The following is a 57,671-nucleotide window of genomic DNA, read 5'->3' on the forward strand; positions in this document are numbered from 1 at the left end:
TGCCCGGCGGCTTCAAGGTGCGCCGTCGCGCAGCGATCCTGGCGCGTAAGCTGGGCGGCTTCCAGCGCAGCTACACCGAAGACCCGCTGCGCATGCTCGACTGGGTCAACCTCTGGGCCCTGGCGGTGAACGAAGAAAACGCTGCCGGTGGCCGGGTGGTCACCGCGCCCACCAACGGCGCCGCCGGGATCATCCCCGCGGTGCTGCATTACTACGCCAATGCCATTTCTGGCGCCAACGAGCGCGGCATCATCGATTTCCTGCTCACCGCTGGCGCCATCGGCATCCTGTACAAGGAAAACGCCTCGATCAGCGGTGCCGAGGTGGGCTGCCAGGGCGAGGTTGGCGTGGCCTGCTCGATGGCCGCCGGTGCCTTGTGCGCAGTGCTGGGCGGCACCCCGGAGCAGGTCGAGAACGCCGCCGAGATCGGCATGGAGCACCACCTGGGCCTGACCTGTGACCCGGTCGGTGGCCTGGTGCAAATCCCCTGCATCGAGCGCAACGCCATCGCCTCGGTGAAGGCCATCAACGCGGCGCGCATGGCGCTTTACGGCGACGGCGCGCACTACGTGAGCCTGGACAAGGTGATCAAGACCATGCGCGAGACCGGCGCCGACATGCTGACCAAATACAAGGAAACCGCCCGCGGCGGCCTGGCCGTGAACATCATCGAGTGCTGAATTCAGTGCCTCACTAGCGGCCGGATGCGCACCTTTCGGGGCTCGCATCCGGTTTTACCCGCTCCATAACAATAACAATCGTGACTTGTCCCCATGACCACTCGCACTACCTGACTGGCGCTGACCCCTGCTTCCTCCCTTATAATTACCGGCTGTCTTGGGGTGACCTGCCCGGTTGGCATGGCACATGCCCCTGCTGACCTGTCCCCCAAGGCCACCAAGCCTAGAATCTGGACAGCGTCTACAACATGAATACATTAAAACGCATTGCTTCCGCCTACTCGAACACCAGTCTGGTGCTGCGCATCTTCATCGGTCTGGTACTGGGCATTCTGCTCGCCTATTTCGCCCCGGACGCCGCACTCAAGGTTGGCCTGCTCGGCGAACTCTTCGTGCTCGCTCTGAAGGCGGTCGCGCCAGTGCTGGTGCTGGTGCTGGTCACCTCGTCGCTGGCGGCCCACCAGAGCGGCCAGCCCACCCACGTTCGCCCGGTGCTGCTGATGTACCTGATCAGCACCTTCAGCGCCGCGGCGCTGGCCGTGTGTGCCAGCTTTCTGTTTCCCACCACGCTGTCGCTGGACATCAGTTCGGCGGCCGGTGACCCGCCCGGCAGCATCATCGACGTGCTGCACAACCTGCTGATCAGCATCTTCGTGAGCCCGGTACAGGCGCTGAGCACCTCCAACTACATCGCCATCCTCGCCTGGGCGATCGGCCTGGGCCTGTTTCTGCGCCATGCCGCGCCGACTACCCGGGTGCTGCTGAGCGATCTGTCCGATGCCTTCACCCGGATCGTGCGTTTCGTTATCGAGCAGGCGCCCATCGGTATCTTCGGCCTGGTGGCGAGCACCCTGGCGGCCTCGGGCTTCGAGGCGCTGTATGGGTACGCGCGGCTGCTGTTGGTGATGGTCGGCTGCATGCTGGTGGTGGCGCTGGTGGTGAACCCGTTGCTGGCGTTCATTCGCATGCGCCGCAACCCCTATCCGCTGCTGTTCACCGTGCTGCGCGAGAGCGCGGTAACGGCCTTCTTCACCCGCAGCTCGGCCGCCAACATCCCGGTCAACCTGCGCCTGTGCGAGAAGCTCAAGCTGGACAAGGACACCTACTCGATCACCATTCCGCTGGGTGCGACCATCAATATGGCGGGTGCGGCGATCACCGTTTCCGTCATGGCGCTGGCGACCACCCATACGCTGGGCATCAATGTCGATTTGCCAACTGCGCTGCTGCTCTGCGTGGTGGCGTCCCTGGCCGCAGCGGGCGTTTCCGGCGTGGCCGGCGGTTCACTGCTGCTGATTCCAATGGCCACCAGCCTGTTTGGCGTCGATACAGAAATCGCCATGCAGGTAGTAGCCATCGGCTTCGTCATCGGAGTGGTGCAGGACTCCTTCGAGACCGCGCTGAATTCCCACACCGACGTACTGTTCACCGCAGCGGTCTCCTACGCCGGCGAAGCCCGCACGGAACCGGCGATTTAACCTTCCGCCGACCCGAAAAAACGCGCCTCAGGGCGCGTTTTTTTATGGGCTCGCGGGTGTCATACATATTGCCCCGCGGCGTAGCCCGAGGCCCAGGCCCACTGGAAGTTGAAGCCGCCCAGGTGGCCGGTGACGTCCAGCACCTCGCCAACGAAATACAGGCCGGGGGACTTCAGCGACTCCATGGTCTTGGACGACACCTCGCGGGTATCGACCCCGCCCAGGGTCACTTCCGCCGTGCGGTAGCCCTCGGTGCCGGCGGGTACCAGCTGCCAGTTTGCCAGGCGCTCGGCAATTGCCTTCAGCTCGGCCGGCGTGTATTGCTTCATCGGCTTGGAGGCGAACCACTGCTCGGCCAGCAGGCCGGCCATTTTCTTGGTGAACAGCTCGCCGAGCAGGGTCTTCAGCTCGCTGTTGGGCCGCTCGCGCTGCTGCCTCTGCAGCCACTCGGGCAGGTCGATATGCGGCAGCAGGTCGATGCTCAGCGTGTCACCGGGCTGCCAATACGAGGAAATCTGCAGGATCGCCGGGCCGCTAAGGCCGCGATGGGTGAACAGGATGTTCTCCACGAAGCTCTGGCCGTTGCAACTGACCCGGCAGTCCTCCACCGAGGTGCCCGACAGTTCGCTGCACAGGGTTTTCAACTGCGGGTCGGTCACCGTGAAGGGCACCAAGCCGGCGCGGGTCGGCAGCAGTTCATGGCCGAACTGACGGGCGATCTGGTAGCCGAAGCCGCTGGCGCCCAAGGTCGGAATCGACAGCCCACCGGTGGCGATCACCAGGGACTCACAGGCGACGGCGCCGAGGCTGGTGGCCAGGCGATAACGCTCGTCTACGCGTTCGATGGCGCTCACCGAAGTATCCAGGCGCAGGTCGACGCCGGCTTGCTCGCATTCGTCCAGCAGCATGGCGAGGATGTCGCTGGACTTGTTGTCGCAAAACAGCTGGCCAAGCTTTTTCTCGTGGTAGGGCACGCCGTGCTTGGCGACCAGGGCGATGAAATCCCACTGGGTGAAGCGCGCCAGCGCCGACTTGCAGAAGTGCGGGTTGTGGGAGAGGAAGTTGCCGGGCTCACAGTACATGTTGGTGAAGTTGCAGCGCCCGCCACCGGACATCAGAATCTTCTTGCCGGCCTTGTTGGCGTGGTCGAGCAGCAGCACGCGGCGCCCGCGGGCAGCGGCGCTCATCGCGCACATCAGCCCGGCGGCGCCGGCACCGATGATGACAACCTGGGGTGAAAGCACGGCATGTTCCTCATACGGGGGCGCCGGGCATGGCTGGGCCGACGCGAAACGGCGCAGTTTACCTGAAGGCATGGTGGCGCTGTGGGCATAGGGGGGCCGCGTGTCCGCTCCGCTCGGTACGCGCCTGCAGCTTTTCCGAACCCCGGATGCGTCGTTCAGGTCTAGCGAAAAAATGCCAACAGCGAGCCGCACTGGCGTTTTGCCGCTATCTTGTCTATCAGCCGTATGGTCACGCCTCGCCGTGATCCTGTTCCCGTCCATCTGCAAGGTCTGCCACCATTGAAAACCTGGCGCGTCTGGTTGCTGTCGCTGCTGCTGTTGCCTTGGGCCGGGTGGGCGGAGCACCTGCGTCTGGTCGCCGACAGCTGGCCGCCGTTCACCGATCAGCGCATGGCGGGCAACGGTGTGGCGGTGGAACTGGTGAGCACCGCCTTAAGCCGTGCCGGCTATACCAGCGACTACCGTGAGCTGCCCTGGCAGCGCGCCGTGCTGGGGCTGCAGCGCGGCGATTACGACGTGTTGATCACCGCCTGGTACAGCAGGGAGCGGGAGGCGTTCGGGTACTTCTCCGCGCCCTATCTGGTCAACCGCATACGCGTGGTGCAGCGCAAGGGGGCAGGCATCGTTTTCAACCAGCTTACCGATCTGCATGCCCACCACATCGCGATACGCCGCGGCTATGCCTATTCGCAGGCCTTCATGGCCGACGACCAGCTGCGGACGGTCGATGTCAGCAGTTTCGAGAATGCCGCGCGCATGGTGCACCGCGGCCGAGTGAGCCTGGCGCTGGAAGATGAGTACGTCGCCCGCTTCCTGTTCAGCAACTCACTGAAGGCGATTGCCGGCGATCTGGAATTGCTGCCCATGCCATTGAGCGAGAATGGCCTGCACATTCTCATTCGCCTCTCACATGGCGAGCATGCCGAGATCGCCCGCCGTTTCGATGCCGCCATCGCCGCCATGCAGGCCGATGGCAGTTATGCAGCGATCATGGCGCGCTACGGTCTGCAGTGATCGCTCACTGCCAATGGGTGCGTCCGCGACCCTGGTGCTTGGCCTGGTAGAGCTGCTGATCAGCCAGGTGCAGCAGGCTTTCCAGATCCTCCGGCGGACCGTGGTAGATACCCGCGCTGAATGATAGCGGCGGGGCGCCCACGGCGTATTTCAGCTGCCTGCAGTGCGCGCGCAGCAGGTCGAGGGCCTGGCCCAGTTGCTCGGCGGGTTGCGGGCTGACCATGGCGAACTCCTCGCCGCCCAGGCGGCCGAGCAGCGCGTCCGGAAAGGCGGCGCCGAAGGCCTTACTGAAGGCGATCAGCGCAGCGTCGCCGGCGGCGTGGCCGTGTTCGTCGTTGATCTGCTTGAACAAGTCCATGTCGAGCATCGCCACGCTCAGGGCCTGGCCATCGCGCTGCGCCTGCTGGAACTGCTTCAGCCCCTGCTCGTAGAAGGCCCGGCGGTTGTTCAGGCCGGTCAGGGCGTCGTACTGCGCGGCCTTCTTCAGGGCACGCAGCATGTCGCGGCGTTCCAGGGTGAACATCACCCGGCAGGTCAGCTCTTCGGGGCAGAACGGCTTGCGTAGAAAGTCATCGGCGCCGTGCTTGATGAACATGGCGCTCAGCGAGCCCTTGGTATCGGCGGACAGGCCGAGAATCACCAGGTCGTTGCGCTTCATCTTCTGGCGCAGCAGCTTGACCAGCTCGAAACCACTGATGCCCGGCATGCTGTGGTCGACCACCAGCAGGTCGATATCCGGCTGTTCCTTGAGAATGCCCAGGGCTTCTTTGCCGTCGCGGGCGTCGATGATCTGGTAGCGATGCGGCGCCAGGACGTGGCGAATGAAGTTGCGGGTGGCCTCGGAGTCCTCGGCGACCAGGATCTTCACCTGGCTGTTGCTCTCCAGGCGGTGCAACAGGCGGAAGGCGTATTCGTAGGAGTGCTGGCTTTCCTTGAGCACGTAGTCGACCACGCCCTTGAGCAGCAGGTCGTCGCGGCGCTTCTCGTTGTACGAGCCGCTGAGCACGATGCAGGGCAGGGCGTAGCGCATCACCAGGTCGACGCTCTCGCCATCCGGCGCGTCGGGCAGGTGCAGGTCGACGATGGCGGCGAAGAACAGGCCCGCCGAGGCTTCCAGCATCACTTCGGCCTCGCCGAGGGAGGCGCAGAACACCGGCTGCAGATTCGGCTCCTGACGGAACAGGTGGTCGAGGATCTTGAGCACCAGCGGGCTGTCTTCGATGATCAGGATATTGCGCACGAACCCCCCTGTCAGGCCGTTGAAAAACTACCTGCCTTGGCAATACTGCGTTAAAAACAGCCACAAAATGCTCATTTACAACATGTGAGCTGCGCTTTTCCGCCCGTTTCTGCCTTGTCTTGCCTGCCTCGCCTACGTGTTCCAACGGCCTGCTATGCCCGCTTGTCCGTCAGGTTGATTCTAGAGGGTGCGCACGCGCAGCGAGCGACCTTTTATCTTGCCTTCGCTGAGGCGCTTGAGTGCCTGCTTGGCGATGCCGCGCTCCACGGCCACATAGGCCTGGAAGTCGAAGATGGCGATCTTGCCGACCTGGGCGCCGGGAATGCCCGCTTCGCCAGTGAGGGCGCCGAGGATGTCGCCAGGGCGCAGCTTGTCCTTGCGCCCGGCACTAATGCACAGGGTGATCATCGGCGGTTGCAATGGCTCGCCGGCCCGTGGCTTGAGGCTGCTCAGCGGGTGCCAGGTCAACGGGGCGTTCTGCAGGGCCTCGATGGCCTGGGCGCGGTGGGCTTCGGGCGGCGCCACCAGGCTGACGGCCATGCCTTTCTCGCCGGCGCGGCCGGTGCGGCCCACGCGGTGGATATGGATTTCCGCGTCACGGGCCAGTTCGACGTTGATCACCATGTCCAGGCCGTCGATATCCAGGCCGCGGGCGGCCACGTCGGTAGCCACCAGCACCGACAGGCTGCGGTTGGCGAACATCGCCAGTACCTGATCACGGTCGCGCTGCTCCAGGTCGCCGTGCAGGGCCGCGGCCGAGATACCGGCGGCGCCCAGTTGGTCGACCACCTCCTGACACTGCTGCTTGGTAAAGCAGAACGCCACCGTCGATTGCGGGCGGAAGCAGGCCAGCACGTCGACCACCGCCTGCAGGCGCTGTTCGGGGGCGATCTCGTAGAAACGCTGCTCGATCTGGCTGTCGTCGTGCAGCGCCTCGACCCTGACCTGCTGCGGGTTGCGCATGAAGGTCGCCGACAGTTGCTTGATACCCGCCGGGTAGGTGGCCGAGAACAGCAGGGTCTGGCGGCGCTCCGGGGTCTGGCCGATGATCTCGGCGATGCTGTCGTAGAAGCCCATGTCGAGCATGCGGTCGGCTTCGTCGAGCACCAGGGTATTGAGGCCGTCCAGCTTCAGCGTGCCCTTGGCCAGGTGCTGCTGCACGCGCCCCGGGGTGCCGACGATGATCTGCGCACCGTGCTCCAGGGAGCCGATCTGCGGGCCCATGGGCACGCCGCCGCACAGGGTGAGGATCTTGATGTTGTCTTCGCCACGGGCCAGGCGGCGCAACTCCTTGGCGACCTGATCGGCTAGCTCGCGGGTCGGGCACAGCACCAGCGCCTGGCAGCCGAAATAGCGCGGGTTGAGCGGCGCCAGCAGGCCGATGCCGAAGGCCGCGGTCTTGCCGCTGCCGGTCTTGGCCTGGGCGATCAGGTCCATGCCCTTGAGCATCACCGGCAGGCTCTGCGCCTGGATTGGCGTCATCTGCGCGTAACCGAGGGACTCGAGGTTCGCCAGCATGGCGGGGGACAGGGCAAGGGAGGAAAAAGCGGTGGCGGTCACGGTGCGGGCCTGAAGAGCGTCGAAAAGAGCGCTAGTGTAGCAGGCGCGCTGCCACGGCCTGCCGACTGCTCGTCATTCGTCGACGTCGACCTTCACCCGTCTGGCACTGCGCCCGTCTTCAGCCGACAGCTGCAGGAAGATGCCCGCCGCCAGGATCGTCAGCAGGCCGATGCACAGGTAGGTGGCCTGGAAGGCACTGAGCACACCATCGACCGCATCCCCCTTGTCCAGGCTGAAGCCGCTGAGCAGGGCGGCGCCCGTGGCGATGCCCATGCTGATCGACAGCTGCACCACCACCGACAGCAGGCCATTGCCGCTGCTCGCCTCGCTGTCGGGCAGGTCGATCAGGGTCACGGTGTTCATGGCGGTGAACTGCAGCGAGTTGAAGGCGCCGATCAGGCTCAGCTGGATGGCCAGCTGCAGGTGCGAGGTCTGGCCGTCGACCAGCGCCATGCTGGTGATCAGCAGCCCCAGCAGCACGGTATTGAAGGTCAGGATGCGCTGGTAGCCGAGGCGGTCGATCAAGGGTTTGGCCAAGGGCTTCATGGCCATGGCGGCGAGCGCCAGGGGAATCATGCTCATGCCCGCATGGGCCGGCGAATAGCCCATGCCCAGTTGCAGCAGCAGCGGCGTGAGGAACGGCAGTGCACCGGTGCCCAGACGCGCGAAGATATTGCCGAAGATGCCCACCGCGAAGCTGCGGGTGTTGAACAGCCCCGGCGGGAACAGCGCGTTGGCGGTGCGCCCGGCGCGCAGCCAGTAGGCGGCCAGGCACGCCAGGCCGGCGAGCAACAGGAGCACCACGCGCATGTGCGGCAGGTGCAGCTCGCCGAGGCCTTCGAGGGCCATGGTGATCAGCAGCATGCTGGCGCCGAACAGCAGGAAGCCGAGCAGATCAAAACGGGTACGCTCGCTACCGCGCAGCTCCGGCATGAAACGGTAGGCGGCCCAACAGCCCAGGGCGCCGACCGGCAGGTTGAGCAGAAAGATCCAGTGCCAGCTGGCATATTCCACCAACCAGCCGCCCAGGGTTGGGCCGATCAGCGGGCCGAGCAGGCCGGGCAGGGTGATGAAGCTCATGATGCGCACCAGCTCGGTACGCGGGTAGGCGCGCAGTACCACCAGGCGCCCCACCGGCATCATCAGCGCGCCGCCCAGGCCCTGGATGATCCGGGCCAGCACCAGCATGTTCAGCGACTGGGACACCGCGCACAGCAGCGAGCCGAGGCTGAACAGGGCGATGGCACCAAAGAAAATGTGCCGCGTGCCGAAGCGGTCGGCCAGCCAGCCGGAGGCGGGAATCAGCAGCGCCACGGTGAGCATGTAGGCGATCACCACCGACTGCATGCGCAGCGGGTCTTCGGCCAGGTCCGCCGCCATGCTCGGCAGGGCAGTGTTGAGGATGGTGCCGTCCAGCGTCTGCATGAAGAACGCGATAGCGACGATCCAGGGTAGCAGGCGGGCGGTGCGGGCATCGAGCAGGGTCATGGCGAGCGGTTATCAGCAGTGGTTGGAACAGTGTGACCCACCTTGGCGACGAATGTCGCAACAAAGCGACACACCTCAGGGCGTGTGAAAACGTAGCGAGCGAAGGTCAGGCGAGGCAAAACCCGGCGAAAAAGCGGAGTTTACGGGTTGTAAATGAGCATTTTGATTGGACTCGCATCCGAGCCGGGTTTCCACGCGGCATGGCCGAGCGCAGTAGCTTTCACTCGGCCTGACCCGCGCCACGATCAGGCGCGGGTGTGTCAGCTCGTTCACGAGGCCGAGCGCATGTCCTCGACCACCCGTCGTGGGGCGCCGCGTACCGGCGCGCCGTTGGCCACATGGTAGGGTGCGGTACTGCGCGGCAGCGCTTCACGAGCGCGGATACGGTCGGCGATCTTCTCGGCGATCATGATGGTGGTGGCGTTGAGGTTGCCGGTGATGATCTCCGGCATGATCGACGCATCCACCACGCGCAGCCCTTCGAGGCCGTGCACGCGGCCCTGGCCATCGACCACCGCCATGTCGTCCGAACCCATCTTGCAGGAGCAGGAGGGGTGAAAGGCGGTTTCCGCATGCTCGCGGATAAAGGCGTCCAGCTCCTCGTCGGTCTGCACGTGGGCGCCGGGGCTGATCTCGCGACCTCGGTACGGGTCGAGGGCCGGCTGCGCCATGATCTCGCGGGTGATGCGGATGGCGTCGCGGAACTCCTGCCAGTCCCGATCACTGCTCATGTAATTGAACAGGATACTCGGGTGCTGGCGCGGGTCCCGGGACTTCAGCTGTACGCGGCCACGGCTCGGCGAGCGCATCGAGCCGACGTGGGCCTGGAAGCCATGCTCGTTCACCGCATTGCTGCCGTTGTAGTTGATCGCCACCGGCAGGAAGTGGAACTGCAGGTTCGGCCACTCGAATTCCGGGCGCGAGCGGATGAAGCCGCCGGCCTCGAACTGGTTGCTGGCGCCGATGCCGTCGCCTGCGAACAGCCACTTGGCACCGATGCCGGGCTGGTTGAGCAGCTTGAGCGCCGGGTACAGCGACACCGGCTGGGTGCAGGCGTACTGCAGGTACATTTCCAGGTGGTCCTGCAGGTTCTCGCCGACGCCCGGCAACTCGTGCACCAGGTCGATGTCCAGGCTGCGCAGCAACTCGCGGGGGCCGACGCCGGAGCGCTGCAGGATCTGCGGCGAGGCGATGGCGCCGGCGCACAGCAGCACTTCACGGCGGGCCTGGGCAAGGGTCGCCTGGTTGGCATTGCCGACCAGGTAGGCGACACCCGTGGCGCGCTTGCCCTCGAACAGGATGCGGTCGGTGGTGGCGTGGGTGACGATGGTCAGGTTCGGCCGCTCGCGGGCCTGGTCCAGGTAGCCGCGGGCGGTGCTGGCACGACGGCCTTCGGGCGTTACGGTGCGGTCCATCGGACCGAAGCCTTCCTGCTGGTAACCGTTGAGGTCATCGGTACGCGGGTAGCCGGCCTGCACGCCGGCTTCGACCATGGCGTGGAACAGCGGGTTGTTGCCGGCCTTGGGCGTGGTCACGCTGACCGGGCCGCTGTCGCCGTGGTAGTCGTTGGCGCCGCTGTCGCGGCTTTCCGCCTTGCGGAAGTACGGCAGGCAATCCAGGTAGCTCCAGTCTTCCAGGCCGGGCTGCTTGGCCCAGTTGTCGAAGTCCAGGGCGTTGCCGCGGATATAGCACATGCCGTTGATCAGCGACGAACCGCCCAGGCCCTTGCCGCGCCCGCATTCCATGCGGCGGTTGCCCATGTGCGGCTCCGGGTCGGTTTCGTAGGCCCAATTGTAGCGGCGGCCCTGCAGGGGAAAGGCCAGGGCGGCGGGCATCTGGGTGCGAAAATCGAGGCGGTAGTCGGGGCCACCGGCTTCGAGCAGCAGTACGCTGACATCCCCATCTTCGCTCAGGCGGGTCGCCAGCACGTTACCGGCCGAGCCGGCGCCAATGATGATGTAATCGAATTCCATAAGAGCAGCACCCTCCGGGTGAGAGCGGCAAGCTTCAAGCTGCAAGTAGAAGCAGATGCTGCTTTGGATTTTCTTGCAGCTTGTGGCTTGCGGCTTGTGGCTGTTTTCGTCAGAACACCGAGGCGTAGTCGCCCAGCTCGACCTGTACGGACTTGATGCGCGTGTAATGGGCCAGGGTGGTCAGGCCGTTCTCGCGGCCGACGCCGGACTGCTTGTAGCCGCCGACCGGCATCTCGGCCGCCGACTCGCCCCAGGTGTTGATCCAGCAGATACCGGCTTCCAGCTTGTGGATAACCCGGTGGGCGCGGTTCAGGTCGCGGGTGACGATGCCGGCGGCCAGGCCGTAGGAGGTATCGTTGGCGCGGCGGATCACCTCGTCTTCGCTGTCGTAGACGAGGATGCTCATCACCGGGCCGAAGATTTCCTCGCGGGTGATGGTCATGTCGTCCCGGCAGTCGGTGAATACGGTCGGCGCCACGTAGGCGCCATTGGCGTAGTCGCCGTCGGTGACGCGCTCGCCACCGATCAGCAGGCGCGCGCCCTGCTGGCGGCCCTGCTCGATGTAGCCGAGCACGCGCTCCATGTGGGCGAAGCTGACCAGCGGGCCGAAGTTGGTGGTGTCGTCCTGGGGGTTGCCCAGGCGAATGCGTTTGACCCGCTCGACGATCTTGCTCTCGAAGCGCGCCTGCAGGGCACGGGGCACGAACACCCGGGTGCCGTTGGTGCACACCTGCCCGGTGCTGTAGAAGTTGGCCATCATGGCGATGTCCGCGGCGCGATCCAGGTCGGCGTCTTCGCAGATGATCAGCGGCGACTTGCCGCCCAGCTCCATGGTCACTTCCTTGAGCGACGAGCTGGAAGCGCTGGCCATGACCTTCTTGCCGGTCAGGGTGCCGCCGGTGAAGGAAATCTTTTCGATGCGCGGGTGCTCGGTCAGCCACTGGCCGACCTCGCTGCCCAGGCCGGTCAGCACGTTGAACACGCCACCCGGCACGCCGGCCTCGGTGTAGATCTCGGCCAGCTTCAGAGCGGTCAGCGAGGTGACTTCGCTGGGCTTGAAGATCATCGCGTTGCCAGCGGCCAGGGCCGGAGCGGATTTCCACAGGGCGATCTGGATCGGGTAGTTCCAGGCGCCGATACCGGCGACCACGCCCAGCGGCTCGCGGCGGGTGTAGACGAAGCTGGTGTCGCGCAGCGGGATCTGCTCGCCCTCGATGGCCGGAATCAGGCCGGCGTAGTACTCCAGTACGTCGGCGCCGGTAACGATATCCACATAGCGGGTTTCGCTCAGCGGCTTGCCGGTATCGAGGGTTTCCAGCTCGGCCAGCTCATCGTTGCGTGCACGGAGGATATCCACCGCTTTGCGCAGGATGCGCGAGCGCTGCATGGCGGTCATCGCCGCCCACACCTTCTGGCCCTGTTCGGCGCTGGCCACGGCGCGCTCGACGTCGTCCTGGCTGGCGCGCTGCACGTGGGCCAGTATCTCGCCGTTGGCCGGGTTGATGCTTTGAAAGGTCGCGCCGCTGCTGGCATCGACGTACTGGCCACCTATGTAGAGCTGCTGGTCTGCGAATCGGGCCATGGGGCGTCCTCCTGAGCGGGGCAAGACGCACTTCGGGCGCCTTGGCGAATGGGTCGACTGAGCGAGGTGATGAGGGATGTCAGGCGATTTGGTTAAAAAACAGCCTACTTTATTTTTATTGATCGTTCAATCAATAAACATCTCAGGGGCGACCAGAACCGCACCGGATGCGCCATGGGCGCTGGGCTTCGGGTGTTTGTAGATGAGCCGTCGGGCGGCGGAGATTTGTGGGATGAGGCCGGCCGCCTAGGTGAAACTCATCAGCCGACAGTGAGGTTCATCAACCCGGTGGGAGCGGGCCATGCCCGCGATTTCGCGCGCCTGGCGCGCTCCCACGTACGCGTCAGTCCGTAGGGCTGCAGGGAGTCTTAGAGACGATCGGGTTCACTCTGCCTTGGCGAGCTGCAAATCCAGGTAGTCGTAGGCGATCTGCGCGGCCTGGCGGGTGTCGAAGTTCTCGCCGGTCAGGGCGCCGCGCAGCCACAGGCCGTCGATCAGTGCGGCCAGGCCACGGGCGGCGGCGCGGGCTTGTGCTTGCGGCAATGCGCGGCGGAACTGGCCACAGAGGTTGGAATACAGGCGCTGGTCATTGACCCGCTGCAGGCGACGCAGGGCCGGCTGGTGCATGCTGCTGGCCCAGAACGCCAGCCAGGTCTTCATGGCCGGGCCGCTGACCTGGGTGTCATCGAAGTTGCCGTCGATGATGGCGCGCAGGCGTGCCCGCGGGGTGTCTTCGCGCAACAGCTGGTAGCGCGCGTGCACCGCCTCGCGAAGCGCCTGCATGAGGTGGCGCATGGTCGCCTCGAGCAGACCGTTCTTGTCCTGGAAGTAGTGGCTGATGATGCCGTTCGACACGCCGGCAATCCGCGCGATATAGGCGATGCTGGCATCGCTCATGCCAACCTGGTCGACGGCTTCCAGGGTGGCCGCGATCAGCTGGGAGCGGCGGATCGGCTGCATTCCGACCTTGGGCATCATGTTCTCCGGCGAGGGGTGTTTCCCGAGTCTAACAGAGCGCGCGGAGTTGTCGGCGCGTTCAGGTTTCTCAGCGCCTGTTCACGATCTTTATGCGTATAAAGCGGCAACTACACGGCAAAAGCGACCGTTTGCGTAAATCGTAGGACGGGCTTTAGCCCCGGCTAAAGCCACTCCTACAAGCGTATTCCAATCACCGCCCGCTCACGCCACTTAGCTGCCTAAATCGACGAATCCGGGCTGAAAGATCATGAACAGGCCTTCAGGCGATCAGCCGGTAGCCGACACCCGCTTCGGTGACGATCAGCCGCGGCGCCGCCGGGTCGTCGCCGAGCTTCTGGCGCAGGTGGGCGATGACGATGCGCAGGTAATGGCTGTGCTCGATATGGGTCGGGCCCCAGATGTCGCGCAGCAGTTGCTGCTGGGTGACGACCATGCCGGGGTGGCGGGCCAGGGCATCGAGCACCGCGTATTCCTTGCGGGTCAGGCTGATTTCCTGGTCGTCCAGGGTCACTCGGCGAAAGGCGAAATCGACCCGCAGCGGGCCGCTGGCCAAGGCCGCCGCAGGCTTCTCGCTGACCGGGCGGCTGCGCAGCAGGGCGCGCACGCGGGCGAGGAACTCCTGGACGCCGAAGGGCTTGCTGACGTAGTCGTTGGCGCCGTTGTCCAGGGCCTGCACCTTGTCCTTTTCACGGGCGCGCACCGACAGCACCAGCACCGGCACGGCCGACCATTCGCGCAGGCGGGTCAGCACCTCCTGGCCGTCCAGGTCGGGCAGGCCGAGGTCGAGCACCACCAGGTCGGGTTGCTCCAGGGCCGCCAGGCGCAGCGCCACTTCGCCGCAATCGGCCTCCATTACCTGATAGCCCTGGGCCTGCAGGCCGATGCGCAGGAATTTGCGGATCGCCGCTTCGTCGTCGACCAGGAGGATGCGCGTTTCAGTCATGCCGGGTTCTCGTCAGGGTGTTGCAGGGGCAGCTGCAGGATCAGGGTGGCGCCCTGGCCGGGCGCCGACTCGACCCGTGCCGTGCCGCCGTGGGCGTTGAGCATGCCCAGGCAGATCGCCAGGCCCAGGCCGGTGCCCTGGCCGCCGCGATCGCCGCGGGCGGTGGTGTAGAAGAGGTCGAAGATCTGCGCCTGTTCGCCGACGGGAATGCCCGGGCCCTGGTCGCCGATGGCGAAGCTGAAGGTCTCGCCATCGTGGCTCAGGCGGATGTCGATCACCCCGCCGGGTGGCGAGAAGCGCGCGGCGTTGTCCAGCACGTTGACCAGCGCCTGTTCGATCAGCGCGCCCTGCACCCACAGCAGCGGCAGGTCGGCGGGCACATCCATGCGCACCTGCAGGTGTTGCAGCACTGGTTGCAGGCGCTGCAAGGCAGCAGCGAGCAGGTCGCTGGCGGCCACCCAGTCGCGCTCCAGGTGCAGGCCGCCGTGGCTCAGGCGGGTCATGTCCAGCAGGTTCTGGATGTAGCGGTCCAGGCGCGAGGCTTCGCTGGCGGTGCTTTGCAGCAGGTCATCGCGAGTCGCCGCGTCCAGGCTGTCGATGAATAGCTGCAGGGTCTCGATATTGCCGCGCATGGCGGTCAGCGGCGTGCGCAGATCATGGGACACCGAGGCGAGCAGGGCGCTGCGCAGGCGCTCGGTTTCATGTTGCAGGCGCGTATGGCCGAGGGTCTCGACCAGTTGCACACGGGCCAGGGCATGGGCAAGCAGCGGCAGCAGCACGTCGATCAGCTGGCGCTGCTCGCCGGCCGGCGGGTCGCCCTGGGCGGTGCGCATGCCCAGCAGGGCCAGCGGCTGGTCGTTGTCCAGCAATGGCCACCACCACCAGTGCGGATGGGTCAGGCTGTGGCTGTCGTAACCGCGCGGGTGACGGCTCTGCCAGGCGTGTTCGGCGCTGATGCGCTCCAGCTCGCTGAGCGCCAGCCGGCTGCCATCGGCCTGCTGCCAGTTGCCCTGAACGTCGCGGCTGAGCAGGCACAGGCGCTCGGCTGGCAGGTCCAACTGGCTGAGCATGGCGGCTAGCAGGTCGCCCTGGTCCTGGGCGCTGGACAGCCGCTCGGCGAAGCCCAGCAGACTTTCGGTCTGCCGCTGGGCCACCTGCAGGTCACGGAACTGCTGGCGCTGGCGGGCGGCGAGGTTGCCGGTCAGCAGGGCGATGAACAGGAAGAACAGCAGGGTCAGTACGTCCTGCTCGCGGTGCACCACCACCGACCAGGCCGGCGGCAGGAAGCAGAACCCGTAGGCGGCGAACGACAGCAGGGCGCACAGCAGTGCGGGGCCGACGCTGCTGCGTACCGCCACCATCAGCACCACGGCGAGAAACACCAGGGAGATGTTCGGCAGGTCCAGCCAGCGCGAGACGGCCAGGGCCAGCAGGCAACCGAGCCCGGCGGCGAGGGCGGCCAGCAGGTAGTCGCGCAGGGGAGCGGGCGGGCGGCGGGTGAGGCGATCGGCGGCGGTGGGCATGCGCAATTCCGGTGCGGGGCGTGGGCAGATCATGGCGTCGTGCAAGGTTGGCGTAAAGAAGCGCGCCTGCGCGTAAAAAAGCCGTAAAACTGCGCGGTGTAAAGCTGCTGCGCGCGTAAAGCCAGCGTATACCTAGGGGTAATCGAGTTCATCACGGATACCCCTGCAACGTGAGCACCCCCTCCCGTACCTCGCCCATTGCTCTGCTGATCGGTGCCGTCGGCATCGTCTATGGCGACATCGGTACCAGCCCGCTGTACAGCCTCAAGGAAATCTTCTCGCCGCACTACGGTGTCGGCCTGTCCCAGGCCAGTGTGCTGGGCATCCTGTCGCTGATCTTCTGGTCGCTGACCCTGGTGGTCACGATCAAGTACGTGATGTTCATCCTGCGTGCCGACAACGGCGGCGAGGGCGGCATCATGGCGCTCACCGCCCTGGCGCAACGGGCGGCCGCCGGCTACCCGCGGCTGCGCACGCTGCTGATCATGCTCGGCCTGTTCGGCGCCGCGCTGTTCTACGGCGACAGCATGCTCACGCCGGCGGTCTCGGTGCTCTCCGCGGTGGAAGGCGTCGGCCTGGTGGTCGACGGCATCGACCACTGGGTGGTGCCGCTGGCCCTGCTGATCCTGATTCCGCTGTTCCTGCTGCAGCGCCACGGCACCGCGCGCATCGGCTACCTGTTCGGGCCGGTGATGGTGATCTGGTTTCTGGTGCTTGGCGCCCTCGGCGTGCACGGCATCGCGCAGCGCCCGGAAGTGCTGCTGTCGCTCAATCCCTACTGGGCCCTGCAGTTCTTCATCGCCAATCCGCTGCTCGGCCTGACGGTAATGGGCGCCGTGGTGCTGACCATCACCGGTGCCGAAGCGCTGTACGCCGACCTCGGCCATTTCGGCCGCAAGCCCATCGTGCATGCCTGGCTGTTGCTGGCCTTCCCCGGGCTGATCCTCAACTACTTCGGCCAGGGCGCGCTGCTGCTGAGCGACCCCGAAGCAGTGCGCAACCCGTTCTACCTGCTGGCGCCGGGCTGGGCCTTGATCCCACTGATCGGCCTGTCGACGGTGGCCACCATCATTGCCTCCCAGGCGGTGATCACCGGGGCTTTCTCGGTCACCCGCCAGGCCATCCAGCTCGGTTACGTGCCGCGCATGCAGATCCTGCACACCTCCAGCGCCGAGCAGGGGCAGATCTACATTCCGCTGATCAACAGCCTGCTGCTGGTCGGGGTGGTGCTGCTGGTGCTCGGCTTCCAGTCGTCCAGCGGCCTGGCTGGCGCCTACGGCGTGGCGGTGACCGGCACCATGCTGTGCACCACGCTGCTGGTGTCGTCGGTGATCCTGCTGCTGTGGCGCTGGCCGAAGGTGCTGGCGGTGCCGCTGCTGGCAGTGTTCCTGCTGGTCGACGGCATCTTCTTCGCCGCCAACGTGCCGAAGATCATTGGTGGTGGCGCGGTGCCGATGGTCGTCGGCATCCTGCTGTTCGGCCTGATGACCACCTGGAAGCGTGGCCGCCAGCTGGTGCTCGAGCGGCTCGACGAACACTCCCTGGTGCTGCGCGACTTTATCGCCAGCATCGCCCTGCAGCCGCCCCATCGGGTTGCCGGCACGGCGGTGTTCCTGACCAGCCGGGTCGAGGTGGTGCCCCATGCATTGCTGCACAACCTGCTGCACAATCAGGTGCTGCACGAACGGGTGATGCTCCTGACCGTGCTCTACGAGGATCGCCCGCGGGTACCGCTGGCCGAGCGGTTCGACCTGGAGGCCTATGACCAGGGCTTCTATCGCGTGCGCCTGCGCTTCGGCTTCCTCGAGGCGCCGGACATTCCCCAGGCATTGGCCCAACTCGGTGATCAGGGCATCGACTGCCCGCCGATGCAGACCACCTACTTCCTCAGCCGGGAAACGGTGATCCCCTCCGAGCGTATCGGCATGGCCATGTGGCGCGAGCGCCTGTTCGCCGTGCTGCAGAAGAACGCCGGTAGCTCCCTGGGCTTCTTCCGCCTGCCGGTGAACCGGGTGATCGAGTTGGGCACGCAGGTGGAGATCTAGCCTGCTACCAGGCTAAAACCGCCACCGGCGCTGTACCTGTGGGAGCGGGCCATGCCCGCGAATCGCGCGCACAGCGCGCTCCCATAAAGGGGATGCTTCGATTTACGCGCCGTCTCTGCGCCGCCACACACTCGCCAGCCACGGCTGCTGGTCGCGGGGCAGGCCGGTGGGGCGGTAGTAGTGTTCCAGTTCGTCGAAGCCGGCGGCGTCGAGCAGGCGGCGCCAGCTGTCCAGGTCATGCCAGGCGCCGTAGCGTTCGCCGCTCCAGCCTTCCTGGTTGTCGCCACGGGGGTTGGAGCTGAAGAGCACACCGCCCGGCTTCAGGCTGGCGCGCAGTTCCCTGAGCACCCGCGGCAACTCCTGGCCCGGGATATGGAACAGCACGGCGTTGGCGAAGATGCCGTCGAAGCGCGCGGCCGGCAGGTCCAGAGCGAGAAAGTCCTGCTGCCACACCTCGCAGCCGCTGTCGGCGCGGGCCATGGCAACGAACTGCGGGCAGCCGTCGAGGCCGACGGGCTGGTGGCCCAGGGCCCTGAAGGCGCGCAGATCACGGCCGGGGCCGCAGCCGAAATCCAGAATGCTCAGCGGCGCGCTGCCATGTACATGGCGCAGCAGCGCGTCGATGTTCTGGCTGACGTCGTGGTCGCGAGTGCCTTCGCGAAAACCGTCGGCGCTGGCCTGGTAATGGGCCAGAGTGCGGCGGGTGATCTGTTGCAATTGTTCGTGGTCGAGTGGCATGACGAACCTCAGTTCATAACCTGGTGCCCATTTAACCCCATTCTGCAGCGGTTGCGCGGGCGGGTTACCATCGCACCCTGAACAGCATTCGAGGTGGCAGGGTGGATCTACAGCAGGGCTTCGTCCTGACCCGGCACTGGCGCGACACGCCGGCCGGCAGCCAGGTGGAATTCTGGCTGTCGACCGATGCCGGCCCGCGTCTGGTGCGCCTGCCGCCGCAAACCTCGGTGGCCTTCATCCCCGCCGAACAGCGTGCCCGTGCCGAGGCGCTGATCGCCGGCGACAAACAGTTCGAGCTGCGCCCGTTGCAACTGCGCGATTTCCATCAGCGACCCGTGCTGGGCGTCTATTGCCGCCAGCAGCGGCCACTTGTCCAGCTCGAACAGACCCTGCGCCAGGGCGGTGTGGCCGTTTACGAGGCCGATATCCGCCCGCCCGAGCGCTACCTGATGGAGCGCTTCATCACCGCCCCGGTGCTGTTCAGCGGCACGCCCGCCCCGGACGGCGTGCTGGTCGACGCCCAGCTCAAGCCGGCGCCGGACTACCGCCCGCAGCTCAAGCTGGTGTCCCTGGATATCGAGACCACCGCCCGTGGCGAGCTGTATTCCATCGCCCTGGAAGGCTGCGGCCAGCGGCAGGTGTACATGCTCGGGGCGCCGAACCGTGACACCGAGGTGGACTTCGACCTCGCTTACCTGGACAGCCGCGCCGCGTTGCTGGAGGCGCTCAACGACTGGCTGGAACGCCATGACCCGGATGCCATCATCGGCTGGAACCTGGTGCAGTTCGACCTGCGTGTGCTGCACGAGCATGCCCAGCGCCTGCAGGTGCCGCTACGCCTGGGCCGTGGCGGCGAGCTGCTGAGCTGGCGCGAACACGGCGCCAGGCAGCACTTCTTCGCCAGTGCGCCGGGACGGCTGATCATCGATGGCATCGAGGCGCTGCGTTCGGCGACCTGGAGCTTCCAGTCCTTCAGCCTGGAGAACGTCGCCCAGCAGCTGCTTGGCGAGGGCAAGGCGATCGACAACCCCTACCAGCGCATGGACGAGATCAACCGCATGTTCGCCGAGGACAAGCCGGCCCTGGCCCGCTACAACCTCAAGGACTGCGAGCTGGTCACGCGCATCTTCGCCAAGACCGAGCTGCTCACCTTCCTGCTCGAACGGGCCACGGTCACCGGCCTGCCGGTGGATCGCAGTGGCGGCTCGGTGGCGGCGTTCAGCCACCTGTACATGCCGCTGATGCACCGCCAGGGTTTCGTGGCGCCCAACCAGGGCGAGCGCCCGCCCGAGGCCAGCCCCGGTGGCTTCGTCATGGATTCGCGGCCAGGGCTGTACGAGTCGGTGCTGGTGCTCGATTACAAGAGCCTGTATCCGTCGCTGATCCGCACCTTTCTGATCGACCCGGTGGGGCTGATCGAGGGGCTGCGCCAGCCCGACGACGCGCATTCGATTCCCGGCTTTCGTGGCGCACGTTTCTCGCGCACCACCCATTGCCTGCCGGCCATCGTCGAGCGCGTGTGGCAGGGCCGCGAGGCGGCCAAACGCGCCGGCAACGCGCCGCTGTCCCAAGCGCTGAAGATCATCATGAACGCCTTCTACGGTGTGCTCGGCTCCAGCGGCTGCCGCTTCTTCGATACGCGGCTGGCGTCGTCCATCACCCTGCGTGGCCATGAAGTGATGCGCCGCACCCGCGAGCTGATCGAGGCCGAAGGGCACACGGTGATCTATGGCGACACCGACTCCACCTTCGTCTGGCTGCGCCGCGCCCACGGTGAGGACGAGGCCGAGCGCATCGGCCGTGGCCTGGTGCAGCGCGTGAACGCCTGGTGGCGCGAGCATCTGCAGGCCGAGTTCGGCTTGCAGAGCGCCCTGGAGCTGCAGTTCGAGACCCATTTCAGGCGCTTTCTGATGCCGACCATTCGCGGCATGGAGGAGGGCAGCAAGAAACGCTACGCCGGGCTGATCCGCCGCGCCGATGGTCGCGAGGACATGGTCTTCAAGGGCCTGGAAACCGTGCGCAGCGACTGGTCGCCGCTGGCCCAGCAATTCCAGCAGGAGCTGTACCTGCGCATCTTCAAGGGCCAGCCCTACCAGGACTACGTGCGCGACTACGTGCAGCGCACCCTGGCCGGCGAGTTCGAGGAGCGCCTGGTATACCGCAAGCGCCTGCGCCGCCGCCTCGACGACTACCAGCGCAACGTGCCGCCCCACGTGCGTGCGGCGCGCCTGGCCGATGCCCATAACGACGAGATGGGCCGACCGCGCCAGTACCAGAGCGGCGGCTGGATCAGCTACGTGATCAGCGTCGCCGGCCCGGAACCCCTGGAGCTGCGCCGCGCGCCCATCGACTACGGCCATTACCTGGGCAAGCAGCTGCAGCCGGTGGCCGACGCCATCCTGCCGTTCGTGGACGATGACTTCAGTGCGTTGATCGGCGGGCAGTTGGAGTTGTTTTGAACCGGGTCGTTGTCAGACCGTTGGCCGGTTAGCCGGAACCTCACCCTTTCACTGAGTTCCTTACTGAACATTCGTAAGGAGGCGACCCGCCATGGCGCTCAGTGAAAAACACAAGATGCTCACCGGCGAACTCTACCTGGCCAGTGACCCGGAGCTGCAGGCCGACTGCGCAGCTACCATGGCCTGGCTGGCGCGTTACAACGGCAGCCTGGGGTTGTCGCCGGCCGAGCGCAACCAGGTGCTGGGCGAGCGCCTGGCGGCGGTCGGCAAGGGGGTGGTGGTGCGCTCGCCGTTTCACTGCGATTACGGCTTCAATATCAGCCTGGGCGACGGCGTGTTCATCAACTTCAACTGCGTGATTCTCGACGTGGTGGCGGTGAGCATCGGCGACAGGACGCAGATCGGCCCGGGCGTGCAGATCCTTACCGCCGACCACCCCCGTGACCCGGGCGAGCGCGAGTCCGGCCTGGAGTTCGGGCGGCCGGTGAGCATTGGCCGTAATGTGTGGATCGGCGCCGGGGCCTTGATCCTGCCGGGGGTGAGCATTGGCGACGATGCGCTGATCGGCGCCGGCAGCGTGGTGACCCGCGACGTGCCAGCCAGTGCCACGGTGGTCGGTAATCCGGCGCGGATACGCGCTTGAGCGAATCGAATAGGGGTTCGCGCGGCGCGACTGCGGTCGCCGAGCCTTTGTTTTTCTGGTTATAAATAAATCGTTATTTATTCTTTTTAATATTTCCTGCTCCTCAGCATAGTGGGCGCCACGCAACGACTCACCTGAGGAGCACAGCCATGAGCATCCGCCTGGGCGACATCGCCCCCGACTTCGAGCAGGACTCCAGTGAAGGCCCCATTCGTTTCCACGAGTGGCTGGGCAATCAATGGGGCATCCTGTTCTCCCACCCGGCCGACTTCACGCCGGTGTGCACTACCGAGCTGGGCTTCACCGCCAAGCTGAAGGACGAGTTCGCCAAGCGCAACGTCAAGGCCATTGCCCTGTCCGTCGACCCGGTCGATTCGCATCTCAAGTGGATCGGCGACATCAACGAGACCCAGAACACTGCCGTCAACTTCCCGATCCTCGCCGATGCCGACCGCAAGGTGTCCGAGCTCTACGACCTGATCCACCCGAATGCCAACGATACCCTGACGGTGCGCTCGCTGTTCGTCATCGACCCGAACAAGAAGGTGCGCCTGACCATTACCTACCCGGCGAGCACCGGGCGCAATTTTCACGAGATCTTGCGGGTGATCGATTCGCTGCAGCTCACCGACAGCCACAAGGTGGCCACGCCCGCCAACTGGCAGGACGGTGACGACGTGGTGATCGTGCCGTCGCTCAAGGACGAAGACGAGATCAGGCAGCGCTTTCCCAAGGGTTACCGCGCGGTGAAGCCCTACCTGCGTCTTACCCCGCAGCCCAACAGGTAAGGACGCCCCATGCTGGTGGTTTTTCTGGGTGGCAGCCCGAGCCTGAAGTCGCGTTCCAACGTGTTGCTGGGCAAGGCCAGGCAGTGGCTGCAGGCTCGTGGCGTGGAAGTGGTGACCTATCAGGTACGCGACTTCGAGGCCGAGGACCTGCTTTTTGCGCGCTTTGAAAGCCCGCGAATCCTGGGCCTGCAGGCCCATGTGGCGGCAGCCGATGGCCTGGTGGTGGCGACGCCGGTGTACAAGGCGTCGTTTTCCGGCGCGCTGAAAACCTTGCTCGACGTGCTGCCCGAGCGCGCGCTGCACCACAAGGTGGTGCTGCCGGTGGCTACCGGTGGCAGCAATGCGCACATGCTAGCGGTGGATTACGCCCTGAAACCGGTGCTGTCCGCGCTCAAGGCCCAGGAGGTGCTGCACGGCGTGTTCGCCGATGACAGCCAGATCAGTTACACCGAGGACGGCGGCGAGCTGTCGCCGGCCCTGGAACAGCGTCTGGACGACGCCCTGCAGCAGCTGACTCAGGCGCTCAATCGCCGGCCCCAGCCCATCGCGCCGGGCCTGCTGAACGAGCGTCTGCTCAGCGGGCGCTGGAGTGCCTGAAGTAACCCGCACCTGAATTCCAGGCAGTTCGCTGCCACCCACCTTACTAGCCTCGTCAACGAGGCAGCAGGTGGCCACACACTCAATGCAGAGGAGAGCGCCATGCGCACTGCCACCCTGCGTCGGAGTCTGGTCGCCTTGTTTGCCGCGGCCATTTCCTTCGGCGCCATTACCCAAGTCCACGCCGAAACGTTACGTATCGGTTATCAGAAGTACGGCACCCTGGTGCTGCTCAAGGCCAACGGCGCGTTGGAAAAACGCCTGGCCGCCAAGGGCATCGACGTCAAATGGACCGAGTTCCCCGGCGGGCCGCAACTGCTCGAAGGCCTCAACGTCGGCTCGGTGGACTTCGGCACCACCGGCGAAACCCCGCCGGTATTCGCCCAGGCCGCTGGCGCGGATCTCTTGTACGTGGCCTTCGAGCCGCCCGCGCCGACCAGCGAAGCGATCCTGGTTGCCAAGGATTCGCCGATCAACTCGGTCGCCGAGCTCAAGGGCAAGAAGGTCGCCCTCAACAAGGGCTCCAACGTGCACTACCTGCTGGTGCGCGCCCTGCAAGAGGCCGGCCTGAACTACAGCGACATCCAGCCGGTGTACCTGCCGCCTGCCGACGCCCGCGCCGCCTTCGAACGTGGCAGCGTCGATGCCTGGGTGATCTGGGACCCCTTCCAGGCGGCCGCCGAACAGCAACTGCAGGCGCGCACCCTGGTTGACGGCAGGGGCCTGGTCAGCAACCACCAGTTCTACCTGGCGACCCGCTCCTATGCCGAGCAGCATCCGGAGGTGGTCGAGGCGCTGGTCGAGGAAATCCGCGCCATCGGCGAGTGGGTCAAGGCCAATAACGACGCGGCCACCGCCCAGGTCGCGCCCTTGCTCGGCCTGTCGGCGGACATCACCCGCCTGGCGGTGCAGCGCCAGAGCTACGGCGCTCAGCTGATCACCCCAGAGGTGGTCGAGGCCCAGCAGAAGATCGCCGACACCTTTACCGCGCTCAAGCTGATTCCCAAGCAGCTGGCTATCAGCGACGTGGTCTGGCACGCCCCGGCCACCAAGGTCGCTCAGCACTGAACCCTCGCCTCCGCCTGCCGGGCGGGGGCATCGTGATTTCCAAGGAGACCGCTCCATGAGCCTCAATATCTTCTGGTTCCTGCCGACCCACGGCGATGGCCATTACCTCGGTACCTCGCACGGGGCCCGCGCCGTCGACCACGGCTACCTGCAGCAGATCGCCCAGGCCGCCGATCGCCTCGGCTTCGGTGGCGTACTCATTCCCACCGGGCGCTCCTGCGAGGATTCCTGGCTGGTCGCCGCTTCGCTGATCCCGGTGACCCAACGGCTGAAGTTCCTGGTCGCCCTACGCCCGGGGATCATTTCGCCGACCGTGGCCGCGCGCCAGGCGGCGACCCTGGACCGGTTGTCCGGCGGCCGCGCATTGTTCAACCTGGTCACCGGCGGTGACCCGGACGAACTGGCCGGTGACGGCCTCAACCTGTCCCACGCCGAACGCTACGAGGCCTCGGTCGAATTCACCCGCATCTGGCGCCGCGTGCTGGAAGGCGAGGTGGTCGACTACCAGGGCAAACACATTCAGGTCAAGGGTGCCAAGCTGCTCTACCCGCCCGTCCAGCAACCACGCCCACCGCTGTATTTCGGCGGTTCCTCGGAGGCGGCCCAGGATCTGGCCGCCGAGCAGGTCGAGCTGTACCTGACCTGGGGCGAGCCGCCCGCCGCGGTGGCCGAGAAGATCGCCCAGGTGCGCGAAAAGGCGGCTGCCCAGGGTCGTGAAGTGCGCTTCGGCATTCGCCTGCACGTGATCGTGCGGGAAACCAATGAGGAGGCCTGGAAGGCCGCCGACAAGCTGATCGCCCATGTCGACGACGACACCATCGCCCGGGCCCAGGCGTCCCTGGCGCGCTTCGACTCGGTCGGCCAGCAGCGCATGGCCGCCCTGCACGGCGGTAGCAAGGACAATCTGGAAGTGTCGCCGAACCTCTGGGCCGGGGTCGGCCTGGTGCGTGGCGGTGCCGGTACGGCGCTGGTCGGCGATGGCCCGACGGTCGCCGAGCGGGTCAAGGAATACGCCGCGCTGGGCATCGATACCTTCATCTTCTCAGGTTATCCACACCTCGAGGAATCCTACCGAGTCGCCGAGCTGTTGTTCCCGCACCTGGAGGTGAACCGCCCGGCACTGCCGGAAGGCGCGAACTACGTGAGCCCGTTCGGTGAAATGGTCGCCAACGACATTCTGCCCAGGGCGGCTTCGGCCAGTTGAAAACAGCGCCGGGTGTGGATGGCCCGGCCCGCGATGATTCCGAGGTACGCGATGAACAGCACATCTTTCAATAGCCTGGCCCTGCGCCTGGCGCCCTGGGCCCTGCCCGTGGCGCTGCTGGTTGCCTGGCAGAGCTCGGTGGCCCTGGGGCTCCTGTCCACGCGCATCCTGCCGGCGCCCAGCGCGGTGTTCGAGGCGGGCTGGCAGCTGTTGTCCAGCGGCGAGATCTGGACGCACCTGGCGATCAGCGGCTGGCGTGCGGCGGTGGGCTTCGCCATCGGCGGTGGTATCGGCCTGGCGCTGGGCTTCATCACCGGCCTGTCGACATGGGGCGAGCGGCTGATCGACAGCTCGGTGCAGATGATCCGCAACGTGCCGCACCTGGCGCTGATTCCCCTGGTGATCCTGTGGTTCGGCATCGACGAGAGCGCGAAGATATTTCTGGTCGCCCTCGGCACCCTGTTCCCCATCTACCTGAACACTTACCACGGCATCCGCAACGTCGACCCGGCGCTGCTGGAAATGGCGCGCAGCTACGGCCTGTCCGGCTTCGCGTTGTTCCGGCAGGTGATCCTGCCCGGCGCGCTGCCGTCGATCCTGGTCGGCGTGCGCTTTGCCCTTGGCCTGATGTGGCTGACCCTGATCGTCGCCGAGACCATTTCCGCCAGCGCCGGCATTGGTTACCTGGCGATGAACGCCCGCGAATTCCTGCAGACCGACGTGGTGGTGCTGGCCATTCTGCTCTACGCCGTGCTCGGCAAGCTGGCCGACGTCGCCGCCCGTGGCCTGGAGCGTGCCTGGTTGCGCTGGCACCCGGCTTATCAGGGAGCGGCTGCGAAATGAATGCGCCAATGAGTGTTTTGCATGCCATCAAACGAGGCACGCCGCTGACCATTCGCGGTATCCGTAAATCCTTCGGTGAGCGTGAGGTGCTCAAGGGTATCGACCTGACCATTCCGGCCGGCCAGTTCGTTGCCGTGGTCGGCCGCAGTGGTTGTGGCAAGAGCACCTTGCTGCGCCTGCTCGCCGGCCTCGACGCGCCCACGGGCGGTGAACTGCTGGCCGGCAACGGGCCGTTGGCTGCCAGCAGCGGGGATACCCGGCTGATGTTCCAGGAGGCGCGGCTGCTGCCCTGGAAACAGGTGATCGACAACGTCGGCCTGGGCCTTGCCGGTGACTGGCGGCCCAAGGCTCAGCAGGTGCTCGAAGCGGTGGGCCTGGCCGACCGCGCCAACGAGTGGCCGGCGTCCCTGTCCGGCGGCCAAAAGCAACGCGTCGCCCTGGCCCGCGCATTGATCCACGAGCCGCGCCTGCTGCTGCTTGACGAACCCCTGGGCGCCCTGGATGCGCTGACCCGTATCGAGATGCAGCAACTGATCGACGGCCTGTGGCAGAAGCATGGCTTCACCGTGTTGCTGGTCACCCACGATGTCAGCGAAGCGGTGGCCACGGCGGATCGGGTGATCCTTATCGAAGATGGTGAGATCGGCCTCGACCTCGAGGTGGATCTGCCGCGCCCACGTAATCGCGGCTCCGCCTACCTGGCGGAGCTGGAAGCCGACGTGCTCAACCGTGTGCTGCAAATCCCTGCGCTGCCGGCGCAACCCGACCCGATTTCACCCCTGCCGACCCAGCTGCGCTGGGCGCTCTAACAGACCGTTGAAAAGCGTAGGCGAGGCAGCCGATGCGAGGCAAAAACAGGCGAAAAAGCGGAATTTGCGTGCTGTAAATGAGCATTTCGAGCCTGTTTTTAACGAAGCAGCGGCAACGTAGGTAGTTTTTCAAGGGCCTGCTAACCCTGACCTCATGCCCCGAATGGGCACCATAAACCCAGGAGATTTACCCATGACCATCAAAGCCATCAACGTGCGCAACCAGTTCAAGGGCACCATCAAGGAAATCGTCGAAGGCGACGTGTTGTCGGAAATCGACGTGCAGACCGCTGCCGGCATCGTCACCTCGGTGATCACCACCCGCTCCGTGCGCGAGCTGGAACTGGGCGTGGGCAGCGAAGTGATTGCCTTCGTGAAGTCCACCGAGGTGTCGATCGCCAAGCTCTGATCACTGCCGCGCTTTCCGTTAACAGCTTGTGGGAGCGGTTTATGCCCGCGACGTCGCGTCCATGGCGCGCTCCTACAGGTTGTGGCCTCACCTTCACCTTCTTGTCTAACCATAGACTCGCTGTAAGAAAGGCTGAAATCGCACGAGCGGTCATTCACAAAACTATTTTGTGGGAGCGGGCGGGGGCGCCTAGTCCATGCCCGCGAAAAACGCCCCCACACCGCGCTGCTTCTGGGAACCGCGTGTAGGGCGTACTCGCCGAAGGCAGTACGCCGCAACCGACAGGGCGTCGTGCTTTGCGGGCCAGGCGGCGGACTGTTCGCTCAGGCTACGAGCGGCCGGCATCCCGGTCCGCCCTACGCAGCTGCGCCGTTCACTGGCAATCTGTGAGAGCGAGTCGTGCTTGCAAATTCGCGCCATGGCGCGCTCCCACAAGGGCGCTCTCTTAGAACCCGCACCATAAAAACGGCCGGCATGTACGCCGGCCTTTCTCATCTCCGCAGCTGAATCGCTATCGCTCTTCGCGCAGCCTGGCCATCTGCCGTTCGAGCAGCGCCGGGTACGGATCGAGCAGGCGCTCGACGCAGCTGGCACCCTCGGGGCTGGCGATGGCGCGGATGCGCGCACGCTGGCGCAGGGTGGCGTCTTCGGCTACGCGGCGCTCGACCAGCAGCAGGTTGCGGCTGTGCTGAGACAGTGCCAGGGCGTCCTGGGCGGTTTCGCTGAGCAGCAGGTCACCCTGGCTCAACCCCTGCAGGCCTTCGCCGAGGGTCAGGCCCAACTGCAGGTGCAGGGTGATGCCACTGTCGGCGACCTCGATCTGCAGGGCATGGCCGAGGGCGCGCAGCAATTCGCCGCAGCAGATGGCGTGGGTCAGGTAGTCGTCCCCGCTGGCGTCGTGATGGAACAGCATCAGGCTGCTGCCGTCGTTGAGGGTGTGCAGCTCGGCCTTGTAGAGCGTGGCGGCCTTGTCCAGGCAGCCACGATAGCTTTCCAGCAGCTCCATCAGGCGCGTGCGCGGCAGGCGGCGCAGCTGTTCCTGGGCACCCAGCTGAACGGCCAGTACGGCACTCTTGCGGGGGGCGCCGGGGCCGCTGGCGCAGGCGTGGCCGGGCTGTCCTCGTCGTCGTACAGATCGGCGAAGGCATCGTCGTCATGCTCGTCGCGGCGACGGCTCGGCGGGTCGTAGTCGTCGTCGCTGTCGAAGCGGCTGTCGCGCAGGTCGCGCATCGCGAAGCTCGGGGCGGCACGCTCGTCACGCCCATCGTGATCCTCGCGTTCGTCGTCGAGGAACTCCTCGCCCAGGTCATCGAGGTCGTCGAATTCCGGCTCGGGTTCAGGTTCCGGCTTCTCGGGGGCCAGGCGTGCCTGCAGCTGGCGGGCCAGGTCGCCGATCTCGTCCTGGCGATTGCCGCCCGGGGCGTAATCGTCCGGGTCGCGCAGCCAGATACGCATCTGCATCAGTGGCGTGGAGATCTGCCGGCCCAGACGCAGGCTCAGCGACAGGGTCAGGGCCAGCAGGATCAGGCTGAGAATGCCCATGCTCTGCAGGCTGATGGTCATCGGCTGTTCGAACTGCTGCATGTCCAGGCTGATGCGCAGCTGCCCGGCCATCACCTCCTGAAAGGTGATGGGCGTCGAATACAGGCCTTCGGTCTCGCCGAGCATGCTCTTGCTCGGGCGGGTGCCGGCTTCGGCGAGGATGCGGTTGTCCACGCTGTAGATGGCCGCGTGGGCCACCAGCGGGTTCTTCACCAGGTTATTGAGCAGCACGTTGAGGCTGAGGATGTCGTTGGACACCAACAGCTCGGTGGCCGAGGCGGCCGTCTGGGTGATCAGGCTGCTGCCCAGCGCTTCGGCCTGCTGCTGCATGGCCTGCTTGAACTGCATGCCTATCACCCAGGCATAGATCATCAGCGCCATGGCCACCAGCAACAGGCTGTGGCTGACGATGCGCAATGCCAGCGGCACGCGACGTTGGCGCAGTGCACGGAAGAGCAGGAGGAAGAAATTGTCGGGCTTTACGGGGGCGGGCCGGTTCACAGAGCTCGGCTCTCGTTGACTGGAGGTGGCGCGCAGTATAGCGAGCGGCCCGTACAGGGCAAAGCGCCGCGCGTGCCCGCGGGGTGCCGAAATGGTTAGAATGTGCGTTTTTTCACCGGCCCTGCTGCACATTGCCGTTCGGCAGACCGTTCATAGTCCTGCGAGCCCCGGAGTACGCCTTGCGCCAAATCGTCCTGATCAACGTTACCGGTGAAGATCGGCCCGGCCTCACGGCAGCCGTTACCGGCGTGCTGGCCCAGGCTGGCGTGAACATCCTCGATATCGCCCAGGCCGCGGTGCACGGCACCTCGTCGCTGGGCATGCTGATTGAAGTGGCCGATGGCGCGTCGCTGCCGGCCTTCTCCAAGGACCTGTGGGGCGCCGTCCAGGCGCTGGGCCAGCAGGCGCGTATTACCCAGGTCGATGAAGCCGATTACCGGCGTTGGGTCGAGGAGCAGGGTAGCGAGCGCCATATCGTCACCTTGCTGAGCCGCCAGGTCAGCGCCGAGCAGGTGCAGCGCGTTAGCGCGCTGAGCGCCGAGCAGGGCCTGGCTATCGAACGTATCGAAAGGCTGTCCCTGCCGGTGGCGTTGGATGGGCAGCCGGGCAATGCCTGCATCGAGTTCTCCCTGCGCGGCGCGCCGGGCGATGCCGCCGCGCTGCGCACCGAGTTCCTGCGCGCGGCCGACGAGCTGAATGTGGATATCGCCTTTCAGGCCGATTCGCTGCAGCGCCGCCACCGCCGCCTGGCGGTGTTCGACATGGACTCGACCCTGATCGAAGCCGAGGTGATCGACGAGCTGGCCAAGGCCGCCGGTATCGGCGACAAGGTGTCGGCGATCACCGAGCGGGCGATGCGCGGCGAGCTGGATTTCCGCGCCAGCTTCAAGGAGCGCCTGGCGCTGCTCAAGGGCCTGGACGTCGGTGTGCTGGACGAGATCGGCGCCTCGCTGCGCCTGACCGAAGGCGCCGAGAAGCTGTTCGCCGAACTCAAGCGCCTGGGCTACAAGACCGCCATCCTCTCCGGCGGCTTCACCTATTTCGCCAAGCAGCTGCAGGCCAAGCTGGGCATCGACTATGTGTTCGCCAACGAGCTGGCGGTGGTCGACGGCAAGGTCACCGGCGTCGCCGTCGAGCCGATCGTCGATGCCCAGCGCAAGGCCGATCTGCTGCGCGAACTGGCGCACAAGGAAGGCCTGCAGCTGGAGCAGACCATCGCCGTGGGCGATGGCGCCAACGACCTGCCGATGCTGGCCATCGCCGGCCTGGGCGTGGCGTTCCGCGCCAAACCGCTGGTCAAGCAATCGGCCAGGCAGGCGATCTCCACTCTGGGCCTGGATGGCGTGTTGTATCTGCTGGGTGTGCACGAGCGCGACTTGCAGCGCTAAGAACCTGTTCTCGTTCTTTGTGCGCATGAAGCGGCAACTACAAGGCAGAAGCGGACATTGAGCCGCAAGCCGCAAGCCGCAAGCCGCAAGCCGCAAGCCTCAAGCCTCAAGCTGCAAGAACAAGCTAGAGCACTGCGGACTGCTTTTAACCTGTAGCTTGGAGCTTGCAGCTTGCAGCTTGCGGCCGCTTCCGCCATTTAGCTGCCAAAATCGACGAACTTGGGCTGAAAGATTATGACCAGGTTCTAAGGTATTTGAGGCGGGAGCGGGGCAGCCTGGCTGCCCTGGCGATCAGTCATCCGACGAGAAGTTGTAGTCCATCGACTGGCTCGGGCCCTGCAGGTAGTAGCCCTGGATGTAGTTGGTGCCCGCCTGCCAGAGGGTGGCCAGCACGCTGGCCGATTCCACGAATGGCACGATGGTCAGCTTGGCCTGGCTGTGCAGGCTGGCCAGCATGGTTTTCAAGGTTTCCTGGTTGGCCGGGTCGGCCAGCTCCTTGGTGAACGAACCATCCACCTTGACGAAGTCGACCGGCAGGTGACGCAGGGTGTTGAACGGGTTCAGGGCGCAGCCGAACTGGCTGAGCGCGAGGTGGCAATGCAGGTCCTTGAGGCCCTGGGCCAGGGCCTTGGCCTGCTTCAGGTAGGTGACCGCATCCGGCTCGCTGAACTGGAACACCAGGGCATCGGACGGCAGGCGTGCGGCTTTCAGCGCCACGCTCAGCCACGGCAGCAAGGTCGGGTCCTGCAGGCTGGCGCTGGACAGGTGCACGAACAGGCGCGTCGCGTGGCCCTTGGCGCGGTGATCGGCGAGCAGCTTGATGGAGCTGAGAATCACCCAGCGGTCGATCTTCTCACCCATGCCCGACTCCCTGGCCACGGCGAGGAATTCATCTGGCGGCACTTCCTGGCCGGACGGGCTGAGCAGGCGCAGCAGCACCTCGTAGTGCTCGTGCTCGTCGCCGCGCAGGCTGATCACCGGCTGGAACAGCAGGCGGAAGCTGTTCTGTTCCAGGGCCTGCTGCACCATGGCCACCACGCTGCCGCGGTTGGCGGCGGCCGCCAGTTCCTCGGACGGGTCGAACAGCTTGAGGGTGCCCGGCTCGTCCAGCTGGTCGGCGCAGCGCTGGGCCCGGTCGATGACTTCCCCGGCCTTGGGCGTGGTGTCGTTGAGACCGGCGACGCCGACGGACAGCGTGGTCTGCGCGGTGCGCCCGTTGATGTCGAACAGGTGCGCTTCGGCCTTCTTCAGCAGGGCTTCGAGCAGCGGGCGTTGCTGCTGCGGCGACAGGCCGGTCTGCAGGACGGCGAACACGTCGTCGCCAAAGCGCGCCAGTTGCGCATCCTTGGGGAAGTGGGCGCGCAGCAGGGCGGCCAGGTCGGTGAGCAACAGGTCGATGGCGCCCAGGCCCATGTCGGCGAGCAGCGCGGCGTAACGATCGACGCGGATATAGGCCAGGCTGGCCGGCTGTTCGTCGTGGACGGCGTGGTGGGCGGCGTTGTCCATCAGTTCGAGGAAGTGGGTACGGTTGTACAGGCCGGTGACCAGATCCAGGCTGCTGATCTCGCGCAGCTTCTCTTCCAGCTCGACGTTGGCGGTCTCGGCGCGGATCACCACCTGAATGCACGGCTCGCCATCGTAGGCCGCCGGCGACAGGCTGATGCGCGCCGGGAAGCTGCTGTCGTCGGTGCGCACGCCGGCGCAGCCGAGTTCATGCTTGTCCATCTGCTGATGGTTCTTCAGGAAATCCTTGAACGCAGCCTGATCGCTGGCGCCGATCAGGTCGATCATCGGCAGGCCTTCGAGCTCCTCGGCGTCATCGAAGCCGAACAGCTCCAGGTAGGCGCGGTTGGCATAGATGTGCATGCCATCGTGTACGTAGGCGATGGCATCGACCGAGCTGTCGAGCAGCAGCTGGCAGCGTTTCTCGGCTTCGCGCAGGGCCACCTCGGCGGCGCGGCGGGCGCGGCGTTCCTCGAGGTTGACCAGTTCGCGGCGGGCGACCAGTACCAGGCGCTCGTCCTCACCATGCGGCAGGGCGTCCTGGGCACCGAGCATCAGCGCTTCGGTGACGCTGTCCGGTTCGTTGTCGGCCAGCAGCAGGATCACCGGGATGTCCTTGCCCTGGTGGCGGATGCAGGCAAGCGCTTCGTGGGGATCCAGGCAGTCGCTGGCCGGCGAGCAGATCAGCAGGTCCCAGTTGTGCTTGAGGGCGTCGAGCAGGTCTTCGCTGGAGATCAGGCGGTGTACGCGGGTGGCATTACCGGCATTGCGGAACAGGCTGACGAGACGCTCGGCCTCGTTCTGCGAGTCTTCGAGAATCAGCAGGCGGATGGTTTTCTTTTCGATGGCCATTAGCGAAGTCGAATCTGCGATAAAACAGCAGAACAGGGCGGGAAATTAAGGGTTTTCCGGCAATCTACAGCGACTTCCAGAGTGAGTCAAAGTCTTCCTCCCCGGCTGGGCGCTGGGTGCCGGAGGCTGTGACGGAGGTCGCGTGATCCGTGGTTTTCTGCTCCAGGTCGTGGTACTCGAACTGGCTGAAACTGCCGGTGCTGACCTGCTTCTGGCTGAGCACCGCGCGGCGCTCCTTGCCGTTGACGTTGATCAGCACCTTGCTGCCCTCCTGGAAGGGCAGGCGCGGGGTGATCAGCGTGGCCGGCCGGGAGATGGCGGCGATTTCCGGCAGCAGCAGGGCACGCAGGTACTGGCTGTTCTGCTCGGCCTTGCGCACCAGTTGCAGGCCACAGGACTGTGCGTGGGGGGCGATCAGCTCGATGCCCATCTGCGTGCCGCCACCGCGTACCTGGCGGATCCAGCGCACCACGGCGACGCTCCAGCCCTGCTGGGGATTGTCGCGGATGCCGAGAATCTCGCCGGCCTGCAGCTGGCTGGGCACTTCCTTGGGCCACGACAGGCAGTAGCCACCGGGGCTGTGGTTGACGATGGCCAGCACGAAGGTCGGATAGCTTTCCCCGGTACCCGCTTGCGCTTCCTGCTCGCCGGCGGGCTTGGGGTATTCGATCTCCTCGAAGGGCAGGCCATTGTCCCAATCGTTGACCCGGCGTGCATCGTGGGCGCTGGCCCATACATCGGGCTCACCGCTCAGCGGCTTGAACGAGGCGGTGGTGTCGACCTGCTGTTTGAGAATTTCGCTGAACGCGCGGCCATTGGCCAGGTAGTAGTTCAGGGCGCTCATGCCGATGCACAGGGTCATGCTGCCGGTACCCTGGGTTCGCTGGAAGGTGCGCTCGGAGATATCGCCCCAGGCCGCGGTGGCGTGCTGCAGCATGTCCACGCTGAAGCCTTCGGGCACCGGCAGGCGCGAGCGGGGACGGTCTTCGGGGGGCAACGCCAGGTGATCCTTGATGGCGTTGACCAGCGGGGTCGGGTCGATACCCAGGGCGCCCTGCAGCTCGCTCGGCTGGAACAGCGAGGTGTAGCGGGGTGGGCCATCCAGCTGCGGTGCCACGGCGAAGATGCTGCTCGGCTGGCCGCCGGCCTGCAGGTTGACCAGCGTGCTCCAGGCCTCCAGCGCTTCGGCGAGGCGGGCGATGGCGCTCTGGCGCATTTGGTTGCAGCGCGAGCAACCGATCAGCAGGGCGACGATATAGCCCTGCTCGACGCTCAACCCTTGAGTATGGCGGGCCAGCGGGTCGCGGATCACCACCTTGTGCAGCTCGTGGCGCCGGGCAATCAGGTACAGCTGGTGAAGCTCCAGCCAGAGGCCTTCGGGCACCGGGCAATACAACTGGCTGGTGCGGATCAGCGGGCCGTTGAGGCTGTGCACGGCCCGCTGCAGGGCCATGCCGAGCAGCGCGTTGCGCTCGCGATTCGGCTGCGCGGCCAGGCGCGAAATGATCAGCTTGTAGCCGATGGCCAGGTGGTTCTGCAGCGCCTGGCAGAGGTTGGCGACCTTGCGTGGGCGCTCATCGAGCACGATGGCCTGGTTGAGGAAGTGGCGCTCCAGGTGCTGGCAGACGAAATACACTTCTGGGCGCAGCAGCTCGAGCAGCTGGATGCGGTTGTCCGACGGGGTCAGCAACTGGTTGAGCTCGATCAGCGCCTGGTACAGCTGCCGGGCGGTTTCGCCAAGGTTGGCCTTGGGCAGGCCGGCGATCCAGCGTTTGAGGTCGCGTGGCGTGGCGTCGCAGAAAGTCAGGCCCTGCTTGGTCGGCGTCGGGACGCGGAGCAAAAGGTGGGGGCTCTGTTTATCCATCTAGCTTCGTTACTCCAGGGCCCGCATTCGAGCGATTCATTCGTTGGGGGTGCAGCGACTCTAGCAGCATCCAGCCATCATCGCAGCCTTGCCACGCCACCGGCCGGGGCTGCGGGTCAGGGCATCGGTTCACTGGCCGAGCAACTGGCCCATGCGCACCGGGCTATTGGCACCCAGTTCTTCGGCCCATTTCACCTGCTCGGGGCCGAACAGCACGATGGCCGTGGAACCCAGTTTGAAGCGGCCCAGCTCGGCGCCTTTTTCCAGGCTGATCGGCGCCCGCGCGGCTTCGTCGTAGCGCACGGTCTTCAGCTCGCGCTTGGGGGGCGTGATCAACCCGGCCCATACGGTTTCGATGGAGGCGACGATCATCGCGCCCACCAGCACCACGGCCATCGGCCCGCGTTCGGTATCGAACAGGCACACCACGCGCTCGTTGCGGGCGAACAGCTCGGGCACGTTTTCCGCGGTGGTCTGGTTCACCGAGAACAGCCGGCCCGGCACGTAGATCATCTCGCGCAGGGTCCCGGCCAGCGGCATGTGCACGCGGTGATAGTCCTTGGGCGACAGGTACACGGTGGCGAAGTCGCCGCCCATGAAGGGTGCGGCGCGCGCGCTGTCGCCACCCAGCAGTTCGGTCACGCTGTAACTATGGCCCTTGGCCTGGAACACCCGGCCATGTTCGATGCGGCCCAGCTGGCTGATCGCGCCGTCGGCGGGGCAGAGAATGGCGCCGGGCTGGTTGTCCAGGGGCCGCGCGCCTTCCTTGAGGGCACGGGTGAAGAAGGCGTTGAAATGCTCGTAGGCGGTGAGGTCTTCGACCTGTGCCTCGCTCATGTCCACCTGGTACTGCTTGGCGAACCAGCCGATCAGGCGGTTCTTGAACCAGGCAGCGCGACACTCCGCGGCGCAGCCGATCAGGCGCGACAGCAGGTGGTGCGGGGTCAGGTGCTGGCTGAGGATAAACAGGCGTTCTTTCATCTTTATTCCTTGGCTGCCCGGCCGTGCATGCCGGGCATATGAGAATGGACAGTCAGGTCGGGCTCAACGTTCGACAGGTGTGTCGGGCAGATTGCCCCACTCGCCCCAGGAGCCGGCGTAGGCCTTGACTCGCGGGTAGCCCAGGGCCTTGGCGACCAGGTAGGTGAAGCCCGAGCGGCGATGGCTCTGGCAGTGGGTGATGATTTCCTTGTCGGCGCTCAGCCCGCGCTGCGCGAGCAGTTCGGCGATGTCCTGGCGAATGCGCAGGCCACGGGCGGGATCCATGCCCGCGGTCCACTCGAAGTGGATCGCGCCGGGGATGTGCCCACCCCGAGCAGCCTGCAGTTTTTCGCCGCGGTACTCCTCGGCCGAGCGTGCATCCCAGATGGCCAGGTCGGCGGCGCCCAGGCGCGACTGCAGGTAGCTGGCGCTGGCCGTCGGCTCTTCGCTGAGCGTCAGCGACACCGTCGTGCGTTGCGGCGCAGGCGTGTCCTGGCTCAGCGGCCGGTCTTCGGCTTCCCAGGCCGTCAGGCCGCCATTGAGAAAGTGGTAGCGCGAGTGACCGATCACGTCCAGCAGCCAGATGAACCGGCCGGCCCAGCCACCGCCCTCGTCGTCGTAGACCACGTAGGTCGCTTGTGGGTGGTGGCCCAGCTCGCTGAACAGCCTCTCGAGTTGCGCCTGGTCGGGCAGCAGGCCGGGTGCCGGCGGCTTGCCGGACTGGGTGCGTTTGCCGTCGACGAAGCGGGCGCCGGGAATGTGGCCGTCCAGATAACGCGGGTGGCTGCTCAGGTCGACCAGGATCAGCTCGGGCGCTTGCAGTCGCGGGGCGAGATCCGCCGGCTCGATGACCAGCGGCAGTTCGTCGAAGGCTGTCATACAGGCCTCGTTGGCGGAATTAAGAGCACGATTGTAGCGCAGAAGAATGCCGGAAAACGGCGGAGCTCAACGCTGACGTTTGCTGAAGGTGTCCAGCGCACGCTCGATGCATTGCGTGGTTTTGGTGAAGGCCTGCACGACGGTGTCACCGATCGGCTGGCCACTCTGGTCGGCGAACAGCAGCATCACCACCCGTTCGTTGCTGGCCAGGGAGCGAATCAGCAGGTGTTCGCTGGGCAGCAGGGCTTTCAGGTCGCCGGGCAGCAGGGCGGAAAATTGCGCGATGTTGGCTGGCGTGAGGCGCAGTTGCGCGGGCTTCTGCAGCAGGCGACGCAGCACCTGGCTTTGCGCCGGGTCGAGGGTCAGGCCGCTGGCGCTGGCGGCCACGCCGGCATGCTGCTGCAGCTGCAGGCGCGTGTGGGTGCGGTCGGCGAGCAGCATCATTACCCGTGACAAGCCGGCGGCCTGCAGCGCCTGGCGGGCGCAGGTGGTGAGTTGCTGCACATTGTTGAATGCCGAAGGCTGGGCGAGCAGTTGGGTGCACAGCTGCCGCCAGTCAGCGACCTGCGGCGCCGGTGCCGGCTTGCGCGCTTGAACGTGGCGGGCATTCCACGGCCACAGCAGGGCTTCGGCGGGGTGCCAGAGACCGACGGTATCCAGTTGCCGTGCGCTGTGCGCCGCGTTCTGGTGGATCTGCTGTTGCAGGTCGGCCAGCGGCAGCTGCAGGTACAGGCTGTTGAGCCCGTGCCAGCGCCTGGTGTGGCTGCCGCTCCAGGCGTTGTGGGCCGATACGGCGATCACGTTGGCCAGCAGGATGCTGTTGGCGGGCTGGGTGAGCCAGCGCTGCAGGGCCGGATCGGCGTCCAGCTCCTGCTGCTGGCGCAACGGCTCGTCATGGCGACGCGCCAGGTACAGCGCCTTGCCCAGCAGCCGGCGGTCATCGATCAGCAGGCGATAGCCCTGAACGATCCAGGCCGGCAGCCGCCAGCGCTCGGCCAGCGCCAGGCACAAGTCGAACAGCGAAACGCCGAGCATGTCGCGCTCGACCTTGACCGGCGGCTCGCCGTCTATCAGCACCCGTTGTTCCCAGGCTTCGAACAGATGGGGGTGGGCGGCCAGCAGGGCCCAGACCGGCGACAGGAACAGCAGGCTGCCCCAGTGGATTTCCTGCCACAGGCGCGCCAGGCGTGCGGCGAACAAGCCATTGGCCTGGTAGGCGGCGTGCTGGCTGATCAGCTGGATCTGCCGCAGGGGCAAGGGGATGTCGGCGAGCGCCCGGGCCGGTAGGCGAGCCAGCAGCTCTTCGGCGCGCTTGAGGCCCAGGCGGGTCAGTGCCGTTTCCAGGCTTTCCGCCGCTTCCCCCAGGGCGCTGCCCTTGCCGTTGGCCTCGCGCAGCACGCTGAGCACCAGCGCCGGGCTGTCCTGCATCAGGTCGGCGATTTCGCGCAGCGAGCGGCGGCTGTCGCCCAGGGCGCGGCGAACCTGCTGGTGATGATCGGTCGCGATGGGCAATAGCTGCCCGTCCAGCTGCTTGAGCCAGGCCTCGAGGGTGCGCGGTAACGGCGTGCTTGCGACCATGGGGCTGTGCCAGAATGGCTTTTTTTAGACTTAACTGACTATAGTCTGGCGTATCTCTTCCGATAAGTAGAAGGGGATTCGCGCGGTCGCCCTTTCTTTTCACCTGCTCAAGTTTCCTTCTATGGCCAAAATCATCGGCATCATCGTTGTATTCGCTTGCGTACTCGGCGGTTTCGTCGCGTCCGGGGGCAAGATCATGGCATTGGTACACCCCTTCGAGGTGCTGATCATCGGCGGGGCTGCCCTGGGCGCCTTCCTGCAGTCCAACCCGGGCAGCATGTTCATGACCGTCTTCAAGAAGTCCCTGAAGATGTTCAAGTCGCGCTTCACCCACGACTATTATCTGGAAGTGCTGCGCCTGCTCTACGAGATCCTCAACAAGGCGCGTCGCGAGGGCATGATGGCCATCGAGGCCGACCTCGAAGACCCGGCGGCGAGCCCGATCTTCAGCAAGTACCCGGCGGTGCTGGGGGACGAGCGGATGGTCGCGTTCATCTGCGATTACCTGCGCATCATGTCCTCGGGCAACATGGCGCCCCACGAGCTCGAAGGCCTGTTCGACATGGAACTGGTGGGCCTCAAGGAGGAGCTGGAGCATCCTGCCCACGCCGTGGCGAAGGTCGCCGACGGCATGCCGGCGATGGGGATCGTCGCCGCGGTACTGGGGATCGTGATCACCATGTCGATCCTGGCCGAAGCGGATAACGCCCAGATCGGTGAGAAGGTCGGTACCGCGCTGGTCGGTACCTTCCTCGGCATTCTCGCTTCCTACGGTTTCTTCGGCCCGCTGGCCGGCGCGCTCGAACACGACGCCAAGGAAGAACTGAACGTCTACGAGGCCATCAAGGCCGGCCTGGTGGCTTCCGCCTCCGGCATGCCGCCGTCGCTGGCCGTGGAATTCTCGCGCAAGACCTTGTACCCGGCGCACCGCCCAAGCTTCAGCGAGCTTGAACAGGCCATGCGCGGAAGCTAAGCACCATGGAAAACAACCAGCCGATTATCGTCAAACGGGTCAAGAAGGTTGCCGGCGGCCATCACGGTGGCGCCTGGAAGATCGCCTTTGCCGACTTCGCCACGGCGATGATGGCCTTCTTCATGGTGATGTGGCTGATGTCCTCGGCCACCCCCGAGCAGAAAAAGCTGATTTCCGGTTACTTCAAGGATCCCATCGGCTTTTCCGAGAGTGCCAGCCCCTACGTGATCGATCTGGGTGGCTCGCCGACGCCGTCGCCGGATCGCACCCTCAACGAGCAGCCCCAGGAATCACCGGGCGACCAGGCGGATACCGAACCCAAGGACCCCGCCGAGCTGGATGCCGAGCAGGCCGAGGCCAAGGCCGAGGAAGTCGAGCGCGAGCGCCTGGAGTTGCTGTTGCAGGAGTTGCAGAACAAGGTCGAACTGGACCCGCAGTTGCAGCGCTTCAAGGATCAGATTCTCTTCGAGATCACCCAGGACGGCCTGCGCATCCAGATCGTCGATGCCGAGAACCGGCCCATGTTCGCCCTCGGCAGCGCGCAGTTGCAGCCGTATTTCGAGGACATCCTGTTTGCCCTGACCGACACCATCAAGGCGGTACCCAACAAGATCAGCATCAGTGGGCATACCGACGCCAAGCCTTTTGCCGGTGCTGGTGGCTTCGGCAACTGGGAGTTGTCGGCCAACCGCGCCAACGCGGCGCGGCGCGTGCTGGTCGCGGCGGGCTACGAAGACGCGCAGGTGGCGAGGGTGGTCGGCTATGCCTCATCGGCACTGTTCGACCGTGACGATCCGTTCAACCCGGTCAACCGGCGTATCGATATCGTGGTGCTGAACAAGAAGGCGCAGCGCGACATCGAGGGCGAGCAGAGCGGTGGCGCGCTGGCGCCCGATCCCGCGCCGGCGGCCGGCGCCGCACCAGCCGGCGAGCCGCTGTCCAATGACCAGCTGCGAGAACGGCTGAATATCTTCGAGGATGGCGCGCTGAAGGTCGATCAGCCGGTCGAGTGATCGACCGGCGTCCCGGTGTGCTGGCCGATCAGTACTCCGGTTCCGGCAGGCTGGCCAGGATGTGCCGGTAGCTGTTCATTCGCTGGGGCTGGATGCGCCCTTCTTCCAGTGCCTTGAGCAAGGCGCAGCCGGGCTCCCGATCATGCTTGCAGTCGCGGAAACGGCAATGACCGAGCAGGTCGGCGAACTCGATGAAACCCGCCTCCACATCGTCACGGCTGACGTGGCCGAGGCCGAACTCGCGGATACCCGGTGAGTCGATCAGCTGGCCGCCGCCGGGGAAATGGAACAGTCGCGCGGTGGTGGTGGTGTGGGTGCCCTTGCCGGTCAGTTCCGACAACGCGCCGACCCGGGTGTCGACCCCCGGCAGCAGGCTGTTGACCAGCGACGACTTGCCCACCCCGGACTGGCCCACGAACACGCTGATGTTGCCATCGAGCTGTTTCTTCAGCTGGTCCATGCCGTCGCCTTCCAGCGCCGAGACTTCCAGCAGCGGATAACCCAGCTGGCGATACACGCCGAGCAGGGCGTTGAGTGCGGTTTCGTTCCCGGCATCGATCAGGTCGGCCTTGTTGAGCAGCAGCAGCGGGCGAATGCCGGCGTGCTCGGCGGCCACCAGGTAGCGGTCGATCAGGTTGGCATGGGGCTCCGGCAGCGGCGCGAAGACGATGACGATCAGGTCGACGTTGGCCGCCACCGGCTTCAGCTGGCCGCGGGTGTCCGGGCGGCACAGTTCGGTATCACGGGGCAACTGGGCGACGATCACCCCATTGCCCTGATTGCCCGGGCGCCACACCACGCGGTCGCCGGTGACCAGCGTCGGCAGGTTGGCGCGCAGGTAACAGCGGAACACCTGGCCGCTGAGCTCGCCGTCGGTGGCCTCGACTTCCACCTGCACGCCGAAGTGGGCGATCACCAGGCCGGTCTGCTCCGGGCCCAGGTCGCCACCTTCCAGGGTTTCCACCATGCGGGATTCGCGCTTGGCAGCGCGTGCGGCGCGCTCGCCCTGGATCTTTTCGATGCGCCAGTTTTGCCGGCGGTTGAGTTGGCGTTTGGCCATGGGGCTTCCGAGTCGTGCTGCGCTTGAAATGGCAGCGAGTCTAGCACGCCTGATGGGGCGGCAATTCGTCGATGCCGGGCGCCTCTGACAACGCAGGTAGTTTTTAGAGGTGCCCGGCCGGCGCTAGACTGTCCGCCCATCCTCAAACGAGCCAGGTCGGCATGGCTGCTTCCTATCGTGCATTGCACCGCCTGGGCGAACGCTATCCCGCCTTATCGGCCTTGCTTATCCAACTGGTGGTCACCCTGGTCATGGGCGTGGCGATCATTGTCGCTGCCCGGCTGTTCGAGTGGCGTGCCAGTCCTTTGACCGCCGGTTTGCTGCACGGCCTGCTCTGCGCCTGCCTGGCGCGCTGGCTGGGCCTGTCACGCTGGTGGTGGTGCCTGAACCTGCTGTTCGTGCCAGGGTTGCTGCTGGCCATTGGCGCGCCCTTGCCCTCCTGGCTGTTCCTGCTCGGGTTTGTGCTGTTGTTGTTGCTCAACTGGAACAGTTTTGGCGAGCGCGTGCCGCTCTACCTGACCGGCGCCGGTACGCGCCATGAACTGGCGCGCCTGCTCGAGACCCGAGGCCAGCGCTTCGGCTTCGTCGACCTGGGCTGCGGCCCGGCCGGTACCTTGCTGTGGCTGGCGCGGCGTTTTCCCCAGGCGCAGTTCACCGGGGTGGAAACCGCGCCGCTGTCCTTCGCCATCGCCTGGCTGCGTTGCCTCGGCCAGCGCAATTGCCGGATTCGCTACCAGAACCTGTGGCGCACCGAGCTGGGCGCCATCGACGTGGCCTACTGCTTTCTGTCGCCCGCGCCCATGCCCGCGCTCTGGGACAAGGCCCGTGTCGAGCTGCCGAAAGGTGCCTGGTTGATCAGCAATACCTTCGAGATTCCCGGCGTGGCGCCGCAGCGTGTGGTGGAACTCAGGGACTGGCGCGATTCACGCCTGCTGCTCTGGGAGATTGGCTAGAATGGCGGCTCTATAGAGGAGCGCAGCATGCAGAACCCAGAGAATCTGATCTGGATCGACCTGGAAATGACCGGCCTCGATCCCGAGACGGACGTCATCATCGAAATGGCGACCATCGTCACCGATACCGAACTCAACGTGCTGGCCGAAGGCCCGGTGATCGCCGTGCACCAGAGCGACGAGCGCCTGGCGGCGATGGACGAGTGGAATACCCGCACCCACGGCGAGAGCGGCCTGACCCAGCGCGTGCGCGACAGCCGCATCAGCCAGGCCGAGGCCGAGGCGCAGACCATCGCCTTCCTGGAACAGTGGGTGCCGAAGGGCAAATCGCCGATCTGCGGCAACAGCATCGGCCAGGATCGCCGCTTCCTCTACAAGTACATGCCAGCGCTGGAAGCCTACTTCCATTACCGCTACCTGGATGTCTCGACCCTGAAGATCCTCGCCGAGCGTTGGGCGCCTGGGGTCAAGGAAGGCTTCGTGAAGACCGGTACCCACCAGGCGCTGGACGACATCCGCGAGTCGATTGCCGAACTCCGGTACTACCGCCAGCACCTGCTCAAGGTCTGAGAGAGGCAGCTTTAAGCTGCGAGCCTCAAGCTGCAAGTGGAAGCGCGGGCAGGCGTGTTGACCGCTCGGGCACTGGCTTGCAGCTTACCCTTGTTGCGTCAGGCGCGCGCCGCGTGCTGCGCCAGCGCCCATTGCACATGCTCGCGCACCAGCTCCGACGGGTAATCGCGACGCGCCTCAAGTGCTTCCAGCACCGGGATGCTCGACGGCGCGTTGCCCAGGCCGACGGCCAGGTTGCGCAGCCAGCGCTCATACCCGGCGCGGCGCAGGGGTGAGCCCTCGGTACGGCTGAGAAACTCTTCCTCGCTCCAGCGAAACAGCTCGGCCAGCTCGGCGTTGTCCAGGCTGTGCCGCGGCTGGAAGTCGCTTTGCCCGCTGGGTTTGGCGAAGCGGTTCCAGGGGCACACCATCTGGCAGTCGTCGCAGCCGAACACCCGGTTGCCGATGGGCGCGCGCAGCTCTTCCGGGATCGGCCCCTTCAGCTCGATGGTCAGGTAGGAGATGCAGCGCCGTGCATCCAGCACATAGGGGCCGACGAAGGCGGCGGTCGGGCAGATGTCCAGGCAGGCGCTGCAGCGCCCGCAATGTTCGCTGGCGTGGGGGGCATCTTCGGGCAGCGGGATGTCGACGAACAGCTCGCCGAGAAAGAAGTAGCTGCCGGCCTTGCGGTTGAGCACCAGGGTGTTCTTGCCGATCCAGCCGAGACCGGACTGCTCGGCAATGGCCTTTTCCAGCACCGGCGCGCTGTCGACGAAGGCGCGGTAGCCAAAGGGGCCGATGGCCTGCTGGATACGCTCGGCCAGTTGCTGGAGGCGTTTGCGGATCAGCTTGTGGTAGTCGCGTCCCAGGGCGTAACGCGACACGTAGGCTTTTTCCGGCTCCTGCAGGCGCTGGGCCATCTGCGTGTCGCCGGGCAGGTAGTCCATACGCAGCGAGACCACGCGCAGGGTACCGGGCACCAGCTCGTCGGGATGTGAACGTTTGCGGCCATGTGCGGCCATATAGTCCATCTCGCCCCCGTAGCCGGCATCCAGCCAGCGCTGCAGGTGCGCTTCGTGCTCACCCAGCTCCAGGCCGCTGATGCCCACCTGCTGGAAGCCCAGTTCACGGCCCCAGTCCTTGATGGACTTGGCGAGGCTGGCGAGGTCGAGGGTGGCGTCGGTCATGCTGGGCGGGAATCTGCAGTAGGCGGCGTATAATTCTGCCAGACATCGGAGCTCAGGCATGCGGCATTCATCAGACGATTTTCCCCTCCCGCTCTACAGCGCCGCCCAGGTGCGGGCGCTGGATGCAGCGCTGATCGCGGCCGGCACGCCCGGTTTCGAGCTGATGCAGCGCGCCGCCCATGCCATCTGGCGGGCCTTGCGCCGCGCATGGCCGGATGCCGGCACAGTGACCGTACTGACCGGGCACGGCAACAATGCCGGGGACGGTTACCTGATAGCGGCATTGGCGCAGCGCGCCGGCTGGCAGGTGCGGGTACTGGCCGTGGGTGAGCCACAGCGTTTGCAGGGCGATGCCGCCCTGGCCCGCGACGAGGCCCGCGCTGCCAGTGTCGAGGTGCTGGCCTGGCAGGCCGCTGCCGAGCCGCGAGGGGTGTTGGTCGACGCGTTGCTCGGCACCGGCCTGGCGGGCGAGGTGCGCGAGCCTTACGCAGCGGCCATCGACTGGATCAATCGCAGTGGCCGTCCGGTGCTGGCGGTGGATATTCCCTCGGGGATTTGCGCCGATACCGGGCAGGTGCTGGGCGCTGCGGTAAAGGCGCAGCTCACCGTCACCCTGATCGGCTTGAAACTCGGCCTGTATGTCGGCCCGGCGCTCGATCATGTCGGCCGTGTGGTGTTCGATGCGTTGCAGGCCGATGCCGAGATCGTCGCCAAGCAGCAATCCGTTGCACGGCGCCTGGCGGGTGATCGTCTGCCGCAGGTGCCAGCCCGCCAGCCGACCACCCACAAGGGCCAGCTTGGCCACCTGTTGGTGGTCGGCGGCGATCAGGGCACCGGCGGCGCGGCGCTGCTCTCGGCGCAGAGCGCGCTGCGCAGCGGCGCCGGCATGGTGTCGCTGGCCACCCGCGCGGAACATATCGGCGCCGCGCAGGCCCGGCTGCCCGAGGTCATGGGCCTGGCCGTTGCCTCGGCCAATCAGTTGCACGCCCTGGCTGGCAGGATCACGGTATGGGTCGTCGGTCCGGGTCTTGGCCAGGGCGCCTGGGGCCGCAGCCTGCTGTCGGCCGCGACGGCCGCCGGCGGTGCCCAGGTATGGGATGCCGATGCGCTCAACCTGCTGGCGGCCGGTGCGGCGCATATCGCACCCGGCAGCGTGATCACTCCCCATCCCGGCGAGGCGGCACGCTTGCTGGGCATCTCGACGGCGGCACTGCAGGCGGATCGGCCGGCAGCGGCCAGGGCGCTGGCCCAGCGCCATGACGTGGTCTGCGTACTCAAAGGGGCCGGCACCCTGGTCGCCGATCCGGCCGGGCGTCTGCTGGTGTGTGATCGCGGTCACCCGGTGATGGCCGGCGCCGGGTTGGGCGATGTACTGGCGGGCTTGATCGGTGCCCTGATCGCCCAGGGCTGCAGCGCATGGCAGGCAGCCTGCCTGGGGGTATGGGTGCACGCCGGCGCGGGTGAGTCATTGGCACATAAAGGAAATGGTCTGGCGGCGGGCGATCTGTGCGACGCTATCCGTCATTTGCTACAGGAGCGAGCCGCTTGTCGGAAATAGAACTGTTCGCCGCCGATGAAGACGCCATGCTGGCGCTCGGCGCGCGCATTGCCGTTGCCACCGGTGGGCGCGGCGTGATTTACCTGGAAGGCGATCTGGGCGCCGGCAAGACCACGCTGTCACGGGGCATCCTGCAAGGCCTCGGCCACCGTGGCGCGGTGAAAAGCCCCACCTTCACCCTGGTCGAGCCCTACGAGATCGGCGAGGTTCGCGCCTTCCATTTCGACCTCTATCGCCTGGTCGATCCCGAGGAGCTGGAGTTTCTCGGCATTCGCGATTACTTCGAGGGCGACGCCCTGTGCCTGATCGAGTGGCCCCAGCGCGGTGCCGGCGTTTTGCCAAAGGCCGACCTTGACATTACCATTAGCCCGCGAGCGGGTGGCCGGTCGCTGCTGTTTCGCAGTCATAGCGCGAAGGGTGAACGCTGGTGTGCCGTCTTGGCACCCGGAGCATGAACGATAGAGTGGGGGCGGGTATGCGCATAGGCGCGCGAATGATCGCGGTCGGGCTGATGTTGGCGGCCATGGCTGCCGATGTGTGGGCCGCGTCGGATGTGCGCAGTGTTCGCCTGTGGCGCGCACCGGACAACACGCGCCTGGTCTTCGATCTGTCCGGCCCGGTGCAGCACAGCGTCTTCACCCTGACGGCGCCGGATCGCATCGTCATCGACATCAGCGGGGCCAAGCTGGTCACCTCGCTGGACAAGCTCGCCCTGAGCAACACGCCGATCACCGCCGTGCGCTCGGCGCAGCGCACGCCGGACGACCTGCGGGTGGTCATCGACCTGTCGGCCCAGGTCACGCCCAAGAGCTTCACCCTGGCGCCCAATCAGCAGTACGGCAACCGCCTGGTGGTCGACCTGTTCGATCAGGCCTCGGACGCGGCGCCCAGCCTGCCGTCCACCACCACCGCCAGCGCGCCGCCGGTGCCCGTTACGCCGACCCAGGCGCCGCCCAAGCTGGCACCGGTGCCCGGCGGCAAGCGCGATATCGTGATCGCCATCGACGCCGGTCATGGTGGCGAGGACCCGGGTGCACTGGGCCCGACCAAGGGCCAGTTCGAGAAGAACGTGACCCTGTCCATCGCCAAGGAGCTGCAACGCCAGATCAACGCCCAGAAGGGTTTCCGGGGCGAGCTGGTGCGCACCGGCGACTATTTCATTCCGCTACGCAAGCGTACCGAGATCGCCCGCAAGAAGGGCGCCGATCTGTTCGTTTCCATTCACGCCGATGCGGCGCCACGGGCGGCGGCCTTCGGCGCCTCGGTGTATGCGCTGTCCGATCGTGGCGCCACCTCGGAAACCGCGCGCTGGCTGGCCGACGCCGAAAACCAGTCCGACCTGATCGGCGGTGCCGGCAACGTCAGCCTCGAAGACAAGGACCGCATGCTCGCCGGCGTGCTGCTCGACCTGTCGATGACCGCGTCGCTGTCGTCCAGCCTCAACGTCGGGCAGAAGGTGCTCGGCCAGATGGGCCAGGTCACGCCGCTGCACAAGCGCCGCGTCGAACAGGCCGGCTTCATGGTGCTGAAGTCGCCGGACATTCCGTCGATCCTGGTGGAGACCGGCTTCATCTCCAACCCCAGCGAGGCGCGCAAGCTGCATTCGGCCAGTCACCAGCAGAACCTGTCGCGCTCCATCGTCACTGGCGTGAAACAGTTCTTCGAACAGAATCCGCCGCCCGGCACCTATATCGCCTGGCTGCGCGACAACGGCAAGATCGCCCAGGGGCCCCGTGAGCACGTGGTCGCCTCCGGCGAAAGCCTGGCGCTGATCGCCCAGCGCTACCAGGTCAGTCTGGCCAATCTGCGCAGTGCCAACTCGTTGAAGTCCGATGTGATCAAGGTCGGCCAGACGCTGCACATCCCGGCGACCTCGCTGGCTGCCCAGCCATGAGCGAAATGGCTCGTATCCAGCTGCTCAGCCCGCGGCTGGCGAACCAGATTGCCGCCGGTGAGGTGGTCGAGCGCCCGGCATCGGTGGCCAAGGAGCTGCTGGAGAACAGCCTGGACTCCGGCGCCAGGCGTATCGAAGTGGATGTCGAACAGGGCGGCGTGAAGCTGTTGCGCGTGCGTGACGATGGTCGCGGCATCGCCGCCGATGACCTGCCGCTGGCCCTGGCGCGGCATGCCACCAGCAAGATTCGCGAGCTCGAGGATCTCGAGCAGGTGATGAGCATGGGCTTCAGGGGTGAGGCCCTGGCGTCGATCAGTTCGGTGGCCCGGCTGACGCTGACCTCGCGTACCGCCGGTGCCGACCAGGCCTGGCAGGTGGAAACCGAAGGCCGCGAGATGCAGCCGCGGGTTCAGCCGGCGGCCCACCCGGTCGGTACCTCGGTGGAAGTGCGCGACCTGTTCTTCAATACCCCGGCGCGGCGCAAGTTCCTCAAGGCCGAGAAGACCGAGTTCGATCACCTGCAGGAAGTCATCAAGCGCCTGGCGCTGGCGCGCTTCGACGTGGCCTTCCACCTGCGCCACAACGGCAAGAACGTCTTGACCCTCCATGAAGCCAATGATGACGTCAGCCGCGCCCGGCGTGTCGCCTCCGTATGCAGTGCCGGGTTTCTGGAGCAGGCGCTGCCCATCGATATCGATCGCAACGGTCTGCACCTGTGGGGCTGGGTGGGCTTGCCGACCTTCTCGCGCAGCCAGGCGGACCTGCAGTATTTCTACGTGAACGGGCGCATGGTGCGCGACAAGCTGGTCGCCCACGCGGTGCGTCAGGCGTATCGCGATGTGCTGTTCAACGGTCGCCACCCGACCTTCGTGCTGTTCCTGGAGATCGACCCGACGGCGGTCGACGTCAACGTGCACCCGACCAAGCACGAAGTGCGCTTCCGGGAAGGGCGCATGGTCCACGACTTCCTGTATGGCACTCTGCACCGCGCGCTCGGTGAGGTGCGCCCCGAGGATCAACTGGCCACCCCGGCTGCCGTGGAAACCGTATTGCGGCCGACCGGCCAGGCGGCGGGCGAGTTCGGCCCCCAGGGCGAAATGGGCCTGTCCGCCAGCGTGCTCGAACGCCCCGTGGAGTCGGTCTGGCGCTCGCCGGGCGCCGGCTATCAGAGCCAGCGCAGCGAATCGTCGCTTCCCGCGGCAGAGGCCCAGGGTGTCTATCGCGAATTCTTCGCGCCGCTGCCAGGGGGCGCGGCGCCTGTCACCTTGCCGGAGCAGCAGGGCGATATCCCGCCCCTTGGCTACGCCATCGCCCAGCTCAAGGGCATCTACATTCTTGCTGAAAGCGCCCACGGCCTGGTGGTCGTCGACATGCACGCGGCCCATGAGCGCATCATGTACGAGCGCCTCAAGGTGGCGATGGCCAGCGAGGGGCTGCGCGGTCAGCCGCTGCTGGTGCCCGAGTCCATCGCCGTGAGTCAGCGCGAAGCGGACTGCGCCGAGGAGCACGGCCAGTGGTTCCAGAAACTGGGCTTCGAGTTGCAGCGTCTGGGGCCGGAAACCCTGGCGATCCGGCAGATTCCGGCGCTGCTCAAGCAGGCCGAGGCGACGCGCCTGGTGGGCGACGTGCTGGCCGATCTGCTCGAGTACGGCACCAGCGACCGCATCCAGGCGCATCTCAACGAGTTGTTGGCGACCATGGCCTGTCACGGCGCCGTGCGCGCCAACCGGCGCCTGACCCTGCCGGAAATGAACGGCCTGTTGCGTGACATGGAGCAGACCGAGCGCAGTGGCCAGTGCAACCACGGCCGGCCGACCTGGACGCAGATGAGCCTGGACCAGTTGGATAAATTGTTCCTGCGCGGCCAGTAACAGGCCGTTGAAACACTACCCGCGTTGGCGATGCTGCGATAACAACGGCCTCGAGTGCGAGCCCAAGCTAGGTGCCCCCGTCAAAATGCTCATTTACAACACCTAAACTGCGCTTTTTCGGCCGTTTTCGCGGGGCCTCCATCGGTATGTCTTGCCTGCCTCGCCCAGGTTTTTCAAAAACGGCCTGGTAACCTCGGCGCCGCGCTTGCGGCAGGCGGCCCATGTCCGGAAAATGGACCGCCGTTCAGTCGAGTCGTGCCGTGCCGATGCCTTCCCTTCCTCCCGCCATCTTTCTGATGGGCCCGACCGCCTCCGGCAAGACCGATCTGGCCCTGGCCCTGGCACGGGTACTGCCCTGCGAGCTGATCAGCGTGGACTCGGCGCTGGTCTATCGCGGCATGGACATCGGCACGGCCAAACCGGATCGGGCCACCCTCGACGCCTTTCCTCACCACCTGGTGGATATTCGCGACCCGGCCGAAGCCTACTCGGCGGCCGATTTCCGCCGTGATGCCCTGGCGGCCATGGCCGACATCACCGCGCGCGGGCGTATCCCGCTGCTGGTGGGCGGCACCATGCTGTATTACAAGGCGCTGCTCGAGGGGCTGGCCGACATGCCGGGCGCCGATGCGCAGGTGCGTGCCGAGCTCGAGGCGCGTGCCGAGCATGAGGGCCTGGCGGCGCTGCATGCCGAGCTGCAGGCGGTGGATCCGCAGTCGGCGGCGCGCATCCACCCGAACGATCCGCAGCGTCTGGTCCGGGCCCTGGAAGTGTTCCGGGTCAGCGGCGTGACCATGACGCAACTGCGTGCACAGCAGAGCGAAGCGGCGGCGCAGGACGGCGGCTTGCCTTATACTGTCGCGCAGCTGGCCATAGCGCCTGCGCAGCGGCAGGTTCTCCACGAACGAATCGCCAGACGATTTGATCTGATGCTGGAACAGGGCTTTGTCGCCGAGGTCGAACGCCTGCAGCGGCGAGGTGACCTGCACGGCGATATGCCGTCTATCAGGGCGGTGGGCTACCGGCAAGTGTGGGATCATCTGCAGGGACGACTCAGTGCGGCACAGATGCGCGAGCGCGGCATCATCGCCACCCGCCAGTTGGCCAAGCGGCAGTTCACCTGGCTGCGTAGTTGGCAAAATGTGCACTGGCTGGACAGTCTCGATTGCGACAATCTGCCACGTGCCTTGAAATACATGGCGACGGTCTCCATATTGAACTGAGACCTTGCCGCAGGCCGTCTATCCTTGGGGGAAGGCGTGCCAAAGCCGTTCACAGGCTAAGCAACCGTTCAAAAACTATTCAATTATCGATTCATTTAGGAGTGCGGCACATGTCAAAAGGGCATTCGCTACAAGACCCTTACCTCAACACCCTGCGGAAGGAGCGCGTCCCGGTTTCCATTTATCTGGTCAACGGCATCAAGTTGCAGGGCCAGATCGAATCCTTCGACCAGTTCGTCATCCTGCTGAAGAATACCGTCAGCCAGATGGTTTACAAACACGCGATCTCCACCGTGGTACCGAGCCGTCCGGTTCGCCTGCCGAGCGCGTCCGAGTCCGATCAGGCTGAATCCGAGCCTGGCAACGCCTAACCCAGGGGGTCGCATTGTTCTTCGAGCGCCATGAAGGGGGTGAACGGGCCATCCTGGTTCATCTGGATAGTCAGAACACCGAGGCGAGCGAGGATCCCCAGGAGTTTCACGAACTGGCGCTTTCCGCGGGCGCCGATACCGTGGCGTTCTTCAGTGTGCCCAACAGCCGGCCCACGGCGAAGTTCCTCATCGGTAGCGGCAAGGTGGAAGAGCTGCGAGACCAGGTCAGGGCCCATGAGGCCGACCTGGTCATCTTCAATCATGTCCTTACGCCCAGTCAGGAACGTAACCTCGAGCGCATGTTCGAGTGTCGCGTACTGGATCGTACCGGGCTGATTCTCGATATCTTCGCCCAGCGCGCCCGTACCCACGAAGGCAAGCTGCAGGTCGAACTGGCTCAGCTCGATCATATGAGCACGCGCCTGGTGCGTGGCTGGACTCACCTCGAGCGGCAGAAAGGTGGTATCGGCCTGCGCGGCCCCGGTGAAACCCAGCTGGAAACCGACCGCCGCCTGTTGCGCGTGCGCATTCGCCAGATCAAGCAGAAGCTGGAGAAGGTGCGTAGCCAGCGTGAGCAGGCGCGCCGAGGCCGCAAGCGGGCGGACATCCCTTCGGTGTCCTTGGTCGGCTACACCAACGCCGGCAAGTCCACCTTGTTCAACGCCCTGACCGAATCCGAGGTCTATGCGGCGGATCAGCTGTTCGCCACCCTCGACCCGACCCTGCGCCGTCTGCAACTGGATGACCTGGGCCCGGTGGTGCTGGCCGATACCGTGGGCTTCATCCGTCACCTGCCGCACAAGCTGGTCGAGGCGTTTCGCGCCACGCTCGAGGAGTCGAGCAACTCCGACCTGCTGCTGCACGTGATCGATTCCCACGAGCCGGAGCGCGACGCCCAGATCGAACAGGTGCTCGCGGTGCTCGGTGAGATCGGCGCCCAGGATCTGCCGGTGCTCGAGGTGTACAACAAGCTCGACCTGCTCGAAGGCGTCGAGCCGCAGATTCAGCGCAATGCCGATGGGCGTCCCGAGCGGGTCTGGCTGTCGGCGCGTGATGGCCGTGGCCTGCCCCTGCTCAAGCAGGCGGTCGCCGAGCTGCTCGGCGACGACCTGTTCGTCGCCACGCTGCAGTTGCCGCAGCGCCTGGCGCGCTTGCGGGCGCAATTCTTTGAACTGGGCGTGGTGTTGCAGGAGTCCTATGCGGAGGACGGCAGCAGCCTGTTGCAGGTGCGTATTCCGCGGGTCGAACTCAACCGTCTGGTCAGTCGCGAGGGCCTGCAGCCACTCGAGTTCATCGAGCAACACACTTTGCAATAAAGCCCGCAGCGGTGATTTTGCCGCTGGAAGCAGGCATTCTGTAGCATTGGTGGGCGCGCCGTTGGCGCGTCTTTGCTTTATCAGTATGGAGAGCGCTATGGCTTGGAATGAGCCGGGTGGCAACTCGAATAATCAGGATCCCTGGGGTGGCGGCGGCCGTCGTGGTAACGGCGGCGGTGGTGGCGGCGACCGCAAGGGACCACCGGATCTTGACGAAGCCTTCCGCAAGCTGCAGGACAACCTCAATGGGTTATTCGGTGGCAAGAAACGCGGCAGTGATGGTAGCGGCTCCAATAGCGGCAGGGGCGGCGGTTTCGGCCTGCTGTTCGTTGCGCTGGCCGTGGTCGGCGCCTTTTGGCTGTACAACGCCATCTACGTGGTGGACGAGCAGGAGCAGGCCGTCGTGCTGCGTTTCGGCAAGTACCACGAGACGGTCGGGCCGGGCCTGAACATCTACTTCCCGCCGATCGATCGCAAGTTTCAGGAAAACGTCACCCGCGAGCGTGCCTACAGCAAGCAGGGGCAGATGTTGACCGAAGACGAGAACATCATCGAAGTACCCCTGACGGTTCAGTACAAGATCAGCAACCTGCAGGATTTCGTGCTCAACGTCGACATGCCTGAAACCAGCCTGCAGCACGCCACCGACAGCGCCGTGCGCCACGTGGTGGGCTCCACCGAGATGGACCAGGTGCTGACCGAGGGCCGTGAGCAGATGGCTGGCGATGTGCGTGAGCGTCTGCAGCGCTTCCTCGACACCTACCGCACCGGTATCACCGTGACCCAGGTGAACCTGCAGAGCGCGGCGGCGCCGCGTGAAGTGCAGGAAGCCTTCGATGACGTGATCCGCGCCCGTGAAGACGAGCAGCGTGAGAAGAACCAGGCGGAAACCTATGCCAACGGCGTGGTGCCGGAAGCCCGTGGTCAGGCCCAGCGGCTGATCGAGGATGCCAGCGGTTACCGTGACGAAGTGATCTCCCGCGCCCAGGGTGAGGCGGATCGTTTCACCGCGCTGGTGGCCGAGTACCGCAAGGCGCCGGAAGTCACTCGTGAGCGTCTGTACCTGGACACCATGCAGCAGATGATGAGCAACACCAGCAAGGTGCTGGTCACCGGCGACAAGGGGCAGAACAACCTGCTCTATCTGCCGCTGGACAAAATGATCGACAGCCGTGGCGGCAGCAGCAATGCGTCGTCCAGCGCGGCCGGCGCCGGCGCTGCCGATCTCGGCGCACGCGTTGGTAACAACGTCGGGCAGGCAGACGTGCGTACAAGGGAGAGCCGTTGATGAGCAATAAATCACTGGTGACCCTGATCGCGGGCGTGGTGCTGGCCCTGGTGGCCTGGAGCAGCTTCTACATCGTGGCGCAGACCGAGCGGGCGGTATTGCTGCAGTTCGGGCGGATCGTCGAGGCGGACGTGCAGCCGGGTCTGCACATGAAGATTCCTTACGTCAACCAGGTGCGCAAGTTCGATGCCCGCCTGCTGACCCTGGATACCGTCAACTCGCGCTTCCTGACCCTCGAGAAGAAGGCGCTGATGGTCGATGCCTACGCCAAGTGGCGCGTGCTGGATGCCGAGCGTTACTACACCGCGACCTCGGGCGTGAAGCAGATCGCCGATGAGCGTCTGTCCCGTCGTCTCGAAGCATCGCTGCGTGACCAGTTCGGTAAGCGCACCCTGCACGAGTCGGTGTCCGGCGAGCGTGATGCGCTGATGGCTGACGTGACCGCCTCGCTGAACCGTGCGGCGCAGCGTGAGCTGGGTATCGAGGTGGTGGACGTTCGCGTCAAGGCCATCGACCTGCCCAAGGAAGTCAACCGCAGCGTGTTCGATCGGATGAGCTCCGAGCGTGAGCGCGAGGCCCGCGAGCACCGCGCGAAAGGCAAGGAGCTGGCGGAGGGGATTCGTGCGGATGCCGATCGTCAGCAGCGCGTGATTCTCGCCGAGGCTTATCGCCAGGCCGAGGAGCTGCGTGGTGAGGGTGATGCCCAGGCCGCTGCCATCTACTCCAAGGCCTATGGTCAGGATCAGGAGTTCTACTCCTTCTATCGCAGCCTGAACGCCTATCGCGAGAGCTTCTCCGACAAGCGTGACGTGCTGGTGCTGGATCCGAGCAGCGATTTCTTCCGCTACCTGGAGAAATCCAAGCCATAACGCGGCCATGAGCCGCAGGCCAAGCGCCGCAAGCCGATGCCGAGTGCTCGCTTGTCGTGTGAAGCTTGCGGCTTGAGGCTTTCGACGTGGTATGATGCGGCAGCCGGGAAAATCCCGGCTTTTTTGCGCCTGTGGGAATCATGCGGCACGAACTGAGCGTTACGTTCTGTCTTCCAAGGTCCCTGACCTTGCCCCTTTCCGCGCCGCTGGCGCGGGGGCTTCGTGCAATCAAATCTCTGATCGTCTCGATGCCCGTTCCTGGAGTCGACCGGCCTGTTGCCGGGCTCGGCTTTCCATCCGCTTCACTGAAGGCTTGTGCCGCCCGAATCAAGAGGGAAATGGCGAAATGGCAACGGTAGACCGCTGGCTGCTGCCAGATGGGATCGAAGAAGTATTGCCCCCGGAAGCGGCGCGCATCGAAATCGCGCGTCGCCAGGTGCTGGATCTGTTCCAGCGCTGGGGTTACGAATTCGTGGTTACGCCCCACATCGAGTACCTGGAGTCGCTGCTCACCGGCGCGGGCCAGGACCTGGATCTGCGTACCTTCAAGGTGACCGATCCGCTGTCCGGCCGGCAGATGGGCTTTCGTGCCGACATCACCCCGCAGGTCGCGCGCATCGATGCGCATACCCTGCGCCGTGAGGGCCCGAGCCGCTTGTGCTACGCCGGCAGCGTGCTGCATGCGCAGCCGCGGGCGCTGACCACCTCGCGCAGTCCGATTCAGCTGGGCGCCGAGCTGTATGGCGATGCCAGCCCGGCCAGCGATGTCGAGGTGATCAGCCTGCTGGTCGACACCCTGGAGCTGGCCGAGGTGCCGGACGTGCACATGGACCTGGGCCACGTCGGTATCTACCGCGGCCTGGTGCGTGCCGCCGAACTCTCCGGTGAGGCCGAGCAGCAGCTGTTCGATGCCCTGCAGCGCAAGGCCATGGACGAAGTCGATGCGCTGACCGAGGCGCTGCCCGACTCGCTGCGGCGCATGCTGCGGGCCCTGGCCGAGCTGTGCGGGAGTCGCGATGTGCTGGATCTGGCCCAGGCCTGCCTGGTCGAGGCGCCGGACGACGTGCACGCCGCCCTGGATGAGCTGGTGGCCATCGCCGATGCGCTGGAGCGGCGTTACCCGGAGCTGCCGCTGTATTTCGACCTGGGCGAACTGCGTGGTTACCACTACCACACCGGCGTGGTGTTCGCCGCGTTCGTACCGTCCGTGGGGCAGGCCATCGCCCAGGGCGGGCGCTATGACGACATCGGCGCCGACTTCGGCCGTGCCCGGCCGGCTACCGGCTTCTCCACCGACCTGAAGACGCTGGTGACGCTTGGCCACATGCCCCTTGGCGAAGAGCCGGCGGGTATCTGGGCACCGGACAGCCATGACGTCTACCTGTGGCAGGCGGTTCGCCGCTTGCGTGCCGAAGGCGAGCGTGTGGTACAGGCGCTGCCGGGCCAGCAGCTGGGTGAAGCGGCGCAGGCGCGCTGCGATCGCCAGCTGGTATTGCGTGACGGTCGCTGGCAGGTACTGGCGCTGGACTGAGCGGCCTGCGGGGTCGTCTATTCTGATTTACTTTCGCCGGCCGTGACCGGCTCAAGCTTGCGCGAAGAGGACAAGTATCATGGGTAAGAATGTCGTCGTCCTGGGCACCCAGTGGGGTGATGAGGGCAAGGGCAAGATCGTCGATCTGCTGACCGAACATGCCGCCGCCGTTGTGCGCTACCAGGGCGGCCATAACGCCGGTCACACCCTGGTGATCGATGGCGAGAAGACCGTGCTGCACCTGATTCCGTCGGGCGTGCTGCGCGAAGGCGTGCAGTGCCTGATCGGCAACGGCGTGGTGGTCGCCCCCGACGCCCTGCTGCGCGAGATCACCAAGCTGGAAGAGAAGGGCGTACCGGTGCGCGAACGTCTGCGCATCAGCCCGTCCTGCCCGCTGATCCTGTCCTATCACGTGGCGCTCGATCAGGCGCGCGAGAAGGCCCGTGGCGAGCTGAAGATCGGCACCACCGGTCGCGGCATCGGCCCGGCTTACGAGGACAAGGTCGCCCGTCGCGGCCTGCGCATCGGTGACCTGTTCCACCGCGAGCGTTTCGCCGCCAAGCTCGGCGAGCTGCTGGACTACCACAACTTCCAGCTGGTGAATTACTACAAGGAGCCGGCCATCGACTTCCAGGAAACCCTGGATCAGTGCATGGACTACGCCGAGCAGCTCAAGCCGATGATGCTCGACGTCACCGCCGAACTGCACAACCTGCGTCGCTCCGGCAAGGACATCATGTTCGAAGGCGCCCAGGGCTCGCTGCTGGACATCGACCACGGCACCTACCCGTACGTCACCAGCTCCAACACCACCGCCGGCGGTATCGCCACCGGTTCCGGTGTCGGCCCGATGTACCTCGACTACATCCTCGGTATCACCAAGGCCTACACCACGCGCGTCGGTTCCGGCCCGTTCCCGACCGAGCTGTTCGATGACATTGGCGCCTTCCTGGCCAAACGTGGCCACGAGTTCGGTGCCACCACCGGCCGTGCCCGTCGCTGCGGCTGGTTCGATGCGGTGATCCTGCGTCGCGCCATCGACGTCAACAGTATCTCGGGCCTGTGCCTGACCAAGCTGGACGTGCTCGACGGCCTGGAAACCATCCGCATCTGCGTGGGTTACAAGAACGAGAACGGCGCCGTCATCGATGCGCCGACCGATGCCGACAGCTACATCGGCCTGGAGCCGGTGTACGAAGAGATGCCGGGTTGGAGCGAGTCGACCCTGGGCGCCAAGACCCTGGACGAACTGCCGGCCAACGCCCGTGCCTACATCTCGCGCCTGGAAGAGCTGGTCGGCGCGCCGATCGACATCATCTCCACCGGCCCGGATCGCAACGAGACCATCGTGCTGCGCCACCCGTTCGCCTGAGTGCGAAGGCTCGTTCAGAGCCGTAGGTCGGTAAACGAAACGGGTCGCCCTTGGGCGGCCCGTTTTTCGTTTGACGAACGACAGGGCGCGGCGCAATCTGGCGATGTGCCGCTACCCGGCACGCGCCTTGCTTCGTCTTGATCCTACCCCTGAAGTTGCCGCTCCCCTGGCGGTCGGAGGATTTGCCCGTGATCGCTGTCTTGTCGCTGTTGCGTAGTCGCCTGCTGTTGCCCGTGTTCATTGCCCTGG

Annotated in this window: 46 protein-coding genes and 1 pseudogene (1 of these 47 cut by a window edge); 29 read left to right on the forward strand and 18 right to left on the reverse strand. The window is 65.7% G+C overall.

The genetic code is table 11. The features are described from left to right. Positions 1-680, forward strand: the end of a protein-coding gene (locus SA190iCDA_RS04385; protein WP_070885172.1) for an L-serine ammonia-lyase. The gene continues 709 nt to the left of window position 1, outside the view; 680 of the gene's 1,389 nt are visible here — the last part of the coding sequence; the start codon falls outside the window, past its left edge; its stop codon occupies positions 678-680. A 248-nt stretch (positions 681-928) separates the two neighbouring features. Then, positions 929-2,158, forward strand: a complete 1,230-nt coding sequence (gene sstT / locus SA190iCDA_RS04390) for a serine/threonine transporter SstT (RefSeq protein WP_070885173.1) — start codon at positions 929-931, stop codon at positions 2,156-2,158. 59 nt (positions 2,159-2,217) lie between these two features. On the opposite strand, the gene SA190iCDA_RS04395 is transcribed toward sstT, so the two are convergent. After that, a complete protein-coding gene (locus SA190iCDA_RS04395; protein WP_419203883.1) occupies positions 2,218-3,354 on the reverse strand; it encodes an NAD(P)/FAD-dependent oxidoreductase in 1,137 nt (378 codons plus the stop codon). Between the two features lie 327 nt (positions 3,355-3,681). On the opposite strand from SA190iCDA_RS04395, the gene SA190iCDA_RS04400 reads away from it, so the two are divergent. Next, positions 3,682-4,416 (forward strand): substrate-binding periplasmic protein, encoded by a 735-nt coding sequence (locus SA190iCDA_RS04400; RefSeq protein ID WP_070885175.1) that lies wholly within the window; start codon positions 3,682-3,684, stop codon positions 4,414-4,416. A 4-nt stretch (positions 4,417-4,420) separates the two neighbouring features. Here the strand turns inward: SA190iCDA_RS04400 and SA190iCDA_RS04405 are convergent, their stop codons facing one another. The 8 genes from SA190iCDA_RS04405 to SA190iCDA_RS04440 all read right to left on the reverse strand — a co-directional run bounded on the left by SA190iCDA_RS04405 (position 4,421) and on the right by SA190iCDA_RS04440 (position 15,703). Beyond that, positions 4,421-5,656 carry a diguanylate cyclase domain-containing protein gene (locus SA190iCDA_RS04405; protein ID WP_070885176.1) on the reverse strand — a complete coding sequence of 412 codons (1,236 nt, stop codon included), beginning with the start codon at positions 5,654-5,656 and terminating at the stop codon, positions 4,421-4,423. Between the two features lie 180 nt (positions 5,657-5,836). After that, entirely contained in the window at positions 5,837-7,216 is a 1,380-nt protein-coding gene (gene dbpA, locus SA190iCDA_RS04410) for an ATP-dependent RNA helicase DbpA (protein ID WP_070885177.1), read from the reverse strand. Positions 7,217-7,288: 72 nt separating this feature from the next. Then, positions 7,289-8,704, reverse strand: a complete 1,416-nt coding sequence (gene mdtD / locus SA190iCDA_RS04415; protein ID WP_070885178.1) for a multidrug transporter subunit MdtD — start codon at positions 8,702-8,704, stop codon at positions 7,289-7,291. A 269-nt stretch (positions 8,705-8,973) separates the two neighbouring features. Next, the gene (gene betA, locus SA190iCDA_RS04420) at positions 8,974-10,677 is read right to left on the reverse strand and encodes a choline dehydrogenase (protein ID WP_070885179.1); all 1,704 of its coding nucleotides are present in this window, start codon (positions 10,675-10,677) and stop codon (positions 8,974-8,976) included. 109 nt (positions 10,678-10,786) lie between these two features. Further along, on the reverse strand, positions 10,787-12,259 hold the full coding sequence (gene betB, locus SA190iCDA_RS04425; protein ID WP_070885180.1) for a betaine-aldehyde dehydrogenase: 1,473 nt from the start codon (positions 12,257-12,259) through the stop codon (positions 10,787-10,789). Between the two features lie 384 nt (positions 12,260-12,643). Beyond that, positions 12,644-13,234 (reverse strand): transcriptional regulator BetI, encoded by a 591-nt coding sequence (gene betI, locus SA190iCDA_RS04430; RefSeq protein WP_070885181.1) that lies wholly within the window; start codon positions 13,232-13,234, stop codon positions 12,644-12,646. A 262-nt stretch (positions 13,235-13,496) separates the two neighbouring features. Then, complete coding sequence (locus tag SA190iCDA_RS04435) at positions 13,497-14,180, reverse strand: response regulator (RefSeq protein WP_070885182.1); 684 nt, start codon at positions 14,178-14,180, stop codon at positions 13,497-13,499. Continuing rightward, on the reverse strand, positions 14,177-15,703 hold the full coding sequence (locus SA190iCDA_RS04440) for an ATP-binding protein (RefSeq protein WP_070885183.1): 1,527 nt from the start codon (positions 15,701-15,703) through the stop codon (positions 14,177-14,179). The genes SA190iCDA_RS04435 and SA190iCDA_RS04440 overlap by 4 nt, the downstream gene beginning before the upstream one ends. A gap of 170 nt (positions 15,704-15,873) precedes the next feature. On the opposite strand from SA190iCDA_RS04440, the gene SA190iCDA_RS04445 reads away from it, so the two are divergent. Further along, positions 15,874-17,748: a potassium transporter Kup gene (locus SA190iCDA_RS04445; RefSeq protein ID WP_070885184.1), complete on the forward strand. Its 1,875-nt coding sequence runs from the start codon at positions 15,874-15,876 to the stop codon at positions 17,746-17,748. 102 nt (positions 17,749-17,850) lie between these two features. Here SA190iCDA_RS04445 and SA190iCDA_RS04450 read toward each other — a convergent pair whose 3' ends face one another. Continuing rightward, positions 17,851-18,486 carry a class I SAM-dependent methyltransferase gene (locus SA190iCDA_RS04450; protein WP_070885185.1) on the reverse strand — a complete coding sequence of 212 codons (636 nt, stop codon included), beginning with the start codon at positions 18,484-18,486 and terminating at the stop codon, positions 17,851-17,853. A gap of 101 nt (positions 18,487-18,587) precedes the next feature. Between SA190iCDA_RS04450 and SA190iCDA_RS04455 the strand changes: the two genes are divergently transcribed. The 9 genes from SA190iCDA_RS04455 (at position 18,588) to SA190iCDA_RS04495 (ending at position 27,306) form a co-directional block, all read left to right on the forward strand. After that, complete coding sequence (locus SA190iCDA_RS04455; RefSeq protein WP_070885186.1) at positions 18,588-20,945, forward strand: DNA polymerase II; 2,358 nt, start codon at positions 18,588-18,590, stop codon at positions 20,943-20,945. A gap of 91 nt (positions 20,946-21,036) precedes the next feature. Beyond that, positions 21,037-21,588 carry a sugar O-acetyltransferase gene (locus tag SA190iCDA_RS04460; protein ID WP_070885187.1) on the forward strand — a complete coding sequence of 184 codons (552 nt, stop codon included), beginning with the start codon at positions 21,037-21,039 and terminating at the stop codon, positions 21,586-21,588. Positions 21,589-21,737: 149 nt separating this feature from the next. Next, a complete protein-coding gene (locus SA190iCDA_RS04465; RefSeq protein WP_070885188.1) occupies positions 21,738-22,376 on the forward strand; it encodes a peroxiredoxin in 639 nt (212 codons plus the stop codon). Positions 22,377-22,385: 9 nt separating this feature from the next. After that, on the forward strand, positions 22,386-22,973 hold the full coding sequence (gene ssuE, locus SA190iCDA_RS04470; RefSeq protein ID WP_070885189.1) for an NADPH-dependent FMN reductase: 588 nt from the start codon (positions 22,386-22,388) through the stop codon (positions 22,971-22,973). A gap of 102 nt (positions 22,974-23,075) precedes the next feature. Then, the gene (locus tag SA190iCDA_RS04475) at positions 23,076-24,041 is read left to right on the forward strand and encodes a sulfonate ABC transporter substrate-binding protein (protein WP_070885190.1); all 966 of its coding nucleotides are present in this window, start codon (positions 23,076-23,078) and stop codon (positions 24,039-24,041) included. 55 nt (positions 24,042-24,096) lie between these two features. Next, positions 24,097-25,245, forward strand: a complete 1,149-nt coding sequence (gene ssuD, locus SA190iCDA_RS04480; RefSeq protein ID WP_070885191.1) for an FMNH2-dependent alkanesulfonate monooxygenase — start codon at positions 24,097-24,099, stop codon at positions 25,243-25,245. Positions 25,246-25,296: 51 nt separating this feature from the next. After that, complete coding sequence (ssuC, locus tag SA190iCDA_RS04485; protein ID WP_070885192.1) at positions 25,297-26,088, forward strand: aliphatic sulfonate ABC transporter permease SsuC; 792 nt, start codon at positions 25,297-25,299, stop codon at positions 26,086-26,088. Further along, positions 26,085-26,897: an aliphatic sulfonates ABC transporter ATP-binding protein gene (gene ssuB, locus SA190iCDA_RS04490; protein WP_070885193.1), complete on the forward strand. Its 813-nt coding sequence runs from the start codon at positions 26,085-26,087 to the stop codon at positions 26,895-26,897. The genes ssuC and ssuB overlap by 4 nt, the downstream gene beginning before the upstream one ends. A gap of 193 nt (positions 26,898-27,090) precedes the next feature. Beyond that, entirely contained in the window at positions 27,091-27,306 is a 216-nt protein-coding gene (locus tag SA190iCDA_RS04495) for a TOBE domain-containing protein (RefSeq protein WP_013793202.1), read from the forward strand. A gap of 511 nt (positions 27,307-27,817) precedes the next feature. On the opposite strand, the pseudogene SA190iCDA_RS04500 reads toward SA190iCDA_RS04495, so the two are convergent. Beyond that, positions 27,818-29,349 (reverse strand): annotated as a pseudogene (locus tag SA190iCDA_RS04500) (AhpA/YtjB family protein). A 179-nt stretch (positions 29,350-29,528) separates the two neighbouring features. Between SA190iCDA_RS04500 and serB the strand changes: the two are divergent. Next, positions 29,529-30,737 (forward strand): phosphoserine phosphatase SerB, encoded by a 1,209-nt coding sequence (serB, locus tag SA190iCDA_RS04505; protein ID WP_070885195.1) that lies wholly within the window; start codon positions 29,529-29,531, stop codon positions 30,735-30,737. A 291-nt stretch (positions 30,738-31,028) separates the two neighbouring features. Here serB and SA190iCDA_RS04510 read toward each other — a convergent pair whose 3' ends face one another. From SA190iCDA_RS04510 to SA190iCDA_RS04530, 5 genes are all read right to left on the reverse strand, one after another. Then, entirely contained in the window at positions 31,029-33,092 is a 2,064-nt protein-coding gene (locus SA190iCDA_RS04510) for an EAL domain-containing protein (RefSeq protein WP_070885196.1), read from the reverse strand. Positions 33,093-33,156: 64 nt separating this feature from the next. Further along, positions 33,157-34,956, reverse strand: coding sequence for a molecular chaperone (locus SA190iCDA_RS04515; RefSeq protein WP_070885197.1), 1,800 nt, complete (start codon positions 34,954-34,956; stop codon positions 33,157-33,159). A gap of 129 nt (positions 34,957-35,085) precedes the next feature. Continuing rightward, positions 35,086-35,943, reverse strand: coding sequence for an archaetidylserine decarboxylase (gene asd / locus SA190iCDA_RS04520; protein WP_236101230.1), 858 nt, complete (start codon positions 35,941-35,943; stop codon positions 35,086-35,088). 57 nt (positions 35,944-36,000) lie between these two features. Further along, positions 36,001-36,816 carry a rhodanese-like domain-containing protein gene (locus SA190iCDA_RS04525; protein ID WP_070885199.1) on the reverse strand — a complete coding sequence of 272 codons (816 nt, stop codon included), beginning with the start codon at positions 36,814-36,816 and terminating at the stop codon, positions 36,001-36,003. A 66-nt stretch (positions 36,817-36,882) separates the two neighbouring features. Continuing rightward, complete coding sequence (locus SA190iCDA_RS04530) at positions 36,883-38,394, reverse strand: HDOD domain-containing protein (RefSeq protein ID WP_070885200.1); 1,512 nt, start codon at positions 38,392-38,394, stop codon at positions 36,883-36,885. A 121-nt stretch (positions 38,395-38,515) separates the two neighbouring features. Between SA190iCDA_RS04530 and motA the strand changes: the two genes are divergently transcribed. Next, the gene (gene motA, locus SA190iCDA_RS04535) at positions 38,516-39,367 is read left to right on the forward strand and encodes a flagellar motor stator protein MotA (RefSeq protein WP_070885201.1); all 852 of its coding nucleotides are present in this window, start codon (positions 38,516-38,518) and stop codon (positions 39,365-39,367) included. Positions 39,368-39,372: 5 nt separating this feature from the next. Then, a complete protein-coding gene (motB, locus tag SA190iCDA_RS04540) occupies positions 39,373-40,380 on the forward strand; it encodes a flagellar motor protein MotB (protein WP_070885202.1) in 1,008 nt (335 codons plus the stop codon). A gap of 28 nt (positions 40,381-40,408) precedes the next feature. Here motB and rsgA read toward each other — a convergent pair whose 3' ends face one another. Continuing rightward, positions 40,409-41,440: a small ribosomal subunit biogenesis GTPase RsgA gene (gene rsgA / locus SA190iCDA_RS04545; RefSeq protein ID WP_070885203.1), complete on the reverse strand. Its 1,032-nt coding sequence runs from the start codon at positions 41,438-41,440 to the stop codon at positions 40,409-40,411. A 161-nt stretch (positions 41,441-41,601) separates the two neighbouring features. Here rsgA and SA190iCDA_RS04550 point away from each other — a divergent pair, with 161 nt between their 5' ends. Then, entirely contained in the window at positions 41,602-42,393 is a 792-nt protein-coding gene (locus SA190iCDA_RS04550) for a class I SAM-dependent methyltransferase (protein WP_070885204.1), read from the forward strand. Positions 42,394-42,420: 27 nt separating this feature from the next. Continuing rightward, a complete protein-coding gene (gene orn, locus SA190iCDA_RS04555) occupies positions 42,421-42,963 on the forward strand; it encodes an oligoribonuclease (protein WP_070885205.1) in 543 nt (180 codons plus the stop codon). A gap of 98 nt (positions 42,964-43,061) precedes the next feature. Here the strand turns inward: orn and queG are convergent, their stop codons facing one another. Then, a complete protein-coding gene (gene queG / locus SA190iCDA_RS04560; RefSeq protein ID WP_070885206.1) occupies positions 43,062-44,129 on the reverse strand; it encodes a tRNA epoxyqueuosine(34) reductase QueG in 1,068 nt (355 codons plus the stop codon). A 58-nt stretch (positions 44,130-44,187) separates the two neighbouring features. Here queG and SA190iCDA_RS04565 point away from each other — a divergent pair, with 58 nt between their 5' ends. The 11 genes from SA190iCDA_RS04565 to SA190iCDA_RS04615 all read left to right on the forward strand — a co-directional run bounded on the left by SA190iCDA_RS04565 (position 44,188) and on the right by SA190iCDA_RS04615 (position 57,422). Then, positions 44,188-45,687, forward strand: a complete 1,500-nt coding sequence (locus SA190iCDA_RS04565; protein WP_070885207.1) for an NAD(P)H-hydrate dehydratase — start codon at positions 44,188-44,190, stop codon at positions 45,685-45,687. A 26-nt stretch (positions 45,688-45,713) separates the two neighbouring features. Further along, positions 45,714-46,142, forward strand: coding sequence for a tRNA (adenosine(37)-N6)-threonylcarbamoyltransferase complex ATPase subunit type 1 TsaE (tsaE, locus tag SA190iCDA_RS04570; protein ID WP_419203885.1), 429 nt, complete (start codon positions 45,714-45,716; stop codon positions 46,140-46,142). Between the two features lie 8 nt (positions 46,143-46,150). Then, on the forward strand, positions 46,151-47,581 hold the full coding sequence (locus SA190iCDA_RS04575) for an N-acetylmuramoyl-L-alanine amidase (protein ID WP_205881594.1): 1,431 nt from the start codon (positions 46,151-46,153) through the stop codon (positions 47,579-47,581). After that, positions 47,578-49,452, forward strand: coding sequence for a DNA mismatch repair endonuclease MutL (mutL, locus tag SA190iCDA_RS04580; RefSeq protein ID WP_070885210.1), 1,875 nt, complete (start codon positions 47,578-47,580; stop codon positions 49,450-49,452). Before SA190iCDA_RS04575 ends, mutL begins: the two co-directional genes overlap by 4 nt. A 266-nt stretch (positions 49,453-49,718) precedes the next feature. Next, positions 49,719-50,675, forward strand: coding sequence for a tRNA (adenosine(37)-N6)-dimethylallyltransferase MiaA (gene miaA / locus SA190iCDA_RS04585; protein WP_070885211.1), 957 nt, complete (start codon positions 49,719-49,721; stop codon positions 50,673-50,675). A 110-nt stretch (positions 50,676-50,785) separates the two neighbouring features. Next, positions 50,786-51,046 carry an RNA chaperone Hfq gene (gene hfq, locus SA190iCDA_RS04590; protein ID WP_070885212.1) on the forward strand — a complete coding sequence of 87 codons (261 nt, stop codon included), beginning with the start codon at positions 50,786-50,788 and terminating at the stop codon, positions 51,044-51,046. A gap of 14 nt (positions 51,047-51,060) precedes the next feature. Continuing rightward, on the forward strand, positions 51,061-52,362 hold the full coding sequence (gene hflX, locus SA190iCDA_RS04595; RefSeq protein WP_070885213.1) for a ribosome rescue GTPase HflX: 1,302 nt from the start codon (positions 51,061-51,063) through the stop codon (positions 52,360-52,362). Positions 52,363-52,459: 97 nt separating this feature from the next. Continuing rightward, a complete protein-coding gene (gene hflK, locus SA190iCDA_RS04600) occupies positions 52,460-53,650 on the forward strand; it encodes an FtsH protease activity modulator HflK (RefSeq protein ID WP_070885214.1) in 1,191 nt (396 codons plus the stop codon). Then, complete coding sequence (gene hflC, locus SA190iCDA_RS04605) at positions 53,650-54,519, forward strand: protease modulator HflC (RefSeq protein WP_070885215.1); 870 nt, start codon at positions 53,650-53,652, stop codon at positions 54,517-54,519. Before hflK ends, hflC begins: the two co-directional genes overlap by 1 nt. A gap of 346 nt (positions 54,520-54,865) precedes the next feature. Further along, positions 54,866-56,050, forward strand: a complete 1,185-nt coding sequence (locus SA190iCDA_RS04610) for an ATP phosphoribosyltransferase regulatory subunit (protein ID WP_070885216.1) — start codon at positions 54,866-54,868, stop codon at positions 56,048-56,050. Positions 56,051-56,129: 79 nt separating this feature from the next. Further along, positions 56,130-57,422 (forward strand): adenylosuccinate synthase, encoded by a 1,293-nt coding sequence (locus SA190iCDA_RS04615; RefSeq protein WP_070885217.1) that lies wholly within the window; start codon positions 56,130-56,132, stop codon positions 57,420-57,422. Positions 57,423-57,671 lie beyond the last annotated feature (249 nt).

The sequence above is a fragment of the Pseudomonas argentinensis genome, from assembly GCF_001839655.2.
GTDB classification, from domain to species: Bacteria; Pseudomonadota; Gammaproteobacteria; order Pseudomonadales; family Pseudomonadaceae; genus Aquipseudomonas; species Aquipseudomonas argentinensis_B.

Excerpts from the sequence above, each read along its gene's own strand:
- hflK (WP_070885214.1), top strand. The coding sequence starts at position 52,460 with ATGGCTTGGAATGAGCCGGGTGGCAACTCGAATAATCAGGATCCCTGG.
- ssuD (WP_070885191.1), top strand. The coding sequence starts at position 24,097 with ATGAGCCTCAATATCTTCTGGTTCCTGCCGACCCACGGCGATGGCCAT.
- SA190iCDA_RS04475 (WP_070885190.1), top strand. The coding sequence starts at position 23,076 with ATGCGCACTGCCACCCTGCGTCGGAGTCTGGTCGCCTTGTTTGCCGCG.
- ssuE (WP_070885189.1), top strand. The coding sequence starts at position 22,386 with ATGCTGGTGGTTTTTCTGGGTGGCAGCCCGAGCCTGAAGTCGCGTTCC.
- betI (WP_070885181.1), bottom strand. The coding sequence starts at position 13,234 with ATGCCCAAGGTCGGAATGCAGCCGATCCGCCGCTCCCAGCTGATCGCG.
- tsaE (WP_419203885.1), top strand. The coding sequence starts at position 45,714 with ATGCTGGCGCTCGGCGCGCGCATTGCCGTTGCCACCGGTGGGCGCGGC.
- hflC (WP_070885215.1), top strand. The coding sequence starts at position 53,650 with ATGAGCAATAAATCACTGGTGACCCTGATCGCGGGCGTGGTGCTGGCC.
- SA190iCDA_RS04525 (WP_070885199.1), bottom strand. The coding sequence starts at position 36,816 with ATGACAGCCTTCGACGAACTGCCGCTGGTCATCGAGCCGGCGGATCTC.
- SA190iCDA_RS04495 (WP_013793202.1), top strand. The coding sequence starts at position 27,091 with ATGACCATCAAAGCCATCAACGTGCGCAACCAGTTCAAGGGCACCATC.
- SA190iCDA_RS04510 (WP_070885196.1), bottom strand. The coding sequence starts at position 33,092 with ATGGCCATCGAAAAGAAAACCATCCGCCTGCTGATTCTCGAAGACTCG.
- ssuC (WP_070885192.1), top strand. The coding sequence starts at position 25,297 with ATGAACAGCACATCTTTCAATAGCCTGGCCCTGCGCCTGGCGCCCTGG.
- SA190iCDA_RS04530 (WP_070885200.1), bottom strand. The coding sequence starts at position 38,394 with ATGGTCGCAAGCACGCCGTTACCGCGCACCCTCGAGGCCTGGCTCAAG.
- SA190iCDA_RS04610 (WP_070885216.1), top strand. The coding sequence starts at position 54,866 with ATGGCAACGGTAGACCGCTGGCTGCTGCCAGATGGGATCGAAGAAGTA.
- betB (WP_070885180.1), bottom strand. The coding sequence starts at position 12,259 with ATGGCCCGATTCGCAGACCAGCAGCTCTACATAGGTGGCCAGTACGTC.
- ssuB (WP_070885193.1), top strand. The coding sequence starts at position 26,085 with ATGAATGCGCCAATGAGTGTTTTGCATGCCATCAAACGAGGCACGCCG.
- SA190iCDA_RS04450 (WP_070885185.1), bottom strand. The coding sequence starts at position 18,486 with ATGCCACTCGACCACGAACAATTGCAACAGATCACCCGCCGCACTCTG.
- motA (WP_070885201.1), top strand. The coding sequence starts at position 38,516 with ATGGCCAAAATCATCGGCATCATCGTTGTATTCGCTTGCGTACTCGGC.
- hfq (WP_070885212.1), top strand. The coding sequence starts at position 50,786 with ATGTCAAAAGGGCATTCGCTACAAGACCCTTACCTCAACACCCTGCGG.
- SA190iCDA_RS04460 (WP_070885187.1), top strand. The coding sequence starts at position 21,037 with ATGGCGCTCAGTGAAAAACACAAGATGCTCACCGGCGAACTCTACCTG.
- rsgA (WP_070885203.1), bottom strand. The coding sequence starts at position 41,440 with ATGGCCAAACGCCAACTCAACCGCCGGCAAAACTGGCGCATCGAAAAG.
- SA190iCDA_RS04395 (WP_419203883.1), bottom strand. The coding sequence starts at position 3,354 with ATGTGCGCGATGAGCGCCGCTGCCCGCGGGCGCCGCGTGCTGCTGCTC.
- queG (WP_070885206.1), bottom strand. The coding sequence starts at position 44,129 with ATGACCGACGCCACCCTCGACCTCGCCAGCCTCGCCAAGTCCATCAAG.
- SA190iCDA_RS04565 (WP_070885207.1), top strand. The coding sequence starts at position 44,188 with ATGCGGCATTCATCAGACGATTTTCCCCTCCCGCTCTACAGCGCCGCC.
- SA190iCDA_RS04435 (WP_070885182.1), bottom strand. The coding sequence starts at position 14,180 with ATGACTGAAACGCGCATCCTCCTGGTCGACGACGAAGCGGCGATCCGC.
- motB (WP_070885202.1), top strand. The coding sequence starts at position 39,373 with ATGGAAAACAACCAGCCGATTATCGTCAAACGGGTCAAGAAGGTTGCC.
- mutL (WP_070885210.1), top strand. The coding sequence starts at position 47,578 with ATGAGCGAAATGGCTCGTATCCAGCTGCTCAGCCCGCGGCTGGCGAAC.
- sstT (WP_070885173.1), top strand. The coding sequence starts at position 929 with ATGAATACATTAAAACGCATTGCTTCCGCCTACTCGAACACCAGTCTG.
- SA190iCDA_RS04550 (WP_070885204.1), top strand. The coding sequence starts at position 41,602 with ATGGCTGCTTCCTATCGTGCATTGCACCGCCTGGGCGAACGCTATCCC.
- betA (WP_070885179.1), bottom strand. The coding sequence starts at position 10,677 with ATGGAATTCGATTACATCATCATTGGCGCCGGCTCGGCCGGTAACGTG.
- mdtD (WP_070885178.1), bottom strand. The coding sequence starts at position 8,704 with ATGACCCTGCTCGATGCCCGCACCGCCCGCCTGCTACCCTGGATCGTC.
- SA190iCDA_RS04440 (WP_070885183.1), bottom strand. The coding sequence starts at position 15,703 with ATGCCCACCGCCGCCGATCGCCTCACCCGCCGCCCGCCCGCTCCCCTG.
- orn (WP_070885205.1), top strand. The coding sequence starts at position 42,421 with ATGCAGAACCCAGAGAATCTGATCTGGATCGACCTGGAAATGACCGGC.
- miaA (WP_070885211.1), top strand. The coding sequence starts at position 49,719 with ATGCCTTCCCTTCCTCCCGCCATCTTTCTGATGGGCCCGACCGCCTCC.
- SA190iCDA_RS04615 (WP_070885217.1), top strand. The coding sequence starts at position 56,130 with ATGGGTAAGAATGTCGTCGTCCTGGGCACCCAGTGGGGTGATGAGGGC.
- SA190iCDA_RS04515 (WP_070885197.1), bottom strand. The coding sequence starts at position 34,956 with ATGGATAAACAGAGCCCCCACCTTTTGCTCCGCGTCCCGACGCCGACC.
- SA190iCDA_RS04465 (WP_070885188.1), top strand. The coding sequence starts at position 21,738 with ATGAGCATCCGCCTGGGCGACATCGCCCCCGACTTCGAGCAGGACTCC.